The 56,028-nt window shown below is 49.9% G+C and carries 63 protein-coding genes (2 of these 63 only partly in view); 25 read left to right on the top strand and 38 right to left on the bottom strand.

Annotated elements, in window-relative coordinates:
• Positions 1–601, top strand: partial view of a histidine kinase dimerization/phosphoacceptor domain -containing protein gene (locus tca_RS04265; protein WP_286709200.1) — the 3' portion only. Its footprint begins 455 nt before the window's first position; 601 of the gene's 1,056 nt are visible here — the last part of the coding sequence; the start codon falls outside the window, past its left edge; its stop codon occupies positions 599–601.
• Positions 602–722: 121 nt separating this feature from the next.
• Here the strand turns inward: tca_RS04265 and arsB are convergent, their stop codons facing one another.
• From arsB to tca_RS04210, 11 genes are all read right to left on the bottom strand, one after another.
• Positions 723–1,763: an ACR3 family arsenite efflux transporter gene (gene arsB / locus tca_RS04260; RefSeq protein ID WP_353681347.1), complete on the bottom strand. Its 1,041-nt coding sequence runs from the start codon at positions 1,761–1,763 to the stop codon at positions 723–725.
• A gap of 42 nt (positions 1,764–1,805) precedes the next feature.
• A complete protein-coding gene (locus tca_RS04255; protein WP_048060922.1) occupies positions 1,806–2,159 on the bottom strand; it encodes a helix-turn-helix transcriptional regulator in 354 nt (117 codons plus the stop codon).
• An 8-nt stretch (positions 2,160–2,167) separates the two neighbouring features.
• Positions 2,168–2,617 (bottom strand): universal stress protein, encoded by a 450-nt coding sequence (locus tca_RS04250; RefSeq protein WP_010876531.1) that lies wholly within the window; start codon positions 2,615–2,617, stop codon positions 2,168–2,170.
• 22 nt (positions 2,618–2,639) lie between these two features.
• Entirely contained in the window at positions 2,640–3,398 is a 759-nt protein-coding gene (locus tca_RS04245) for a pyrroline-5-carboxylate reductase (protein ID WP_286709198.1), read from the bottom strand.
• Complete coding sequence (locus tag tca_RS04240; RefSeq protein WP_269899790.1) at positions 3,398–3,595, bottom strand: hypothetical protein; 198 nt, start codon at positions 3,593–3,595, stop codon at positions 3,398–3,400. Before tca_RS04240 ends, tca_RS04245 begins: the two co-directional genes overlap by 1 nt.
• A gap of 26 nt (positions 3,596–3,621) precedes the next feature.
• A complete protein-coding gene (locus tca_RS04235) occupies positions 3,622–3,852 on the bottom strand; it encodes an MTH895/ArsE family thioredoxin-like protein (RefSeq protein WP_115892107.1) in 231 nt (76 codons plus the stop codon).
• A gap of 50 nt (positions 3,853–3,902) precedes the next feature.
• On the bottom strand, positions 3,903–4,871 hold the full coding sequence (locus tca_RS04230; protein ID WP_286709197.1) for a permease: 969 nt from the start codon (positions 4,869–4,871) through the stop codon (positions 3,903–3,905).
• A 192-nt stretch (positions 4,872–5,063) separates the two neighbouring features.
• Entirely contained in the window at positions 5,064–5,999 is a 936-nt protein-coding gene (xerA, locus tag tca_RS04225; protein ID WP_010876526.1) for a site-specific tyrosine recombinase/integron integrase, read from the bottom strand.
• Positions 6,000–6,059: 60 nt separating this feature from the next.
• Positions 6,060–7,565: a Lon protease family protein gene (locus tca_RS04220; RefSeq protein WP_353681344.1), complete on the bottom strand. Its 1,506-nt coding sequence runs from the start codon at positions 7,563–7,565 to the stop codon at positions 6,060–6,062.
• Between the two features lie 20 nt (positions 7,566–7,585).
• The gene (dnaG, locus tag tca_RS04215) at positions 7,586–8,731 is read right to left on the bottom strand and encodes a DNA primase DnaG (protein WP_269889812.1); all 1,146 of its coding nucleotides are present in this window, start codon (positions 8,729–8,731) and stop codon (positions 7,586–7,588) included.
• 59 nt (positions 8,732–8,790) lie between these two features.
• Positions 8,791–9,207, bottom strand: a complete 417-nt coding sequence (locus tca_RS04210) for a toprim domain-containing protein (protein WP_286709195.1) — start codon at positions 9,205–9,207, stop codon at positions 8,791–8,793.
• Positions 9,208–9,352: 145 nt separating this feature from the next.
• On the opposite strand from tca_RS04210, the gene tca_RS04205 reads away from it, so the two are divergent.
• The 5 genes from tca_RS04205 to tca_RS04185 all read left to right on the top strand — a co-directional run bounded on the left by tca_RS04205 (position 9,353) and on the right by tca_RS04185 (position 12,663).
• Positions 9,353–9,646 (top strand): DUF211 domain-containing protein, encoded by a 294-nt coding sequence (locus tca_RS04205; RefSeq protein WP_010876522.1) that lies wholly within the window; start codon positions 9,353–9,355, stop codon positions 9,644–9,646.
• 19 nt (positions 9,647–9,665) lie between these two features.
• The gene (locus tag tca_RS04200) at positions 9,666–10,313 is read left to right on the top strand and encodes an RraA family protein (RefSeq protein ID WP_286709194.1); all 648 of its coding nucleotides are present in this window, start codon (positions 9,666–9,668) and stop codon (positions 10,311–10,313) included.
• Positions 10,314–10,322: 9 nt separating this feature from the next.
• Entirely contained in the window at positions 10,323–11,369 is a 1,047-nt protein-coding gene (locus tca_RS04195; protein ID WP_286709193.1) for a UPF0104 family protein, read from the top strand.
• Between the two features lie 86 nt (positions 11,370–11,455).
• Positions 11,456–11,734: a Gar1/Naf1 family protein gene (locus tca_RS04190; RefSeq protein WP_286709192.1), complete on the top strand. Its 279-nt coding sequence runs from the start codon at positions 11,456–11,458 to the stop codon at positions 11,732–11,734.
• Positions 11,731–12,663 carry a transcription initiation factor IIB gene (locus tag tca_RS04185; RefSeq protein ID WP_048176603.1) on the top strand — a complete coding sequence of 311 codons (933 nt, stop codon included), beginning with the start codon at positions 11,731–11,733 and terminating at the stop codon, positions 12,661–12,663. The genes tca_RS04190 and tca_RS04185 overlap by 4 nt, the downstream gene beginning before the upstream one ends.
• 160 nt (positions 12,664–12,823) lie before the next feature.
• Here tca_RS04185 and tca_RS04180 read toward each other — a convergent pair whose 3' ends face one another.
• On the bottom strand, positions 12,824–14,581 hold the full coding sequence (locus tca_RS04180) for an MJ1255/VC2487 family glycosyltransferase (RefSeq protein ID WP_286709191.1): 1,758 nt from the start codon (positions 14,579–14,581) through the stop codon (positions 12,824–12,826).
• Positions 14,582–14,593: 12 nt separating this feature from the next.
• Entirely contained in the window at positions 14,594–15,580 is a 987-nt protein-coding gene (locus tca_RS04175) for a hypothetical protein (protein WP_286709190.1), read from the bottom strand.
• Between the two features lie 95 nt (positions 15,581–15,675).
• On the opposite strand from tca_RS04175, the gene tca_RS04170 reads away from it, so the two are divergent.
• Positions 15,676–16,455 (top strand): sulfite exporter TauE/SafE family protein, encoded by a 780-nt coding sequence (locus tag tca_RS04170; RefSeq protein ID WP_286709189.1) that lies wholly within the window; start codon positions 15,676–15,678, stop codon positions 16,453–16,455.
• A gap of 126 nt (positions 16,456–16,581) precedes the next feature.
• Positions 16,582–17,061, top strand: coding sequence for a DUF308 domain-containing protein (locus tca_RS04165; protein WP_143485815.1), 480 nt, complete (start codon positions 16,582–16,584; stop codon positions 17,059–17,061).
• A 5-nt stretch (positions 17,062–17,066) separates the two neighbouring features.
• Here tca_RS04165 and tca_RS04160 read toward each other — a convergent pair whose 3' ends face one another.
• Both tca_RS04160 and pyrH read right to left on the bottom strand, forming a co-directional pair.
• Positions 17,067–17,270, bottom strand: coding sequence for a DUF2116 family Zn-ribbon domain-containing protein (locus tag tca_RS04160; protein ID WP_010876513.1), 204 nt, complete (start codon positions 17,268–17,270; stop codon positions 17,067–17,069).
• 35 nt (positions 17,271–17,305) lie between these two features.
• Positions 17,306–17,980: a UMP kinase gene (gene pyrH / locus tca_RS04155; protein WP_286709188.1), complete on the bottom strand. Its 675-nt coding sequence runs from the start codon at positions 17,978–17,980 to the stop codon at positions 17,306–17,308.
• A 153-nt stretch (positions 17,981–18,133) separates the two neighbouring features.
• On the opposite strand from pyrH, the gene prf1 reads away from it, so the two are divergent.
• Positions 18,134–19,357 carry a peptide chain release factor aRF-1 gene (gene prf1 / locus tca_RS04150; protein WP_269899777.1) on the top strand — a complete coding sequence of 408 codons (1,224 nt, stop codon included), beginning with the start codon at positions 18,134–18,136 and terminating at the stop codon, positions 19,355–19,357.
• A 93-nt stretch (positions 19,358–19,450) separates the two neighbouring features.
• Here the strand turns inward: prf1 and tca_RS04145 are convergent, their stop codons facing one another.
• The 8 genes from tca_RS04145 to tca_RS04110 form a co-directional block, all read right to left on the bottom strand.
• Complete coding sequence (locus tca_RS04145; protein WP_238374246.1) at positions 19,451–20,263, bottom strand: UbiA family prenyltransferase; 813 nt, start codon at positions 20,261–20,263, stop codon at positions 19,451–19,453.
• 332 nt (positions 20,264–20,595) lie between these two features.
• Positions 20,596–21,204 (bottom strand): orotate phosphoribosyltransferase-like protein, encoded by a 609-nt coding sequence (locus tca_RS04140; RefSeq protein WP_010876509.1) that lies wholly within the window; start codon positions 21,202–21,204, stop codon positions 20,596–20,598.
• 9 nt (positions 21,205–21,213) lie between these two features.
• A complete protein-coding gene (locus tca_RS04135; RefSeq protein WP_010876508.1) occupies positions 21,214–22,170 on the bottom strand; it encodes a Gfo/Idh/MocA family protein in 957 nt (318 codons plus the stop codon).
• Positions 22,167–23,036 carry a hydroxymethylbilane synthase gene (hemC, locus tag tca_RS04130; protein ID WP_010876507.1) on the bottom strand — a complete coding sequence of 290 codons (870 nt, stop codon included), beginning with the start codon at positions 23,034–23,036 and terminating at the stop codon, positions 22,167–22,169. Before hemC ends, tca_RS04135 begins: the two co-directional genes overlap by 4 nt.
• A gap of 113 nt (positions 23,037–23,149) precedes the next feature.
• Positions 23,150–24,463, bottom strand: coding sequence for a coenzyme F430 synthase (cfbE, locus tag tca_RS04125; RefSeq protein ID WP_286709187.1), 1,314 nt, complete (start codon positions 24,461–24,463; stop codon positions 23,150–23,152).
• A gap of 11 nt (positions 24,464–24,474) precedes the next feature.
• Positions 24,475–25,326 (bottom strand): NAD(+) kinase, encoded by an 852-nt coding sequence (locus tca_RS04120; protein ID WP_084126191.1) that lies wholly within the window; start codon positions 25,324–25,326, stop codon positions 24,475–24,477.
• A complete protein-coding gene (locus tca_RS04115) occupies positions 25,323–26,165 on the bottom strand; it encodes a bifunctional fructose-bisphosphatase/inositol-phosphate phosphatase (RefSeq protein ID WP_048175544.1) in 843 nt (280 codons plus the stop codon). Before tca_RS04115 ends, tca_RS04120 begins: the two co-directional genes overlap by 4 nt.
• 18 nt (positions 26,166–26,183) lie before the next feature.
• The gene (locus tag tca_RS04110; protein ID WP_269899770.1) at positions 26,184–26,627 is read right to left on the bottom strand and encodes a pyruvoyl-dependent arginine decarboxylase; all 444 of its coding nucleotides are present in this window, start codon (positions 26,625–26,627) and stop codon (positions 26,184–26,186) included.
• Between the two features lie 115 nt (positions 26,628–26,742).
• On the opposite strand from tca_RS04110, the gene eif5A reads away from it, so the two are divergent.
• From eif5A to ade, 4 genes are all read left to right on the top strand, one after another.
• A complete protein-coding gene (eif5A, locus tag tca_RS04105) occupies positions 26,743–27,135 on the top strand; it encodes a translation initiation factor IF-5A (RefSeq protein WP_010876502.1) in 393 nt (130 codons plus the stop codon).
• 44 nt (positions 27,136–27,179) lie between these two features.
• Positions 27,180–28,040, top strand: a complete 861-nt coding sequence (speB, locus tag tca_RS04100; RefSeq protein WP_286709186.1) for an agmatinase — start codon at positions 27,180–27,182, stop codon at positions 28,038–28,040.
• A gap of 144 nt (positions 28,041–28,184) precedes the next feature.
• Positions 28,185–29,420, top strand: a complete 1,236-nt coding sequence (locus tag tca_RS04095) for a TIGR00300 family protein (protein ID WP_286709185.1) — start codon at positions 28,185–28,187, stop codon at positions 29,418–29,420.
• Positions 29,421–31,037, top strand: a complete 1,617-nt coding sequence (gene ade / locus tca_RS04090) for an adenine deaminase (protein WP_286709184.1) — start codon at positions 29,421–29,423, stop codon at positions 31,035–31,037.
• Positions 31,038–31,152: 115 nt separating this feature from the next.
• Here ade and tca_RS04085 read toward each other — a convergent pair whose 3' ends face one another.
• Together tca_RS04085 and tca_RS04080 are read right to left on the bottom strand one after the other, a co-directional pair.
• Positions 31,153–31,824: a DUF447 domain-containing protein gene (locus tag tca_RS04085; protein ID WP_286709183.1), complete on the bottom strand. Its 672-nt coding sequence runs from the start codon at positions 31,822–31,824 to the stop codon at positions 31,153–31,155.
• Positions 31,825–31,833: 9 nt separating this feature from the next.
• Complete coding sequence (locus tag tca_RS04080) at positions 31,834–32,295, bottom strand: DUF2124 family protein (RefSeq protein ID WP_115892127.1); 462 nt, start codon at positions 32,293–32,295, stop codon at positions 31,834–31,836.
• Positions 32,296–32,376: 81 nt separating this feature from the next.
• Here tca_RS04080 and tca_RS04075 point away from each other — a divergent pair, with 81 nt between their 5' ends.
• Together tca_RS04075 and tca_RS04070 are read left to right on the top strand one after the other, a co-directional pair.
• A complete protein-coding gene (locus tca_RS04075) occupies positions 32,377–32,934 on the top strand; it encodes a thiamine-phosphate synthase family protein (protein WP_286709182.1) in 558 nt (185 codons plus the stop codon).
• A gap of 1 nt (position 32,935) precedes the next feature.
• The gene (locus tca_RS04070) at positions 32,936–33,940 is read left to right on the top strand and encodes an SIS domain-containing protein (protein ID WP_269899764.1); all 1,005 of its coding nucleotides are present in this window, start codon (positions 32,936–32,938) and stop codon (positions 33,938–33,940) included.
• Positions 33,941–34,107: 167 nt separating this feature from the next.
• On the opposite strand, the gene tca_RS04065 is transcribed toward tca_RS04070, so the two are convergent.
• From tca_RS04065 to tca_RS04050, 4 genes are all read right to left on the bottom strand, one after another.
• Positions 34,108–34,575, bottom strand: a complete 468-nt coding sequence (locus tca_RS04065) for an Hsp20/alpha crystallin family protein (RefSeq protein WP_245942796.1) — start codon at positions 34,573–34,575, stop codon at positions 34,108–34,110.
• On the bottom strand, positions 34,538–35,548 hold the full coding sequence (locus tca_RS04060) for an NOG1 family protein (protein ID WP_286709181.1): 1,011 nt from the start codon (positions 35,546–35,548) through the stop codon (positions 34,538–34,540). Before tca_RS04060 ends, tca_RS04065 begins: the two co-directional genes overlap by 38 nt.
• Before the next feature lie 101 nt (positions 35,549–35,649).
• The gene (locus tag tca_RS04055; RefSeq protein WP_286709180.1) at positions 35,650–36,228 is read right to left on the bottom strand and encodes a TIGR00296 family protein; all 579 of its coding nucleotides are present in this window, start codon (positions 36,226–36,228) and stop codon (positions 35,650–35,652) included.
• Positions 36,225–37,589, bottom strand: a complete 1,365-nt coding sequence (locus tag tca_RS04050) for a TldD/PmbA family protein (RefSeq protein WP_286709179.1) — start codon at positions 37,587–37,589, stop codon at positions 36,225–36,227. Before tca_RS04050 ends, tca_RS04055 begins: the two co-directional genes overlap by 4 nt.
• Before the next feature lie 174 nt (positions 37,590–37,763).
• Here tca_RS04050 and tca_RS04045 point away from each other — a divergent pair, with 174 nt between their 5' ends.
• From tca_RS04045 to tca_RS04030, 4 genes are all read left to right on the top strand, one after another.
• Positions 37,764–39,308 carry a homocysteine biosynthesis protein gene (locus tca_RS04045; protein ID WP_286709178.1) on the top strand — a complete coding sequence of 515 codons (1,545 nt, stop codon included), beginning with the start codon at positions 37,764–37,766 and terminating at the stop codon, positions 39,306–39,308.
• Positions 39,305–39,691 (top strand): 4Fe-4S binding protein, encoded by a 387-nt coding sequence (locus tag tca_RS04040; RefSeq protein WP_269899758.1) that lies wholly within the window; start codon positions 39,305–39,307, stop codon positions 39,689–39,691. The genes tca_RS04045 and tca_RS04040 overlap by 4 nt, the downstream gene beginning before the upstream one ends.
• Positions 39,692–39,713: 22 nt before the next feature.
• Positions 39,714–40,889 carry an FAD-dependent oxidoreductase gene (locus tca_RS04035; protein WP_286709177.1) on the top strand — a complete coding sequence of 392 codons (1,176 nt, stop codon included), beginning with the start codon at positions 39,714–39,716 and terminating at the stop codon, positions 40,887–40,889.
• A gap of 98 nt (positions 40,890–40,987) precedes the next feature.
• A complete protein-coding gene (locus tca_RS04030) occupies positions 40,988–41,782 on the top strand; it encodes a succinylglutamate desuccinylase/aspartoacylase family protein (RefSeq protein ID WP_286709176.1) in 795 nt (264 codons plus the stop codon).
• A gap of 109 nt (positions 41,783–41,891) precedes the next feature.
• Here tca_RS04030 and tca_RS04025 read toward each other — a convergent pair whose 3' ends face one another.
• From tca_RS04025 to argC, 6 genes are all read right to left on the bottom strand, one after another.
• Positions 41,892–43,562, bottom strand: coding sequence for a pseudomurein-binding repeat-containing protein (locus tca_RS04025; RefSeq protein ID WP_286709175.1), 1,671 nt, complete (start codon positions 43,560–43,562; stop codon positions 41,892–41,894).
• A gap of 75 nt (positions 43,563–43,637) precedes the next feature.
• Positions 43,638–44,108, bottom strand: coding sequence for an aspartate carbamoyltransferase regulatory subunit (gene pyrI, locus tca_RS04020; RefSeq protein ID WP_394295914.1), 471 nt, complete (start codon positions 44,106–44,108; stop codon positions 43,638–43,640).
• 68 nt (positions 44,109–44,176) lie between these two features.
• Positions 44,177–45,388 carry a preprotein translocase subunit SecD gene (locus tca_RS04015; protein WP_286709174.1) on the bottom strand — a complete coding sequence of 404 codons (1,212 nt, stop codon included), beginning with the start codon at positions 45,386–45,388 and terminating at the stop codon, positions 44,177–44,179.
• A complete protein-coding gene (locus tca_RS04010; protein WP_115892509.1) occupies positions 45,385–46,227 on the bottom strand; it encodes a protein translocase subunit SecF in 843 nt (280 codons plus the stop codon). The genes tca_RS04015 and tca_RS04010 overlap by 4 nt, the downstream gene beginning before the upstream one ends.
• 33 nt (positions 46,228–46,260) lie before the next feature.
• Complete coding sequence (locus tag tca_RS04005) at positions 46,261–46,758, bottom strand: flavodoxin (RefSeq protein WP_048175524.1); 498 nt, start codon at positions 46,756–46,758, stop codon at positions 46,261–46,263.
• Positions 46,759–46,838: 80 nt separating this feature from the next.
• Positions 46,839–47,843, bottom strand: coding sequence for an N-acetyl-gamma-glutamyl-phosphate reductase (gene argC, locus tca_RS04000; RefSeq protein ID WP_048175523.1), 1,005 nt, complete (start codon positions 47,841–47,843; stop codon positions 46,839–46,841).
• A gap of 238 nt (positions 47,844–48,081) precedes the next feature.
• Here argC and tca_RS03995 point away from each other — a divergent pair, with 238 nt between their 5' ends.
• Entirely contained in the window at positions 48,082–48,933 is an 852-nt protein-coding gene (locus tag tca_RS03995) for a transglutaminase family protein (protein WP_286709173.1), read from the top strand.
• A gap of 66 nt (positions 48,934–48,999) precedes the next feature.
• Here tca_RS03995 and tca_RS03990 read toward each other — a convergent pair whose 3' ends face one another.
• Positions 49,000–49,455: an adenylyltransferase/cytidyltransferase family protein gene (locus tca_RS03990; RefSeq protein WP_173402630.1), complete on the bottom strand. Its 456-nt coding sequence runs from the start codon at positions 49,453–49,455 to the stop codon at positions 49,000–49,002.
• A gap of 22 nt (positions 49,456–49,477) precedes the next feature.
• Positions 49,478–50,218 carry a 1-(5-phosphoribosyl)-5-[(5-phosphoribosylamino)methylideneamino]imidazole-4-carboxamide isomerase gene (hisA, locus tag tca_RS03985; RefSeq protein WP_048175521.1) on the bottom strand — a complete coding sequence of 247 codons (741 nt, stop codon included), beginning with the start codon at positions 50,216–50,218 and terminating at the stop codon, positions 49,478–49,480.
• Between the two features lie 126 nt (positions 50,219–50,344).
• Between hisA and tca_RS03980 the strand changes: the two genes are divergently transcribed.
• Positions 50,345–50,926 carry a V4R domain-containing protein gene (locus tag tca_RS03980; RefSeq protein WP_048175520.1) on the top strand — a complete coding sequence of 194 codons (582 nt, stop codon included), beginning with the start codon at positions 50,345–50,347 and terminating at the stop codon, positions 50,924–50,926.
• Positions 50,927–51,001: 75 nt separating this feature from the next.
• Here tca_RS03980 and tca_RS03975 read toward each other — a convergent pair whose 3' ends face one another.
• Positions 51,002–51,913 (bottom strand): DMT family transporter, encoded by a 912-nt coding sequence (locus tca_RS03975; RefSeq protein WP_048175519.1) that lies wholly within the window; start codon positions 51,911–51,913, stop codon positions 51,002–51,004.
• A 187-nt stretch (positions 51,914–52,100) separates the two neighbouring features.
• Between tca_RS03975 and truA the strand changes: the two genes are divergently transcribed.
• The 4 genes from truA to tca_RS03955 form a co-directional block, all read left to right on the top strand.
• Positions 52,101–52,931 (top strand): tRNA pseudouridine(38-40) synthase TruA, encoded by an 831-nt coding sequence (truA, locus tag tca_RS03970; RefSeq protein WP_048175518.1) that lies wholly within the window; start codon positions 52,101–52,103, stop codon positions 52,929–52,931.
• A 238-nt stretch (positions 52,932–53,169) separates the two neighbouring features.
• Positions 53,170–54,516, top strand: a complete 1,347-nt coding sequence (locus tag tca_RS03965) for a DUF460 domain-containing protein (protein ID WP_084126187.1) — start codon at positions 53,170–53,172, stop codon at positions 54,514–54,516.
• Positions 54,517–54,536: 20 nt separating this feature from the next.
• Positions 54,537–55,853: a non-hydrolyzing UDP-N-acetylglucosamine 2-epimerase gene (gene wecB, locus tca_RS03960; protein ID WP_286709172.1), complete on the top strand. Its 1,317-nt coding sequence runs from the start codon at positions 54,537–54,539 to the stop codon at positions 55,851–55,853.
• 1 nt (position 55,854) lies between these two features.
• Positions 55,855–56,028: the start of a nucleotide sugar dehydrogenase gene (locus tca_RS03955; protein ID WP_286709171.1), read on the top strand. 1,122 nt of this gene lie beyond the right edge of the window; 174 of the gene's 1,296 nt are visible here — the first part of the coding sequence; its start codon is at positions 55,855–55,857; its stop codon lies beyond the right edge, outside the window.

Raw genomic sequence — 56,028 nt, 5'->3', positions numbered from 1 at the left:
GAGGGAACTTCACCACAGGGTCAAGAACAACCTCCAGCTCATCATAAGTCTCCTCTCACTCCAGATAAGGTACATAGAGGATCCAGGCGTTGAGGAGTTTTTCAGGGACTACGTGAACCAGCTGCGCTCGATTGCAATGATACATGAGCACGCCTATCCCTCTTCAGGCACCTACATAATTGATTTTCAGGAGTATGTCCGGAGCCTCTCATCACATCTCATCAGTGCCCATGGGAGGGCATCTGATGTCAGGGTTACCGTTAGCGGGGATCCTGCAGAGCTTAACATGGATACGGCAGTCCCACTGGCGCTCATAACTGCAGAACTGATTTCCAATTCCCTCAAACACGCCTTAAGTGGGGGCGGTGAGATACACATCGAAATTAGGAGATTCAATGGCCGCCACCGGCTGGTATACCGGGACAGTGGACCCGGTTTACCTGAGGATGTCAGTTTTCCAGAAGGAGGGTCCTTCGGGTTCCGGATGATGGACAACCTTGCAGGGCAGCTTGGAGGACATATTAAGGTTGAAAGCAGTGATGATGGCGTTGTATTCATATTTGAGTTCTTTGAGCAGTTCTATGCCGACAGAATAACGTGATGATTGTATTGTCTGGACTACCTTCATGAAGCCCTACCGCAGATGATCTAAACAAAAATAAAGATGTGATGGGGGATTCCCTTCAGAATCCTCCGCTTGAATGAAAAAGAGAATTCCTGGTTTAACCCTCTTTGTATAGTCTCCTCTGGAAGTACAGTGCTACATTTACAAGGCTTATGAGTACAGGCACTTCGATGAGTGGTCCCACAACGGCTGCGAATGCCACACCGGAATCTATACCAAAGACGGCCACTGCGACAGCTATTGCAAGTTCAAAGTTGTTGCTTGCAGCTGTAAATGAAATGGCGCATGACTTCGAGTAATCAGCCCCCACACTGTATGCCAGGATGAAGGATATTAGGAACATGAACACGAAGTAGATGATGAGGGGTATGGCGATTAGAAGCACATCAAAGGGTATCTGCACTATATAGTCTCCCTTCAAGCTGAACATCACCACGATGGTGAAGAGGAGCGCCATTAGTGTCAGGGGGCTTATTCTTGGGATAAACCTGGTATCGTACCACTCAGAACCCTTCCTTCTCCGGAGGAGGTACCTGGTCAAAAATCCTGCAATGAATGGTATTCCCAGGTAGATGAAGACGCTCTTTGCTATCTCAAATATACTGACATCGATGGCAGTTCCCTGAACCCCGAAGAGTGGCGGTAAGAGGGTTATGAAGACCCATGCATATATGCTGTAGAAGAAAACCTGGAAGAGGCTGTTGAATGCCACAAGCCCCGCGGCATACTCCCTGTCTCCCATGGCCAGTTCATTCCAGACTATCACCATCGCAATGCACCTTGCGAGTCCTATTAGTATGAGACCGATCATGTATTCTGGATGGTCCATCAGGAAGACGATGGCAAGGATGAACATCAGTACAGGGCCAATGATCCAGTTCTGCAACAGTGAAAGTCCAAGTATCCTGAAGTTTCTGAAGACATCAGGGAGGTCCTCATAATGAACCTTTGCAAGGGGAGGATACAGCATCAGTATGAGTCCAATGGCAATGGGGAGGCTTGTTGTATCCACCTGGAACATGTTTATGAACTGACGGGATTCAGGAAAGAAGTATCCGATTGAAACACCTGCCGCCATTGCAAGGAAAATCCAGAGTGTCAGATATTTATCGAGAAATCCGAGCCTTGATGGACAGATATCACCGTCTAAGCTGCAGGAATCACCGGTCAAGATACCACCTTAGTAATCACTTGCTTCAATCACTTGCTTTATCATTGATGGGAGGTCATCACTGGCCAGACTGTAGTGGACCCATACACCGCGTTTCTCCGCCTTCAGGAAACCAGCCCGCCTGAGTATGTTCAGGTGGTGTGAAATGGTTGGCTGGGGCTTTTTAAGGGCAGCCATTATTTCACATACGCAGAGATCACCCTCAGAGAGGAGGTAGATTATGAGAAGGCGGGTTGGATCTGCCAGGGCCTTAAGGGCTGCTGCTTCCTTCTTTATTTTATCCTCATCCGGGAGTCCAGCAAGCCTTTCTTTCAATCTCTCAATCTGCTCGGGGCTTGGTCTATCAGCGTTACATGAATTCATGGTACTACCTAACATTCAAGTTTCTTGCTGTGGACCACAAGCACAGGTACCCTGGCGTGTCTCACAATCTTCTCTGACACACTTCCAAGGAGGAACCTTTCAAGGGCATGTTTTCCTGATGCCCCTACAACTATGAGATCCACATTTTCTTCATCGGCGACTTTCAGAATTGTTTCTGCAGGTGAACCATCCACCATCATTTTACGGACCTTAACAGGAGTATCGAGACTCACTGCAAGGTCCTCGACCTTCTGGAGGGCCTCCTCTGATTCCTTCCTGAAGAGTTCCGTCACCTTCCTTGTGAGTTCCTCCACAGGAAGGTTATCAAGGGGGTAGGTCTCTGTGACCGTGAGTGCCAGAAGTTCGGCCCGGTTCTGCGCTGCAGTTTCAATGGCGTATCCTGCAGCCTGCATTGAACATTCGGATCCATCCGTTGCAAGCAATATTTTTCTGTACATATCATACCTCCTTAGGGTGCTGTCACTCCGTCAGGCTTTGGTATATTCTCATAAGACTTTTCCTGTAGATGGCCCTTATATCATCCTCTGCATCCTCCAGGGGCTTCACAGCTATGAGGTCCATAACCATATCCCTGTTTGGGTGTGAATACAGGGCCTCCACTGCGCCTGATGCCATGGAATGCACAGCGGTTGCAGCCTCATCAGGGGACATGCCGAACTCAACAGCCAGTTTTTCCAGTTCAGCCAGCTGGAACCATAGATAAGTCGGACCCATTGCAGTTATAACGGCGTATGCTTCAAGTTTGTCCTCGGATACCTCTGGAAACTTTCCGAGAGGTTCAAATAGTGATTGAAGTATTTCCAGGTCAGTGCCGGTGAGTTCATCTGCCGCGCTGAAGGGATTGTAGCCCCTGTTAACAAGAGAGGGGGCGTTGGGTATGACCCTCGCGACCTTTGGGTGGTCCAGTGCCTGCTGTATCTCCTCTATTCTGATCCTGGGTGCCAGGGACACTATCAGTGATTCAGGGGAAGGGGACTCAATTTTGTTCAGAACATCCTTCAGGACAGGTGGATGCACTGCAAGGAATATCACATCTCCTTCCATGCTTCTGCAGTCAGCTGATGTTTTAACCCCGAATTCATCCTCAAGGATTCTGAGGGAATCCTCATCGGGGTCGCACACCATCACCTCCCCGGGTAGTTTACCTGCCCTCTGGAGGCCCCCGAGGATTATCCTGACTACCCTGCCACCGCCCAGGAATGTTATTCTCATCTCCATCACTTCATCTTTTTCTCACAGTCCATGCAGTACTCGGTGTCCCTGTCGGTTTTGAATAGTTTACCGCAGCCCTTGCAGTTGACGTACCTCAGACCTGACTTCTTCTTCTCAAGGATGCCTGTCTGGCAGGCGCATGCCTTTGATGAGATCATTGCCTTTATTTTTCCCTCAAAGCCCTTTTCTTCGTCTTTGACCATATTCATCACCATGAAAATGAGGGGGTTCAGGAGAGGATCTTCATGATCTCCTCCTTTGAGGCCACCCTGCCCATGATTTTCAGTTCACCATCGACTGCCAGTCCTGGAAGGGCTGTGAGTCCTGCCTCCAGTATCTGGTCCATTTCCTTTATCTTTTCGAATTCGGCATCGATTCCAAGTTCTTTGACTGCTTCTCTGGCGTTCTTTTCGAGCATCTGACAGTTTGCACATCCTGTACCATATATCTGTATCTTCATCATTTCACCTCAATCAGGTTGAACTGTTAACATGACATGTTGTAGATTCTCTAGATTATTAGGTTGAATATGTATCCTGTCAGTGTTATTGAGACTGCCAGGATTGCTATGAATGTGGCTAGAAGCTTTGGCTTCATCACTTTCCTGAGGATTATCATCTCAGGGAGTGACAGGGCGGTTATTGACATCATAAGTGCCAGCGCGGTTCCAGCGGCCATTCCCTTCTCTATGAGGGCTGATATGAGGGGGATGGTACCGGCAGCGTTTGAGTACAGCGGAACTCCTATTATAACTGCCATCGGAACAGCGAATATATTGTCTGCACCGGCATATTGGAGGAGGAAATCCTCGGGGAGATAACCGTGTATCCATCCCCCGATGGCTATTGCTATAACTATGTAGGGTGAAACACGGCGGAGTATATCCTTCATCTCATTCTTGGCTATCACGTACCTCTCCCTGAGTGTTGGTTTTGGTAGTTCAACATCGGCTACCCCCAGGGCCCTCATCTTCTCCAGTGTCTCGTAGACGTAGTCCTCAAGTTCAGTTTCCATTTTAAGCTTTCCTATGAGGATTCCGCCAAGAACTGCGATTATGAAACCTGATACTATATAGAAGGCGGTTATCTGCCATCCGAACAGTCCAAGGAGCAGTATTATTGCTATCTCATTTATCATGGGGGATGATATGAGGAATGAGAAGGTTGCACCCAGGGGCACGCCAGCTTCAACGAAGCCTATGAACAGTGGTACGGCTGAACATGAACAGAAGGGGGTTATTATACCAACCAGAGCTGCTATGAAGTTTCCTGTGTACCTGTGTCTCTTTTCAAGTGTTTCCTTAACCTTGTTGGGCGGTATATATGTTCTTATGAATGATATGACAAATATGAGTGTGGCTAGAAGTATGAATATCTTTATGGTGTCGTATATGAAGAAGTTAACGGCGCTTCCGAGGTGGGAGGCCGGTTCAAGGCCCATGAGATTGTATGTTACATAATCTGCGAATTCCTGTAACAATCCTTTAACCTCCAATCAATATATTCAAATTTATGGATATAAAGGTAAATTGGGATTGCCAGTATATATAACTTTCCATGGTTCGATGAAGTCACTGACCTTCTGAAAAATTAAGCCCGCCCTTAGGGAGGAATTCAGACCATCTGCTGACTCCTGACCTGAATTTTATTGAAAGAACTGAAAATAAGTTAATTAGAGGAGTCTGGCCCGGTCATAAACATTTTTAAGGGTCTGCATATCCACACTTGTATATATCTGTGTCGTTGAAAGGTTTGAATGGCCCAGAAGCTGCTGTATGGCCCTTATATCCACACCGTTCTTGAGGAGGTGGGTTGCAAAGGAGTGCCTCAGTATGTGTGGGGTGACCTTCTTCTTTATCCCGGCCTTCCGTGCATAGTTCTTTATCATCATCTGAACGTACCTGGGGGTGAGGGGATCCCCGAAACGGTTGAGGAACAGGTACTCGCTTTCATGAATCCTTCTTTTGAGGTAATCCATGAGAAGATCACGGGTGTTCTCATCAAATAGGACTATACGATCCTTATCACCCTTACCCCTGATCCTTATGGTCCTCTCATCAGGGTCTATGTCATTGATCCTGAGTGAGACCAGCTCAGAGACCCTGAGACCCGATGAGTAGAGAAGTGAGAGTATAAGGCGGTCACGGGTCTTTATGAACCTCCTTATGACGGAGCCATCATCAGCCACCTCAACGGCGTTGATGAGACTTTTGACCTCATCCTCATTGAGGGACTTGGGGAGGGACTTGGTCCTCTTGGGGGCCTTGACCTCCTCCAGGCAGTCTATGCCACTGAACTCAAAGAACTTCTTAACAACAACGGTTACAAGGTAGATATAGTTCTGTGTAACCTTTTTATCCCTTTTAAGGTACTGTATATACCTCTTGAAGGACCTGAGGACCCTCCTGTCATCGTAGAGGTCATCCTCATTCATCAGAAACTCATAAAAGTTTTTAACGATTGATTTGTACGTCTTTATCGTGTTTGGAGAGTAATTCCTGATCTCAAGTTCAATGAGGTAATCCTCAATGAGCTCTGGAAAATTGTAACGTTCAAGAAGACCCTGCCTTTCCTCTGACTCCCTCTTCATATTCATGGTATCTACCATAAATATCCACTTAAATCTTGCGGATCATGCACTCATCGAACTCATCTGATGCAGTTCTCACTACATGTAGCTGCGGTCTATGTTCTCACTGCTGTATCCATGCTGTGACATCCTCTGGGAGCTTGATAGATCCTTCTCGAGGGCCTTCTCATAGCTCTTGTATCTTCTTATTATCTGGTCCTCAACTGAAACGGCCTTCCTTATGGCGACCTCCATGTGCCGGGTCTCAATGTAGGGGCTTCCATCCATAACTGCAAGGTCCCCGGCCATCCTCACAACCCCTCCGAGGTCCCTGAGCCTGAGGGTGAGGGCGTTATCAACATCATCCACGGCCCTTGCCCTCCGTCTAGCCTCTTCAATGAGGAGTTCAACGGCAGCGGCACGGGCATGGGGTATCTTTCCATCGAGCTCTATCTCCTGCGCAACGAACTGGACTATCTTTGCCCGGTTCTCATCGGTATCAGGCATTGTGGTGTTCAGAAGAAGCTCATAACCCTCTCCCTGGATCCTTGATCGCAGAGGGGGGAGTATGTACTGGAGGTCTGCAATGTTGCAGGCACCGACAAATATGAAGTCACATGGAACCTCATCGACCTTGACGGAACTTCCAGCACTCTGAGGGTTCCTACCGACTATGGGGAATGTCTTATCCTGCATTGCGCTGAATATGAACCTCTGAAGGCCTGCAATGTGAACTATCTCGTCTATGAAGAGGACACCCTCATGGGCCTCATGGATGGCCCCCGGCACAACGCGTTCATAGGGCTGGGATCCAAGGTCAGGGTGACCCCCGTAGGGGTCATGGCGGACATCTCCCAGGAGTTCGGTTTCACTGGCCCCCGTGGCCTGGACAAAGGTTTTTCTATCGAGGGGTACTATGACGTTCCTGGGCTTCTCCTCAACGATCTGCCTTCGCTTTTCAAGGGCCCTCTGATCAAGTACCTTGATCTCCTCACCACCAACCCGCTCATAGATCACAACCTCCTCAACACCATCAATGATCCGGGTCGTTGTCACCCTCTTCTGGGGGACGCTGAGGCTCCCTGAACTCATCTCAAACATTCCAAGGAGGTCTCCAATGTGTTTTCTCCGGGCCTTAATGTGTGAAAACTTGTCCCCACCACACCGCGGGCAGATACTGTTATAGGCGCTGCTGTATTCCCCGCAGTGGATGCACTTGAAGCCCAGACGCTCTGCAACAGCATCAGGGGCGCTCTGGGGGTCTATGAGTTCCCCCTCAGCCCTTTCGATTTCAAGGATTTCATCCTCGATCTCTTTTCTGTTTTTGATCTCAACGAATGGTCTCTCTGGCCTTTCAGGGTTGTGGACAACCGTTATCTCCTCAGATGGTTCAGGCAGGTGAAAGGATATTGCCTGGGCAAGGAGTGATTTTCCTATGCCCGGTGGTCCAACAAGTAGCAGGTGTCTGCGCTGCTTAGCAGCTATCTTTATCATTGGCATGACATCTTCATGCCCTATAACCCTTTCAAGGGGGTCCTCAGGTATCTTAACGTCTTCCGTGGTGTTTATGTCCTTCAGATACTCACGGTTCATATCAACATACATTTTTGATGCCTTCTGTTAATTCAGGTGTGACCGGTTATAAGCTTGAGGTTGTGGGGTTTCTTAACTATATCCCCGCTTCTAACGGCCACAAGGTATCTGAGACCCTTCTCGAAGGAGAGGTCAACCAGGCGCTGTGTTATCACACCATCAAATACCACGGCGTAGGGGTGGTTGTTGACCCTGCTCAGTTCGTCATAGAGGTTCTCCACCTTAACCTCCCTGAGTATGTTCAGGGCGTCGTCGAGTATCTCGGCGTTTCCGGTGCCCTCAAGCTCCTTCAGGATGTTACGGAGGAGCACCATCTTGTCCTCTGTCTTCTTCTTCTCCTTCTTCATTCCAAGGTCATGGTAGAACTGTTCAACAGGCACCTTGTTACGCAGGGCCATCATTATCTCGTCCTTCTCAAGGTCCTCCACCTCCTTGCCCTTGGGGGCCCTGGTGACGTAGTCTATCTCACCAACCTGGAGGAGTTCCTTGAGTATGAGTTCACCGCCCCTGTCACCGTCAACGAAGGCGGTAACGGTCTTTTTCCTGGTTAAATCAGCCACGGTTTTCGGTACACTGACACCCTCCACTGCTATGGCGTTCTTTATACCGTACTTGAGGAGGTTGAGCACGTCTGATCTTCCCTCAACAACCAGTATGGCGTCTGAAGTTTCAACGTTGGGGCCGGCCGGAAGTTTCTCCTCACCGTACTCGGTGATCTCATGGACGCGCATGGCCTCCTTTACCTCCTCGATCATCTTGAGGCTTTCGGGAGTAACCTCCTCCATCATGCTTGCGTAGATCTCCTTGGCCCTCTCAACGACCCTCTTACGTTTAACTGCCCTGACGTCCTCGACCTTGGTGACCTGGATGTAGGCCTCGCATGGCCCGACACGGTTTATCGTTTCCAGGGAAGCCGCAAGTATGGCGGTTTCAACACGGTCAAGGCTTGATGGTATTATTATCTCCCCCTTTGATTTACCACCACGTGATGTTATGTTAACCTTGATTCTACCGATTCTCCCTGTTTTCTGGAGTTCCCTGAGGTCGAGGTCGTTGCTGAGGAGGCCTTCGGTCTGTCCGAATATCGCCCCCACGACATCTGGTTTCTCTACGATTCCATTAGCGTTAATTTGAGCGTGAATGAGGTATTTAGTTGTGCTTATCTCTTCTTTTCCCATGTAAACCCTCCTTTTGAGGAATGACTGGTTATCAAATTGAAGTGTGATGATAACAGCATTCAGATATTATCAAGGGGGTACGGGCATACCTCCAGCTTCAGCCTTTCAATGTAAGAAGGGAGGCTCTGTATATCCTTGATGTATCTGCGTGTCATCCCCATGAGTCTACGACGTATCCTGAGGTCTGGATCTGCTCCAAGACTCTGCATGTCCCTGTAGAGTCTTTTTGCAAGTTCACTGCCCTTCCGGTCAAAGTCTGTGAGTATTATGACCCTCGATGCCCGGGATGCCTTGAGAGCAATCTCCGAAAGGCTCAGTCTGGTGCCTGAAACCTTTATGAAGGGGCCGTTGACGCCCAGCTCCCGCAGGGCTTCTTCATCCTTACGGCCCTCAATTAGTATGGGTATTCCCTGCTCTCCCTGATATTTAAGTTCCTCTAACTCATCGGTTATCTGCTGAAGCTTGATAAGAGACATATCTGGCCCTTTAATAACTTGATAATATCTATATCTTATATGACGATACTGATATATAAAATAATCAGAGGTGTGTTTCTGGGCTATATTTAAATATCTATGTTATCATAATACTATATCATTTTAACAGATTCATGGAGGAAAGATGGTGGCTAAGGGCCTTATTAGAATCGTTCTGGATATACTGAAACCCCACGAACCCATAATACCTGAATATGCAAAGTATCTGAGTGAACTGAGGGGTGTTGAGGGAGTTAACATCACCCTCATGGAGATCGACAAGGAAACCGAGAACATCAAGGTGACCATCCAAGGGAACGACCTGGATTTCGATGAGATAACAAGAGCAATAGAGAGTTATGGTGGTTCCATCCACAGTGTTGATGAAGTTGTAGCTGGAAGGACCATGGTCGAAGAGGTCACAACTCCCCAGGATTGATTGGATGGCCAGGAGAGGTATGAAACCGATTGATCGTCTCAGGAGGCTCAGTGTACCCGAGGACCATTTCAGGCTTTTATCGGGGATATCAGCGCCCCAGATTTCCGATGCACTCAAGAGTGTGACCGGAGAGGTTGGCGTGATACCCTCAATAAAACCGGTGAACAACCTGCGTGTCTGCGGTAGAGTGGTCACAGCCAGGACATCCCAGCACGACTGGGGGACGTCCGTCATGGCCATTGATGCTGCAGCACCCGGGGAAATTATTTTTATAGGTGCTGATGGTGATGAGAGGGCTGTGTGGGGTGAACTCACCTCGAAGACCGCCATGAAAAGGGGTATCGCAGGGGTCGTTATCTATGGATCCTGCAGGGATATTGATGCCCTCCTTGAACTTGATTTTCCTGTATTCTCAAGGGATTATGTGCCCTGCGCGGGGGAACCCCGTGCCGAGGGGCAGCTCAATGTGGACCTTGAGTGTGATGGTGTCATGGTTAAAAAGGGTGACCTGCTCCTCGGCGATGAGTCAGGTGTGGTTGTTGTGCCCTCCGAGGTTGCAGGGGAGGTCGTGAAGGCTGCCCTGAAGGTGAGGGAGAAGGAGTCCTCAATAGTGGAGGGTGTTGAAGGCGGAATTTCCCTTTCAGAGATCCTTGGCCTTCGAAAGTAGTTGGTTTCCATGGAAGAGAGCAGCATATTTGATTACATCCGAGAGAACAGAAGGACCATCGTTCTCTCATTCATTGCGGTTGCGGTTGTAATATTTCTCATAGGTTTCTTCGCAGGTTTCGGTGATATTCTGAGGGCACTTGAAGGGACCAGCCCCTATTTTCTTGCCCTCAATTTCTTACTGGAGGCCATTATACTTATCCTGTGGACCCTGAGGTGGAGGCTCATCCTGAATGTGGTTGATGATGCTCCATCCTTTCCGAGGCTCATGATGCTTCTTTTTACCAGTATCTTCGGGAACAACATAACCCCAGGGGCTGCCGGTGGTGAGCCACTGAGGGCCTACCTTCTGCGTGAGGTTGAGGGCACACCCTTTGAGATTGGTTTTGCATCATCCACAGCGGACCGGGTCTTTGAGTTCATACCCTTTGCCCTGATCTCCATTCTCTCTGCGGTGCTCATAATGACCTGGGATATATCCATCTGGACCAGGATGGTTGTCAGTGTGCTGATCCTTGTGACCATCGCAGGGTTCTCCCTGGCGGTCTATGCGGGTATGAACAAAAAAATAGCCCAGAGGATAGCCCTTTCGGTCACAAGGAGGCTGGTCTCATGGTTCTCAAGGTTCAGGGAAGGGGGTATCAGTTTTGCAGGGATACATGATAAGGTCATATTCTATATAAATAGATTCAATGATGGCTTTTCAACTGCAATAACAGACAGGAGGGTCTTTGTCATAGGATTCTTCATATCACTGGGGATGTGGGCCCTTGATGTTTGCCGGCTCTATGTTTGCTTCCTGGCTGTGGGTGTCTCACCGCCTGCGGTTCCACTCATAATAATCTACACCGTCGGGATCCTCATATCCCTCCTTCCGATTCTGCCAGGGTCCCTTGGGTTGAGAGAGGGGATACTTGTGGGCCTATTTGCAGTTGCAGGGATAGGCGCCGATTATGTCATGGCAGCCAGTGTTGTTGATAGGCTTGCAAGCTATATTGCACCGACATTGATAGGCTTCATTGCGGCAATCTACTATGGAAGACAGATGACCTCATGACCTCCAGCCCTAATTTTATATAAAATTATCGAAACATTTATATACTAGTAGTTAGAGAATACAGTATATAAAATTTTCGGTGAATTATGAAGGCTTTAGGGAATATTTCACATGTCTCCAACAAGGGAAGGATCATAGCACGTTCAGATAGAACACCGCAGCTTGGAGCACCTGTTTTTACTTCCGATGGGAAAAGGATAGGAAAAGTGCACGATATCTTTGGACCTACACGGAATCCATACATATCCATAAAACCATCTCGTGCAATAAATCCTGAAAACTTTGAGAACCGAGTTGGAGAGACTTTATACGTGGGTATAAAGAATGTGAAAAAATGGGGGCAAAGGAAACGAAGGAGAAAATGAGGTCTGATGTTTCTGAAATAGAGAAGGAAACAAAATGCCCTGAGTGCGGCTCCGATGACCTAAGGGGCGACTACGAAAGGGCTGAAATAGTCTGTGGAAAATGTGGTCTTGTCATAGACGATAACCTGGTTGATATGGGTCCAGAGTGGAGGGCCTTTGACCACGAACAGAGGGATAAGAGGACAAGGGTAGGAGCACCCATAACCTACACCATACACGACAAGGGTCTATCAACAATGATAGACTGGAGAAACAAGGACATATATGGAAGGGACATACCTGCAAGGAACAGGGCCCAGTGGTACCGTCTGAGGAAGTGGCAGAGGAAGATAAGGATATCAGGCGCCACCGAGAGGAACCTTGCATTTGCCCTCAGCGAGCTTGATCGTGACTCATCAAGGCTGGGGCTCCCCAGGAGTGTGAGGGAAGCGGCCTCCATGGTATACAGGAGAGCCGTTGAGAACAAACTCATCAGGGGAAGGAGCATTGAGGGAGTGGTGGCAGCATCACTCTACGCTGCATGCAGGAAATGCAACGTTCCAAGGACCCTTGACGAGATTGCAGAGGTTTCAAGGGTGAGCAAGAAGGAGGTTGGAAGGACCTACAGGTTCCTGACAAGGGAACTCAACATAAAGTTACCTCCAACATCCCCGGTGGATTACGTGCCAAGGTTTGCAAGTGAACTGGGCCTATCAGGTGAGGTACAGTCCAAGGCCATTGAGATAATTGAGATGGCAATGGAGAACGGCCTCACATCAGGAAGAGGTCCAACTGGGGTTGCAGCAGCGGCCCTCTACATAGCATCGGTCCTCCTCGGGGAACGCAAGACCCAGAGAGACGTTGCAGAGGTTGCAGGTGTAACAGAGGTAACCATAAGGAACAGGTACAAGGAGCTCACAGAGCAGCTTGATCTTGGCGTGACTCTCTAGTTACACATAATTTTTTCAGGTTAGAGAACTTTGATGTTTTTGTGACCCTCGGGTCACACTAATCTATTAATTCTACAAAGTTTTGATTTCTTACTCTATTCAAATTGTATCTATTAATTTTCTTCTGTCTTCACAGGATTTTCCTTAAAAACTTGCATTTTCAGCATCCTCGAGAGCACTCATCTATGGTCCTCTTAAGGGCCTCTATGATCTCATTGTTACCACCATCATAGTCCTCAAGGTTCCTTCTGTAAATATCCAGCCTGCCAAGGAATCTCTCAAGGCTTTCCCTTTCGGTTTTCTCATGGAACTCCCCGTAGCCGAGCTTCTCAAGGTAAACTGCATTCAGTATCTGCTCGAACTGTCCCCTCACGGGAACACTGTAGACGGGTTTCCTGAGGTAGAGGGCCTCACTTATAAGGGTGAAGCCTCCATTTGTTATAACAGCGGCTGCAGACTCAAAGTCCCTGAAGAACTGATCCTCATTGAATCTCCTGAAGGTGAGGTTCCCATCAACCCCCTCCCTGTCAAAGCCATAGACAACAAATTCCCTGTCAATGGACCTCAGGACCTCAAGGAGCTTCCTGTTTGACTGACTCGTCTGGTACACCATCACGTGATCTCCATAGTATGGCCTGAGATTCATTATCTCCTCCCTGAGTACAGGGGGATACATGGATACCTTATCAGGGTTTTTAACCTCAGGGAAGAAGTAACTGGTTATCAGATAACGTCTGGGTCTCACAATGAAGGATCTCACAACGGCCTCTGCCTTCAGCTTATCCCTGCGGAACCTCTCAGGGTACTCTATACGGCACTGGGTTATAACGTGCATGTTATCAATGCTTATGAGGGGGATCCTGAGCATGTTACTCACAACACTGGCATAGAACTCAAAGTCAGAGACCACCACATCCGGCTTGAAGTCCCTTGCGATCCTGTAGAGGAGCCTCAGGTTCTCCTTGAGGTCCCTTGGGAAGGTTTTCATGGCCCTCAGGAATGTTTTAACGTCGTTTACACTGTTATCCTCGTAGACGGTGTTGAACCCGTATATCTCATGGACGTTATCGAATTTACTGCTCAGATACTTATAGGCACGGTCACTTGCAAATATGAGGACTTCATGGTCCTCTGTGAGTTTATCGAGGATTACGCCACTGCGTATCGCATGACCCATACCCTCACCGCAGACAGAGTAGAGGACCCTCCTCTTCCTCCTGGAGTGGCCGAATTCATAGCCAAGGTCACCTGCACTGACCCTCTTACCCATGAAATCATAGATGGTGCTCCTGGTGTACTTGAATGCAAGGTTCTTGAGTCCCTCCTTTTCCAGTCTCCTTATGGATACCAGGACCCTGGGTTTCCTGAGGACCTTGAACCTGCTTATCTTCCCTATCCTTTCAATGTAGTCTGTATCCTCTCCAAAATCCAGGGATTCATCGAAGCCACCCACCTTCTCATGGAGCTCCCTGCGTGTCAGTATGCCATAGCATCCGGCTCCATGGGGTTTTATGGATTCAACCAGTATCATGAATCTGTTGGCAAATTCATGCAGTATCTTATCGCGCCTCCTGGTTGAGATGGGTATCATCTGGGTTATTGCAATTCCAAGGTCCTCTGATTCAAACTCCTCAACAGCATCCATGAGGTACCCCTCGGTGAGGACAAGGTCGGCGTCCAGAAAGAGCAGCAGTTCGCCCCTGGCAGCGGCAGCTCCCCGGTTTCTTCCCACCGCGGGCATACCCCCATCAACAACCCTGCAACCGTATTCTCTCGCTATCTTTCGGGTATTATCATTTGAGGCTGCATCTGCGACTATAACCTCATAATCATCGAAGTCCTGATTCCTTATGCTTTCAAGCAGTCCTGGAAGATATTCCTCCTCGTTGTATGCTGGTATGATTATGCTGAGCTTCATTTCTGATCCTCCCTAGAAGAATGAAAAGAAGTTCCATGTCATGAAGAAACCATGGCATCTTCCATCAAGGCGAGCTGTGAGTTTATTCAGAAGTTCCATCTCGTTCTGGTCTGATGAGAGCTTTAGGATGATTCTATCACCCTTCTTCTCCTCTGAGAGTACATGAAGTCCGTCGAGAGCGAGGTTACCTGATGGCTCGAGTACAGTGACCTCATAGTATTCCGGGACTGATCCGAGGATCCCCAGGAGTATTCGCACGGCTATGAGGCCCCCTATTATCAGGGTGGGGACTTTAAGGTTGCCCGGACTGAAGGGGACCCTCAGGGCGCTCATGCCGAGTATTCCGGATAGACCCACAAGGGCAGGGGTTGAGAACAGGCCCCCGTCGATTATCCCTATTATGGTTGTGGCGGTTGCGAATATCACTATTGCAACATGGAAGTCCCTCCGGTCCCCTGTTGAAAGGAGGCCCATCAGATAGATTACGGGGATCACCGTGAGGGTCATAGGCAGCAAAAAGGGGATGTAACCTGCCAGCGAAGAACCGGTATGGATTCCTGATGATGCAGGGACAATGAGGCCCGTCAGGGGACTCAGACTGGCCTTGAAGACGTGTGAGTGGGTTATGCTTGTTGATGCCGGGGGGTCCATCGATATGAAGGTGGTGAGGGGGGATACACCCATACTGAGGCGTATCAGGACCTCTATTGCAGTCCCTGTGAGGTATGTGATAAAGGCAAGGAGGGCTGCGATGTGGAGGTAGCTGTTTTTATCAAGACGTGAAGACCTCCCCACCAGCCCATCCTCCCTGAAGAGTGGTGCTAGGATGAACATGGTCCCCATTACGGTGAAGAATATCACGTCCTTGCCCTCTGAGGAGCCCATGAGGAACACGTGTGTGAAGGGTGTTATGATGTGATCCAGAAGGTCTGTCACAAGGAGTGTGACCGCCACTCCAATGAAGATTATGCCGGCTACCATGAACCTCTCTGATCTCAAAGTTATTCACCCAGAAGAAATTTAATAACTAACAGCATGAGATATGAAACTTTCCACTTATAAATTATCGTGGTCAGCAGTTAAAGGGGTTGAATATGGATCCATTAATTTATGTGGTGGCACTTTTACTCACGGGACTTCTGGCTGGACTTGCAACGGGCCTTCTCGGAGTCGGCGGCGGCTTCATAATAGCCCCGGTGCTATTCTTTCTCATGGAGGCAGGGGGCACACCATCGGATATTGCCATAAGGACGGCCTTCGGGACGAGCCTTGCCATAATCCTTCCAACGGCCCTCAGCGGAGCCCACTCTCATTACAGGAGGAAGTGTGTCGATGCCAGGATTGGAATCACCATGGGCGTTCTTGGTGCGTGCGGTAGCGTGGCAGGTGTTTTCACAGCTTCAGCATCACCCGCATATGTCCTCAGGGCGTTTTTCGGTGTTTTACTCATACTGGTTTCAGCACAGCTCATTCTATCATCCAGAATTTCGCCTTCAGGGTTTGGGCGGAATGCAGCATTTCCCCTCGGATTCCTGGCAGGTTTTCTATCCGGTCTCCTTGGCATCGGTGGGGGTGTGGTCCTGGTACCGCTCCTTGTGATGGTGGCGGGCTTTGATGTCCTCGAGGCCGTTGGTACATCCTCCCTTGTAATTGCATTTACGGCTGCATCAGGGACCATCTCCTACATCTTCACAGGGCCAGGGGGCCCCTTCACTGTCGGTTATGTTAACCTCCTTCAGTTCCTGCTTGTTATTGTTATGAGTGTCCCTTCCTCACGGCTGGGGGCTCTAATCGCCCACAGGGTTGATGTGAGGTACATAAGGTACATCTTCATAATCCTATTACTGTTTACAGGTTTGAAGATGCTTCTATGATGGGTTCATGTCCGTAGAAGGCAGGGATTAACAGGATATATAATCAATGATGGTTTTCAGGTCAGAGAATGCAGAGATTAACAAAATATATAAAATCAGATGAACATATTACAGAATGGTGAGATGATGCTGAAAAAAGGGATGGGTCTCCTTTCGGTTATTCTGGGTATCGTGTTTCTGGTATCACCTGTTTCCGGTGTGACGGCCATAAGCATACTGACGGGCCTTGTGCTTTCTGCCCTCGGGGTCTGGATGCTCGCAAATGCCATCAGAGGGCGGAGGTACATGGAGGTGGGCGTGCTCTGGATGGTCTTTGCGGTTATAACCCTTGCAGTTGGCCTCATGCTGGCCTTCAGGGTCTTCCTTATAAATGAACTTGCAGGAGCCTGGCTTTACGTTACAGGGATCCTTCTTCTGGTGGCTGCAATGCTGATCCTTTCAGCAGGCTCCCAGAGTTACCTGAAAAGAAATGCGGGTATAATGAGTGCCATTTTTGGGGTCATATACATTCTCATGGCTGCACTCTCATTCAACCCGGTGTTTGTGGGTCTGGCTGTGGGTGTAATCCTCATAGTTTACGGGGTGGCTGTACTCAGATCCCCATAAAAGGTTCAACCTCTAATTGAAAGTACAACCCACACCACAATGAAGAGGGCGAATACCAGGTAGAATATCATACGTGTCCTTCTGACCCTCTGCTGGTTTTTTGAGAGGATCTCCTGACACCTCTCTGAACAGGTTACCTCATCCATGGGTATCGGGGTACTGCATACAGGGCAGTGCTTGTGTGGTTCAACCATAACTATTACCTCCATTAAATTTTGATTACAGATATCAGTAATTTAGCGGTTTATTCAGGGATAACTGTGGTGCCTATCTCACCATCAATGGCTCTCAGGAGATTTTCAGGGTCGTTACCATTCACTATCATGGTCCTTATACCTGACCTCCTTATCATATGCAGGGCTGTGTGGTCAAAGAATTCATAGGTACCCGCCCTCACATCAGAGCCCCTGAGGTGTTCGAGCATATCACTGGCGGTGATCTCAGGGTAGAACCTGGCGTCAGGGTACTTGGCCGGGTCTCTGTCATAGAATCCATCCACCGAGGTGAGGTTTATCATGAGGTCCGCCTCAACGGTCTCAGCGAGTATTGCCCCGACAGCATCTGTGCTGTGGGCTGGTTCGGTACCACCCATCACGACTATCCTCCCGGTCGTGGCAACCTCGAGGGCCTCCCTGAAGTTCTCTGGAACCCCCGGGTAGGCGCTATCACCCAGGGCGGTTATAAGGAGCCGGGCATTCAGGCGGGTCACATCAATACCTATATCATCGCACCGGGCCTCGCTGGCTCCCAGTTCCCTGGCAACTCCTATGTAGTCACGGGCAGGTCTTCCTCCCCCCACAACCACAAAGAGATCATGTTCATCTCTCAGTGAATTCAGAATGTCAGCATAGGCCCTGAACATCTCATGGGAGAATTCACTTATGATGATTGATCCTCCAATGGTAATCACGATTCTCATAACGGTCCACCATAAAATCAGTTGACTCTTCCTTTCGAGTTATGGTGGAATCCATTTATACATTTTTCTCCCACCCTCCAGTAAACTTTATAATCACCCCGCCCCATATACATTTACAGTTTATTTTATCATTTTCATGAGGAGTGATTCATAGTGAGCGAACCATCATCAAAGGAGCTTTTCGAATTCAAGAGGACCCTCCAGGAACTCTCAGACAAGAGGGGCAGGGGGACGGAACTCGTATCGGTATACATACCCCCTGACCGGCAGATAAGTGACGTTGCAAAGCATATGAGGGAGGAACTGAGCCAGAGTGCCAACATAAAGAGCAAACAGACGAAGAAGAACGTCCAGTCAGCCATTGAGGTTATAATGCAGAGGCTCAAACTATTCCCGAAACCACCCGAGAAGGGGCTCGTCATGTTCGTCGGCATGGTTCCCAGGGGAGGCCCGGGTACAGAGAAGATGGAGACCTACGTATTCGAGCCACCTGAACCCATCAAGACATACATATACCACTGTAACTCAGAGTTCTACCTTGAACCACTGAGGGAGATGCTTGAGGAGAAGGAAACCTATGGCCTCGCAGTCCTTGACAGGAAGGAGGCCACCATCGCAACCCTGAAGGGTAAGAGGATAGACATACTCAAGACACTCACCAGTGGGGTTCCAGGTAAACACAAAGCCGGTGGACAGTCCCAGAGGAGGTTCGACAGGCTCATAGACCTTGCAGCCCATGAGTTCCTCAAGAGGATAGGGGAAAACATGAATGAGGCCTTCCTCCAGATAGATGACCTCAAGGGCATAATCCTCGGGGGCCCGGGTCACACAAAGGAGGAGTTCCTCAACGGCGACTACCTCCACCATGAACTGAAGAAGAAGGTCATAACGACTGTGGACACATCCTACACAGGGGAGTTCGGTATAAGGGAGGTCATAGACAAGTCAATGGATGTTTTAAGTGAAATAGATGTTATGAGGGAGAAGAAACTTGTCCAGAGATTCCTCAGGGAACTCATAAATGAGGATGGACTCGCATCCTACGGTGAAAGGGAGGTTCGACAGCACCTCCAGATGGGTGCGGTTGAGGTTCTTCTTCTCTCAGAGGACCTTAAGTACCAGAGGGGGACCTACGAGTGTGCATCCTGCGGACACAGGATGGAGAAGACGGGCAGGGACCTTCCGGATACTGAAACCTGTCCCAGCTGCAACGATCAGATGAGACTCTCAGATAGGAGGGACATGATCGACGACCTCGTTGAGATGGCCGAGGAGGTCGGAACCGAGGTTGAAATCATATCAACTGAGACCGAGGAGGGAATGCAGCTTCTGAGGGCCTTTGGGGGCATAGGGGCGATACTGAGGTACCGCCCCTGATTCCTGACAATTCTGTGATTCAGCGTACGGTGAAGGATCAGATCCCTTTTTGTCATGGCTGTGGAGGCGCTGTATTCTATGGGATCTAAAATTTCACATCATGACCCCCAGACCAAGGAGGAGGTGAAGGGGCCCCTCAAGATCCGCTATGAGTGTAGCTGTTTTTACATCCATGACCGGCTTCAGATGCAGGTAAAGGGCCGTGTATGATGAGAGGATCACAGCAACAGCACCTATGCCTGGGATGAGTCCCGTGAGCACTCCAAGGCTGAGGGTGGCTGCACCCAGCGCATTGAGGAGCTGTAGTATCATTAAGCTGTTATTCTCACCGAAGACCGCAGGGAGAGTCTTGAGGCCCCTCATGGCGTCCGATTCAATGTCCTTGTAGTCGCTGAAGGCAGTGTTCACATATACCTTGAGGAATATGAATGTGAACACCAGGATATGTGCAGGGAGGGATCTGCCACCCATTGCAGGTATGGTTGTCCATGAACTCCATACAAGGCCCAGATAGATGTTTTTGAATCCCGTCAGGTATGCTGTGAGCCCCTTGAAGAATCTTGAGTAGAGGATCCCGGTAATGAACATTGAAGCTGTGAGGACCGTGATCAGTGGATCCATGCAGAGAAGCAGCAGCGCCAGAAGAGCTCCTGCATAGGCTGCCAGCAGCCATTCACCCCATTTATGGTTGAATTCTGATCTATCAGAATTCGTTAGGGAGTCCAGCTCAAGGTCAGCAAGGTAATCGTAGGCGTAGACTGTAAGGGGCAGCATGAAGCATATCCCCCAGGTTAAGGGGCCGCAGCGACTTTCAAGGAGAACCGTTGATACCAGAAGAAGCGAGGGCCCCCAGAGCGCCGGAAGAAAACCACCGTGGATGAAAAGATTTTTCAGGGCAAAAATCAACTGCCTTAAAAACACCGCCTTTTTCAGAAACCCCGTTTCATATAGATGACCCGTCATAGTATTAACTATGGGGTAATGAAAGGTTATTAATACTCCCCAGCTCAGAAAAAAATGTTCATCTTACCGGTCAGATCCATGATTAATTTTCAGATAATGCCCTGCAGTTCTGAATGGATGTTTTGATGGATAAATGGATCTCTATCAGGGACATCTGAAACCAGAGAATAAGGAAAAATTAGTTCTTTGACTTATTTATTCTGTTTTATTAAAGGAAATTACAAAAAAGGAGTTTTCGGTGAGACAAGAGGGTTAGGAGACTAGATGAAGGTAAATCATCCCAGCCTGCTAACCCTTATGAGTGACTCCACCGGCACACCGTCAACCTCAGAGATGCCCTTCTTGTCTATGAGGACAGTGACGGCTATGGGCTTTGCTCCCTGGTTCTTGAGGACCTCAACCACCTCAGCTATGGTCCGGCCGCTTGTTATAACATCATCAACAACAACAACCCTCTTGCCCTTCACCTTTGCAAAGTTACTGCTTATGGCTCCCTCTGCACCCTCATCCTTCCTGTGCTTTACGGGGTGGAAAACTGCAAGTGATGTTTCCAGTCCAGTTTCAGCGCCCATAACATCGGCCATCAGCGTTGCGAAGGGAACACCGCTTATGGCGATGCCAAGAACAACATCTGCAACACCGTACTTGAGGGCCATGTCTGCCATGGCGGCTGAAACATACCTCATGCGGGATGAACTGCCCCCCAGGCTCTCCCAGTTGATCGCGAAATCCACAGGAGCCTCCTTCCTGGAAACAGAGGTTGTAGTCTGAAGTGTAAGCCACCTCGCAGTGTCCTTAGACACGTTCAGTTCATCTGCAATTTCCCCTGTTGTAAATCCCCTGCTCCTGAGTTCCCGGGCCTTCCTTATAAGTTCATTTTCCATACAAGCACCTCAAATATCACCATTAACCTTCACGGGCCTGTGCTCCCTCGCAGACTTCATCGCTGCAAGCACAGTCCTGAGGGCGTATATACCATCCTCACCTGTTATTTCAGGCTCCTCATCATTTATAACAGACATGAGGAATGATTTGATCTCATTCTTCAGGGGTTCCTCATGTTTGATATCCACGTCCTGGGCGAATTTACCATAGACATCCAGCCTCTGGTCTATGTAGTCAACGTTGATTATTCCATCTGTACCTGTGATGGCCAGCTTCCTCCTCTTGTAGGGTGTGAGCCAGTTAACCTCGAGTATCCCTGTGATTCCACTTTTGAACTTGGTCATTATCTCGGCATGGTCCTCGTACTCACACTTCTCGAGTATGCTTCCCATAACCGCGTAGACCTCTGCAACCGGTTCGCTGAAGAGGTAATGCATCACATCGAGGTCGTGTATGGCGAGGTCGATGGTGACTCCAACGTCCTTTATTCGGGGAGGGAATGGTCCGACCCTCTTCGCTGATGCAGATACCACGTCACCTATAACATCGTTCTCAATGAGTTCCTTGGCCTTCTGAACTGCGGGGTTGAACCTTTCAACATGGCCCGTGCCCAGCTTCAGCCCCTTTTTGCGTGCCGTTTTCACCATATCCTCTGCCTCTTCAAGGGTGAATGCGATGGGCTTCTCAACGAGGACGTGTTTGTCGTGTTCAAGGGCATCCATGACCACATTGTAATGGTGGGTGGTTGGCACGCAGACACTGACAACCTCTATCTCAGGTATCTCCAGGAGGTTCTCATAGTCCACGTATCCAACGGTGTCATACTTGTTGGCGACCTTCTGAAGTGTTCCCTTCATGATGTCTGATACAGCCATAAGATTTGCATTTTTAAGTCTGTAGTAAACTCTGGCATGGTTGTAACCCATGGCTCCAACGCCGATTACACCCACATTTATCTGTCTCAAATATAATCCTCCATTTCTTTGGCAGCTTTTTTACCTATATCCTCTGCTTCAGCAAGAGGCCCCCTAACGGTTACCTTCCTGAGCATTTCACCTTCTCTGGTTAGAAGAACAGCGTAGAGGGTTAGCTGGTTTCCAGTGGCCCTTCCTATGACACCCAGGGGGCACTGGCAACCTGCACCGAGCTCTCTGAGGAGAGTCTTCTCAGCGGTGACCTCCTGCAGGGAGGGATGGTGGGTTATCCTCCCAATGGAGCTTATCAATTCACTGTCAGCCCTGGTTATAACTGCGAGGGCTCCCTGACCGGCGGCAGGTGTGAAGTATTCCACAGGGAACCTTCTTTTTATGTGCTCCTCCAGTCCGAGACGTTTTAATCCTGCCTCGGCCATTATGGTTGCATGGACCTCGCCATCCATAACCTTCCTTATCCTTGTATCTATGTTTCCTCTTAGGGGCTCCATCTTAAAATTTTTTTGGTGATGGTTGCAGAATGCTTCCCTGCGTAGACTGCTGGTTCCAAGTTTGGAACCCTGGGGGAGATCTTCCCAGTCAAGGCGGGATACCAGGACCTCTGCAGGTGATTCCCTTGGGGGCACGGCTGCGATGGCAAGGTCAGGGTCAAGGTCGCTGGGGACGTCCTTCAGGCTGTGGACTGCGAGGTCCACCTCCTCATTCAGGACCGCCATGTCGAGTTCCCTTGTGAATAGACCCCTTGAGTCCATGCTGTAGAGCTGGGAATCCCTTATCCTGTCGCCCTTTGTCTTTATGATCTTCTTCTCGATTTTCTCTTTGCAGACTTCACTGAGCATCTCGATGACATGGTTCGTCTGGACCAGCGCCAGGCGACTCCCCCTTGTTCCGGCTATCAATGAATCATCTCCAGTAAACGTTAATCATTTGAGAAATTTATTGTATCCTATTATATAACTTTTCAAAAACTCCAGTTTATTAAAAATCACATAATTATGGCTACCACCGGTTTTTACCTTTTTGTAAGGTCACCATACTCTGAGCGGTAAATGAGAACGACTGTACGATGATTTAGCCCGACCCTGAGGGCATCCTCCGGGTTTTTAAAGTAGATGCCATCCATGCCGGATCTCCTCATGATACTGTACCCCAGTTCATCGGTGAATATGAACTTAAGGTCATAATTGCTGAGTGTCTCGGAGAGGCGGGCCTCATCTATCTCCTCACAGGTAACCCCGTACCTTCCCCCGAGTATGATGATGGGATCTGGAAGTTCCATGGCCATTTTCAGGGTGTACTCTATGGCCCGCACGTTGAGCCCCGGGTTTATCTCCTCTATTATGGTGGTGCCCTTGAGCTGTCTCATGGAGGTCCTTCCTGGAATTCCATGGTAGTCCTTAACACCCCTCTGAACATCCTCAACATCAAACCCGAGGGTCAGGGCGGCGCTTGCAGCTGCAAGGACATTGGAGAGCTGGTGTTCTGCAGGTGCAAAGGTTTCAATCCGGAATTCTGCATCCAGATGGTCCCCGGCAAGGGTTTTAAGCCCGGTGGCATCTAGTGTGGCCTCTGTTGACTCAAGGCCGTAGTTCACATCATCCACGTGGAGTGTGGCCTCAGTGTCCCTCACTGAGAAGGTGTTTGTCCTCTCCTGGAATCTGCTGTAGTGCCTCCAGAAGGCCCTGTATTCGCAGCAGACCAGCCGGCTTCTGAATATCTGCTCCTTTGCCCTGCTGGCCCTTGAGGTACCCCTCCTTATCCCGTAGTCCTCGGCTATGTTTGTTAGAACCCCCACATCTGCCAGGCCGGTCCCACCCAGGGAGACCTCGAAGATGGCTGCACCGTAATCATGGTGCTCTGCAAGGTTCACGGTCTCAATTATGCTGGCAGGTGCTATGCTTATATCCCGCCGCAGGAGTTCATCACCGGCCCAGGATCCAAGACTGCTGAGGACCAGGGGTTCAAGGTCTCCCATGATGCTCCTGAGTATCCATACGGTGCTGGTTTTTCCCTTAACACCGGTCACCTCCACCACCGGCACACCCTTCTCCCTCCTCCAGGAACCTAGGAGCCAGCCGGTTATCTCATGGTGGGTTAAATCTGATCGGACCGGGCAGTGGACCGGCGCTATTACTGTGGAGCCATTGACCGGTCCTTCAACAACATCAACCCCTTTTTCAATGAGCATTTCACGGTCATCATCACCAAGTGTGCCGTAAAAGTCCCAGGCCATGACATCGGGGAAGTGTTTCCTCATCTCCAGGGCAATGGTGACACCGCCATGTGTGAGGTCAGTCACGAGGGGCCTTGAAATGTTAAACTTCATGGACACAACCTTTAACCCTTTATAGAGTCTATTCCGCCCTCTATGAGTTTTTCACGGACCTTCCTGTAGAAGTCCTTGCTGAGCCTCACGAAGTGGGCCTTTCGTTCTGACTTCCTGAATATGACCTCATCCATGTGGTTGATCTCCTCCTCATACTGGCCGTCGATAACGGCGATGGCCTTTTTACCCTTCCTGAGGAGTTTAACCCGGATTACGCTCTTGTTTGAAACCACCAGGGGTCTTGCGCTGAGCTTGAAGGGACATATCGGCACTATGAGGAATGCTTCAACCCTGGGGTCGACAATGGGGCCCCCTGCTGACATCGAGTACGCTGTTGAGCCGCTTGGCGTTGCTATGATTATTCCGTCGGCGCGTAGCTCCTCAACCACCTCATCATCAACAGATATCTCTATATGCAGCATCTTAGCTGGCCTGCGTGTCATGAGCACGACCTCGTTGAGGGCTGAGGGCAGCTCACCGTTGTGGTAGACACTCAGGAGGGTCCTCTTCTCAACGGCGTATTCGCCCCTGAGGACAGCTTCAAGGGCTGAGAATACATTTTCAGGGTCAACCTCAGTTAAAAAACCAACTGTCCCCATGTTTATACCGAGTATCGGTATCTCCTTATCCTCTATGAGGCTCCGGGTCCTGAGTATTGTCCCATCCCCGCCGATGGTGAGTATCATGTCTGCTTCCATGTTCCTTATGTCCTCACCGTATTCCCTCAGCTGTGGGAGTTCCTCTGTGAGCTTGAGGTCAACCGTAATTTCAACCCCCCTGTTCAGGAGGAATGAGGCCACCCTTTCAGCGATTTCAACGGCCTCTGCAACATCAAAACGGGCTATTATCCCTATGCGCATCATATGACCTCCAGGGTCTGCATTATCTTCTCGTGGAGCTCCAGGTTTCCGGCGGCAACAAGGGATGTTCTTGCCTTAACGTTCAGAAGGCCGTCTATTTCTCCACCCCTCTCATTGGTCACCACACCGCCTGCCTCCTCCACTATGAGCTTGGATGCTGCTATGTCTACTATCCTGAGATTCTCCCTCAGGTCCATGAAGGCGTCGTAGGAACCGCTTGCAACGTAGGCCAGTTCAAGGGCCACGGATCCCAGGATACGCATCCTCCGGATCACCCTGCAGATGCTGTCCACCCTCCTGAAGCGCGTACCATATATGAAGGCCCCCAGGGATGTCCTGTCGAGGGAGCTCTGTGAGGATGAGCTTATCGGTTTCTCATTGAGGAAGGCACCCTGGCCCTTTATTGCCCAGTAGAGGTCCCCCGTGGCGAAGTTCTTAACAAAGCCCATCAGGACGTTTTTAAGGGTTGGGGCTTCACCGTCTGGGTGGCGTTCTGCCACAGCCACCGATATACCATAGAAGGGTATGTTCCTTATGGCGTTGCTTGTACCGTCCAGGGGGTCCACAACGAAGATTATCCCGGGTTCATCTCCCTCCCTGTTTATGTGGAGGACACCTATCTCCTCACTTATTATTGTGACGGGCCTCCCTGTACTCTCAAGGACACCAACGGCTTCATCCTCTGCAACTAGGTCTATGAGCTTGGTGGGTGTGCCATCGGCCCCCATCTTGATTATCTCCCCTGCTTCTTCCGTCCCCACGAGGGGAGATACGGCCCTTTCAACCTGCTCGGCCATTCTCACAGCAACACCCTTCCAGTAGTAAATATCCGATTCCTCCATGAAACCCCCTTCCTGAGTTCAATCAAGATATACGACGGCAGATACAGCAGCACCGCATTTCTCAACAACATGATTTGTCTCTTCTACTATTAATTCATTTATTTCAAGGCCCCGCACTGACATCATGTATCTGACCATTGAGATGGCTTCACTCCTCACATCCTCAGGGTCCCTGTTGACGCCGGAGTTCTCAACGACACACCCGAAGTCACTGGAGGTGGCCACAGCGACCGCAGCAGATATGAGGTCACCCCTTCTCTCTGAAACCATGTGTGAGAGGACACAGTTCACCATTGATCCGGGTTCAAGCTCTGGAAGCTCCACTATCCTCGTGTTCCTTGGGAGTATGCTTGAAACCTTTATCAGGTTCACGTCTCCGATTCCAGCCTCCAGGAGTGCGTTGTCAAAGGCATTGAGCTTTGTGGGTCCTTCTGCGGCACCTGATGTTATAGCAACCTTCATTACAATCACCATAATCAGCTTACTGAATTCCTATAAAGCTTTTATATAATGTCCACTGAATTAATAGATATACATTGAAGTCCCACATCACTCATTCTAACAGGAGGTAAGATTAATGTCAAAGAAAGTGGTTGAAGTTAAAACGCTTAAGGTTGGAAAGTACGTGATCATTGATGGAGAGGCATCAAAGATCACAAACATCTCAACATCATCCCCCGGGAAACACGGATCAGCGAAGGCCCGTGTGGAAGCTGTGGGGATCTTCGACAACCAGAAGAGGAGCTTCGTTAAGCCAGTCGATTCAAAGGTGGACATACCTATAATAGACAAGAGGACAGCTCAGGTCATTGCCATAATGGGTGGAGACGTCCAGTTAATGGACCTTGAAACCTATGAGACCTTTGAAACACCAATACCTGATGAACTGAGTGAACAGCTGGTTGAGGGTGTTGAGGTTGAGTACATCGAGGCCCTCGGCCAGAGGAAACTCATGAGGACCAAGGGGTAAACCCCCATCAATTTCCTTTTTACAGTTCTGGAAGGACACCTGAAATGCTTCTCCACACCCATGAGCCCCTTAAATTTGCTTTTTCCACCACAGACCCTGAAAGGATCCCGGAACTCTCCTTTGGAATAATGGGGGTCCCCTTCGATTCCACAACAACATATGTGCCGGGGGCACGTTTCGGGCCAATGGCTGTCAGGGAGGCGTCATACAGCTTCGAAGCATACAACCTTCGTTTTTCAGAGAATGTAGAGGTTAAAAGTTTTGATTTTGGAGACGTTGAGGTTTCCCCTGGCAACTTCATCAAAACCGCGGGTTTCATAGGGGATTCTGTGTCTGAAGTCCTGGATATGGGCCTTAAACCACTCATAATTGGCGGTGAGCACACGGTCACCCTCCCGGTGATCGAGAATCTGCCTGAACATGATTCCCTGACGGTGGTTCACCTGGATGCCCACATGGACCTGGCAGATACCTACGCAGGAGAAAGGTACTCACACGCCACCGTCATGAGGAGGGTCCATGAGCTTGGAGCCGAGATAGTACAGATAGGGATCAGATCAGCATCAGCAGAGGAGGCGGAATTTGCAGGGGAGGAGGGTGTCAGGTTCTGCATGGCCCATGAGGTCATGGGGAACCCTGCCGGCGCCATTGAACTCATAGATGGTATCAGGGGCCCGGTCTACCTTTCAGTGGACATGGATGTCCTTGACCCCGCCTATGCTCCATCTGTGGGTAACCCGGCACCCGCCGGACTCACACCCCACATAATGGAGGAACTTGTCCTCGCACTCTCAGGTAAGGATGTGGTGGGCCTTGATGTGGTTGAGGTCGCATCGGGCGGCCTGGCTGACCCAACATCTGTAAACGCCGCCAAGATAATCTACGACCTTCTAACACTCCTCTGAATCCATCAAGTCCCCACTGTTCCTTTTACATTCCATGTGTCACATCTGAGTTCAGTTAATCCCTCCTATTTCAGCAATGGCCCCAGCAGATTTTATATATCTTGGAGGCCAACCACTTAATGATCAGTCTCAAGTGGTGTTATCATGAATACAAGAGAGGTGGAGCTCAGGGGTCATATAATTGACAGTCTAATACTCCCCAGGGCCCTTGATATAATAATGGATATGGGCGGGGACTTCCAGATACTTGAAATCGATATAGGTAAGAGAAAATCGGATCCAAGCCATGCAAGGATACTCGTTGAGGCGGAGACACCCTCACTACTTAACCAGATACTGGATGAACTGGGTGAGATAGGGGCATCTATAGCAGAAATAAAGGAGGCTGAACTCCAGAGTGCACCCATGGACAGGGTTCTGCCTGACGACTTCTACTCCACCACCAACCATCAGACCTTCATCTACCATGGCGGTGAATGGGTGGAGGTTGAGGGAATAGAGATGGACTGCATGATAGTGGTTGACCCGGAGAGCAGAACAGCCCGGTGCAAACCCATAAGGGAGATAAAGAAGGGGGACCTTGTGGTTGTTGGAAGGGAGGGCATAAAGGTTGTCCCCCCAGAGAGGCCCAGGGGAAAGCAGGGCGTCTTTGAATTCATGGGCAGTGAAGTGTCAAGTGAGAAGCCCCTCGTGACCACAATAAAGAAGATCGCCTCTGAAATAACTGATATAAAAAAGAGAGGCGGCAGGATAGGTCTCGTCGGTGGACCAGCCATCGTACACGCAGGCTCAGCCCCTATCATTGCAGAGATGATACGTCTGGGATTCATAGACGTCCTGTTCGCAGGAAACGCCCTGGCAACCCATGACATTGAATGCGCACTCTACGGGACCTCCCTCGGAGTTGATATAGATAGGGGTGAGGCGGTGAGCAGGGGCCACAGGCACCATATAAACGCGATTAATGAGATAAACCGTGCCGGTTCAATAAGGGATGCTGTGGAGCAGGGCGTTCTAACATCTGGGATAATTTATGAGTGCGTAAAGAATGATGTGCCCTTTGTGCTTGCCGGTTCAATAAGGGATGACGGACCACTCCCTGATGTCATAACCGATGTGATGGAGGCCCAGAATGAGATGAGGAAATACGTCCAGGACCTGGATATGGTCATAATGATAGCCACCATGCTCCACTCCATCGCAACCGGCAACATACTCCCCTCACGCGTTAAAACAATATGCGTGGATATAAACCCTGCAACCGTTACAAAGCTCTCTGACAGGGGCAGCTCCCAGGCTGTGAGCGTGGTTACAGATGTGGGTGCATTCATACCCATTCTCCTCCACGAAATCAAAAAGATGAACGGCCTGGGGGATTGAATGATAAGGGGGAACATCCTCAACGTCTTCACCGGCGACATCTACCCCGCTGAGATAGAGGTGGCCGGTGGAAGGGTGAGGTGTGTTCGAAGCATCAGCGGAAACTTTTCTGATATAATCCTCCCCGGCTTCATAGACGCCCACCTGCACATTGAAAGTTCAATGCTCACACCATCCTCATTTGCAGCGGCAGCCATACCCCATGGCACTGTCTCAACCATATCGGACCCCCATGAGATAGCAAACGTCATGGGCGTGGATGGTGTGAGGTTCATGATAGATGATGCTGCAGCAACACCAATGAAATTCTATTTCACAGCACCATCATGTGTACCCGCAACCCCCTTTGAAACTGCCGGGGCAGAGATCACAGCGAGGGAGATAGAGGAACTACTCAGAATGGATTCAGTGGTGGCCCTCGGCGAGATGATGAACTTCCCGGGAGTCATAGCCGGTGATGATGGGGTCATGGCTAAGATAGAGGCTGCAAGGGACCTTAACATGCCGGTTGATGGACATGCCCCCCTCCTCTCAGGGGATGAACTGTGCACCTACATAGGGGCGGGGATATCCACTGATCATGAATGTGTGAGCCCCGAGGAGGTCCTTGAGAAGAGGAGACTTGGAATGAAGATAATGGCACGTGAGGGATCAAGCGCGAGGAACCTCCGGGACCTTGCCGCTGCAGGGTGTGACTTCCTGGTATCCGATGACATCCACCCCGCCGATCTGCTGGAGGGGTACATGGACAGAATACTGAGGAGGGCGGTTGATTATGGTATTGACCCTGTAAGCGCTGTGCAGATGGTCACCATAAACCCTGCGGAGCACTACGGCCTCAGCACAGGGGCAATAGCGCCTGGATGGGATGCTGACTTCGTGGTGGTTGACAGCCTCAGGGACTTCAACGTTAAGAGGGTCTACATAGATGGCAGACCGGTTGCAGAGGAGGGAAGATACCTCATCAGGAGACGTGGGGGAACCAGGGCACCCCCCCGGAAACTTGAAGTGCCTGATTTTCCAGTTGAGAGGCTGGATGTCAGGGCTGAGGGTGATGAGGCCACTGTGAGGGTCATAGACGTACTGGACGGCCAGCTCATAACTGAAGAGTCAATTGCAACCCTTGAAGTTGAGGACGGCGCTGTGCAGGCCGACACGTCCTCAGATATCCTCAGGGTATCTGTCCTTGACAGGTACGGGAGGGGTAATATCTCCAGCGGCTTCGTTCATGGATTCGGTCTCCAGGAGGGGGCAATAGCATCAACGGTTGCCCATGACTCACACAACCTGATCGTGGTGGGAGTGGATCCTGAGCTGATGAAGAGGGCGGTTGATATACTTAAAAAAGCAGGAGGGGGTCTTGTGGCGGTCGCAGAGGATGATCACAGGGTCCTTCAGCTTCCTGTGGCAGGTCTGATGTCAGATGGGGATGTATTTGAGGTTGCAGATGGATTTGAGAACCTCAACACTTTCACTGAACAGCTCGGGTCACGCCTCAGCGCACCCTTCATGACCATGTCCTTCCTCTCGCTCCTCGTCATCCCCAGGCTGAAGATAGGGGATAGGGGTCTCTTTGATGTTGAGAAATTTGAATTTGTGGATGTTCTCGTGTCCTGATAGTGGTCAGTTACTTTTCTGTGGATGTTCTCGTGTCCTGATAGTGGTCAGTTACTTTTCTGTGGATGTTCTCGTGTCCTGATAGTGGTCAGTTACTTTTCATTGGGCAGCAATCTCATGATATCCTTGATTCAAGGGCCTGGATTATCCTCCTCATGGCCTCCTTCTCCCTGGGGCCCCCGACCTTCCTTGCAACCCTGTTCATCTCAGCGATCCTCTCCCTGAGGACCAGAGGGTCTGAAAATTCAGCTCGCGTATAGGCTATCAGTGACTCAATAACAGCGTATATGCCACGGTTGAGGACCATCCTGAAGCTTTCAGCCCTCATAACATCACCTGCACGTGCCTTCACAACATGAAGTTCTGACTCACCGAACCGGTCCCTCTTCACCAGCTTCTTCACAGAAACAACCTCTGCAGTGAAGAATGCATCGGCACCCCTGAGGTGAAGGAAATCCCTGTAATGGCTGAACATGTCCTCATCAAGGTCACCCAGTGTTGAATCGGTGAATATGAGGGGGTCAAGGGTCACGTTAACGGTGAAACGCCCATTATCCAGCACATTCTCCACTGTACGGGTCCCCTGGTAGAGGTAGAGTGTCACTGTATCTTCACCGGTGCATAGCACACCTATGGGGGCCGCGTTCCCCACCATTGAACCGTCCCAGGTCACGACGATGGTCTCGTAGAGCCGTCCCCTCTCCATTTCCAGGGCCTGCAGGTCCTTGAAGTGGGTGTATTCAACTTCAGAGGGCTTACCGGGATTTTCTTTCAGAGCACCGGACAAGTAAACCCCTCAGCCCCTGAGGACGTAACCATCTATGTCTGCATTGATGACACAGTCAAAGTCAAGGAGCTCGTACCAGCCAGCCCTGGCGAACATGTCCATGTAGCAGAGCCCCATAAGCTCCCCTCCTTCTTCCAGGGCATCTTCAACCAGTTTTTTAACATCCTCGATGTCTGAGCCTATACCCGGCATTGAGAGACCCCCGAGGAGTACAAGGACATCCACCTTCCCGGGGCTTATTTCGCCGAGTTCAACACCATATTCAGTTAATTCGAGCTTCCTGGCCTTACTGAAATCTGTATTGGGTATGAATATGTTATCCTTGTCCCGCACAGCGTATGCGAATAACTGGGCGAAGGGTGTGCATACCCCGGGAACTCCTGCAAAGCCTATTCTCTCAGCATCCTTAACTGCCTCCCGGAATACACCGAGATGCTCCTTTATACCCCTGAATTCCTTTACCTTCTCCATGTGAACACCTCAAGATTATAATTATAAATTACTGATCCACATATAATTCTTTTACTGTAAATATTCTCTTGAGTGATGATCATGGAGATAGAAAATGTTAGAAGGGCTCTTGAGATGATCTCCTCTGCAGAGGACTTCGGAATCCTCATACCTGAGGTGAGGTCAAATATTGTAATGGCGAGGAGTAATCCCTGCGGTCCAGAGGATGTTGCTGCGGTCCCGGGGAGGATCACTGAGTTTCAGGGAAGGGCCTTCGCGTGCCGCGACCCTGAATACGGGGCTTCCTCGCACATGGCCCGCTTCATAATAGCCCTTAATGAACACCTCCCGGCGAGGAGAAGTGCACTTAATATTAAATTTGATGAGAGTATAATCAGTATATGTGAGGATATGGGTCTTGTGGTCTCATCCTATGACCGTAGCAGGGAACCCGACATTGTGAGGGATACTGAGGGGGGCAGCATACCATGGGGTGTTGAGGAGGCCCTCAGGAACTCAGAGTCCCCTCCAGACGTCATATACCACAGGGGGGCATGGGGTAAGGAGCCCATGATAGTACTCACCGGCAGGGATGCTGTTGAAGTTGCAGAGCTTGCCATCAGGATACTCAGGGAATATAAAAGTTTAAAGGGGATATAAGATGAAGTATAAGATGTTCAATGAACTCATGGAGCAGCCAGAGTCTCTTAGGAGGACCCTGAAGTCTGAAGGGGACAGAATGGCATATATATCCGATGAAATCCTTGAATGCAGACGTATATACCTTGTTGGGTGTGGCAGTTCACTTTCGACCTGTTACAGTGCAAGGGATGCAATCGCCATGAACTATGAGGTAAACATGGATGTTATGACTGGCTATGAGTTCTACTATCACAGACAGATTGATTACAGTGACTCTGCGGTCATATTCACCTCACAGTCGGGTGAGACCGCGGATACCCTCGCAGCACTCAGGAGGGCGAATGAACTCGGACTTAGAACCGTTACCATAACCAATGAACCCGGCAGCACCATGGCATCTGAATCCATGGAGACCATAGTGACCCGATGCGGGCGTGAGGAGGCAATACTCGGCACCAAGACCTACATGACACAGCTCCTGGCCCTCTACAGGATACTCTTCGGGATGTACAGTGATGAAAAATCAGATGAGATAATGGGAGAACTTGAGAAACTACCCGGTGAGGTTGAGGATCTGCTGAGGAGAACAGAGGTTGAGTGCAGGGATCTTGCAGAGGAATATGCCGGTGAGGATATATTCTACTGTATGGGGAGCGGTCCTAACTATGGACTGGCCTACAAACTCGCAATGACGATGCTCATGGAGGGGGCCCTGAAGCATGCTTGTCCACTGTATTCTGGAGAATTCAGACATGGACTCATTGAAAGGGTTGAGGAGGGGGTCCCTGTTATATTCCTTGAATCGGGGCTGCCGGGTGATGAGCTGACAGAGAGGGCCCTGCGTTTCTGTGAGAACCTGGGCGCTGAGAACCTTGTATTCCGGATGTCAGATTACTCTGACCTTAACGGACTCCTCTCACCCTTTGTACTTGCAGTACCCCTCGAATGGTTCGTGTACTACCTCGCCCATTTCAACGGTGAGGACCCGGGCAGTACCAGGCACATAGGTAAGGTGAGATACTAGCCCCCTCCAGCACATTTTTTGGCAGGAACTGTTTCCTTATATCTCAGGTGAGGTGTAAAATTAGGAGGGTCAGTGAGCAGTTAATATGATCTCCAGATGAGCTGCTGGTGGTTTCCATTCAACCTTCGCTTTTCACGGATTTTCCTAAAAAAATGAGTTTGGTGGTTTTATTCCACCTTTAGGGTCTGTTTCTTTTTGACCTCAACCTTTGGAAGTTCAACTGTGAGGACACCGTTTTCAAATTTGGCCTTAGCATCTTCGACCCTGATCTTTTCAGGTAGTCTCATCTCCCTTTTTGCTTCACCGTACTTCCTTTCCTTCTTGATGAAATCGGCCTCTTCGATTTCGACTTCCTCCTCAAAGACTGCTGATATGGATATGGTGTTTTCGGTTAGTTCTATGTTGATGTCCTCCTTCTTAACACCTGGAAGGTCGGTTTTGATGATTATGGCATCATCTGTTTCCATGACGTCCATACTGAGTTTTTCAGGTATGTTCTCTGCGTACTCTGAGATCTTCTTCTCAAACTCTTTCTGCATCTCCCTCATGTTCTTTATCATGTCTTCCATCATCTTCTCAGCCATCAGCCTTCTTTTCTCAAACATTGTCATGGGTTTCTCGAGTTTCTTTTTCATATAACCCCTCCAGTTTTTTTATTATCTTGGAGACCCCTCTGCCCTCGAATGCAGAAACTTTCAGTGGATCTTCAACACTATTAATATATTCTTCCAGATACTTAACATTTTCTGCAAGGTCCATCTTGTTGAAGACCGTGACAATGGGGATGTCAAAGACGCTCCTTATGCCGAGGTAAAGGCTGTACTGGCTTTCAAGGGTGTATCCACATGTTTCAGAGGCGTCAAAGATGAACATTATCACATCTGCTATGTTCTCAAGGGCGACCATGGCCTGGAGTTCTATGTTGTTCATATCCTCAACCGGCCTGTCCAGGAGCCCCGGCGTGTCTATAACCTGTATCCTCTTCCATTTCCGCTCAAGGTGACCTATCTGGATCCCCTTGGTGGTGAAGGGGTAATCTGCCACCTCAGGCTCTGCACCGGTGAGGGTCCTTAGGAGCGTGGATTTTCCAACGTTGGGGAAGCCTGCTATAACGACCGTGAAGGCGTCAAGGTCCACTGTGGGCATGTTTCTCAACTTATTCTTTGCAAAGTCGAGAAAGTCAAGGTCGCCCTCGATCCTCTTTATCACTGATGATATCCTGCCGAAGGCCTCCCGCCTAAGACGGGATGCATCAGACGGTTTTGAACGTTTTATACGGGTCATGTAATCTGATTCCAGCTGGTTAAGTATTCCAACAGCCCAGTTAAGTGCCCCGAGGGATTTTTTGAGTTCATCCACCCCCACGGTCACGTCTATGTAGTCCTGGTAGAACTCTGGGAGGGACTCTATATCAGGTATTCTCTGGATTATCATCTTCAACCGGTCCCTTATGACCTGACATGCTGTCTGGACACGTGTTGACTCAATAACCTTGGCCTTCTTCTGGCCAGGAATCTTTGAACTCCGTTTAAGGGACGCGGCCTTTCTGGCCCTCCGGAATCCCTTATCAAGAAGTTCATCTGTTGTTGGAACTGTGGGTATGATCATAAAATCACTCTCATTAAACCTGTAACTTCTGCGGATCTATTTATCTTAATGTGTGGGGATATTTTTAATCCCCTCATGAGTAATTAGCTTCAGCATGGACTTTAATCATCTTCATGGAATATCTGGGCCTGGAACCTGTAGACTCTGGTTTCAGGGTCATAGAAGCAGTCTGGCGGAAGACCCGCCTTCATACATGTGTTGCAGAGGAACTCCTCAGCGTCCCAGCCCCACTCCGTGGCGACCTGTGGAAGGAGAAGTCCCCTAGCCCATCCCCTCTCAACGATCAGACCGTCGACACCGACCCTTATGAGGCGGGGGTAATCTGCCGGACTTTCAACCTCAAGGGGCTCTGGCGGTGTCAGCACACTAACCTCAACATCTATATCCCCGAGTTCCTCAGGTTTAACAGGGGGAAACCTGGGGTCACCTGTCGCAGCAGATATGGCGACCTCAACAAGGGCATCAATAAGGGGTTTCACAGGTTCTGGATAACCTATACATCCCCTCAGATTCCCGTTCTTCTCAAGTGTAACGAAAACTCCTCTCTTTTCCCTGAAAACATCAGGGAGATCATCAGGGAGTCTGAGGTTTTCTGATCCACGCAGGTGCTCCTCTATGGCCATCCTCGCGATTTTAACAAGAATTCTACCTTCATCCCTGGATAATGGCGCGTACTTCATGTTCCACCCACCATGGCATTCCTTATCCTCACGTGGGGGCCCCCATCGCCCACAGGGACGCTCTGCCCGGATTTCCCGCAGAAGCCGATCCCCAGCCTGAAGTCTGAACCGACCCCGTCAACATTTTTGAGGGTCTCCAGGACGTTTCCTGAGAGGGAGACGTCCTTCACGGGTTCTGCAATTTCACCATCCTGTATACGGAATGACTCAGCAGCATTGAACTGGAAGATACCCTTACCGGTATCCACCTGGCCCCCCCTTGAACCCCTCAGGTAGACACCATTCCGGATATCCTCTATGAGTTCATCGAAGGATAAATCGCCTGGTTTGAGGTATGTGTTGCTCATCCTGACAATGGGCTGGTCCCCTATGGCTGAACGGGCATTCCCTGATGGTTCAAGACCAAGTTTGAAGGCTGTTTCCCTGGAGTTAAGGAGTGAAGTGAGGACGCCGTTCTCCACTAGAACGGTTTCACTGGCCCTCACACCCTCTGCATCGTAGCTGTAACTCCCAAAACCATCAATCGTAGGGTCGTCGATGATGGTAACACCCTCAGAGGCAATCTTCTCCCCCAGTTTACCCTCGAGTATTGAGTCACCCTGCAGTATGAGGTCCGCCTCTGCTGCATGCCCCAGTGCCTCATGTATGAATACACCCGTAAGTTCGGGGTCAGTTACTATATCAAAGCGTCCTGATGGCGGCGAACTCGCCTTGAGGAGCCTGACAGCCTTTTCTCCGGTCCTGCGACCGAGCTCCTCTATGTCCTCCCTCTCCAGTATTTCGAAGCCGCCGGTTCCACCGCAGCTCTTATGGCCGAACTGTATCCCTGAGCCATCCGATGCAACAGCGTTTAGAAAGAGGGCGACCCGGGTCTCATCCATCTCAATGAGTGACCCCTCTGAGTTCAGGAAGGCAGATGAGCTCTCCATGTCAACGTAGCTCACAGTGGTGCTCACGACACCATCAACTGATGCGGCATGGTGTGCATCTGATACCAGCTCCCGCTTCTCAGCTGCCGGGACATCTGAGGGCGGCCGGGATGACCTTACCCTGGTTTTATCAACGCAGGGGGCACCTGAACCCACCTGGACATCGCCCCTGAGGGACCCGGCCATCTTTATGGCCTTAAGGGCCATTTCACCGAGCCTGGAGGGTTCATCTGTAAAGGCAAATCCCCATGAACCATTCCTCAGCACCCTTATCCTGAAACCAGAGGCTCTCCCGGATTTAACCTCCTGCAGGTTACCGTCCTTCATCAGAATAGAACTGGTCCGGGAGGTGCCAGCCCTTATATCTGCATATTCCACCCTATCCTCTATGTCCATGAGTATGCTGCCAAGATAATCAGTGTCAATCTCCATTTCCCATCAGCCTTCAAAAGTTTCTCTTATTAGTTCTGTAGGTGGGTGCTTATGATTCTTTTGATGTCACGCTGAGGCCCACATGCAGGGGTTCCATGAACTCAATAAATATTTAAATGAACATCCATATACCAGTAACCAGTTCATTTTATAGATAGAACCGGATGTGGTATATTGAAGACAATTGAGGAGATAAACCAGAAGATCAGGGATGGGGATGCTGTGGTTGTCACCGCAGCCGAGATGACAAGGATAGTTGCTGAAAACGGCCCCATGGACGCTGCAAAGGAAGTTGATGTTGTTACAACAGGTACATTTGGTGCTATGTGTTCGTCAGGCGCTTTCCTCAACTTCGGACACTCAGATCCTCCCATAAAGATGTCAAGGACCTACCTCAATGGTGTTGAGGCTTACTCTGGACTCGCGGCAGTTGACGCCTACATAGGCGCAGCACAGCCAAACCGTGACCCGGACATAGGGCTTGACTATGGGGGCTCACATGTAATAGAGGACCTCATAAGGGGGAAGGAGGTTGAACTGGTGGCAGAGGCCTATGGAACAGACTGCTACCCCCTCAAGAATGTTGAGACACTCATAAGCCTTGAGACCATAAACCAGGCGGTCATGGTTAACCCGAGGAACTGCTACCAGAACTATGCAGTGGCGGTCAACTCCACACAGGAGACACTCTACACCTACATGGGAACACTGCTCCCCAACTATGGAAATGTCACCTACTCCAGTGCGGGGGAACTCAGCCCCCTCCTCAATGACCCCTACTTCCAGACCATAGGTGTCGGCACAAGGATATTCCTCTGCGGCGCAGAGGGCTACATAGTGGGGGAGGGTACCCAGCACTCAACAGAGGCTGAGAGGAGAAATGGTGTACCTGTTTCCCCATCAGGCACCCTCATGCTGAAGGGTAACATGAAGGAGATGGATCCAGAATATGTGAGGGGAGCCACAATGCCCAGGTACGGCCCAACACTCTACGTGGGTGCCGGCATACCAATACCAGTACTCAACGAGGACATAGCGGCTTCAACAGGAATATCAGATGAGGATATAGTCTGCAGGGTCATTGATTATGGTGTACCAGGGAGATCAAGGCCTGTGGTGAAGGAGACCAATTATAAGGAGCTCAAATCAGGGAAGATTGAGATAAATGGCATGGAGGTCCCGGCATCACCACTCTCCTCAATCAGGAGGGCCCTGAAGATTGCAGAGGAACTCAAATCATGGATTGAAAGGGGCGACTTCCTGCTCACAGAGCCAGTTAAGCGCCTACCCTCAAGATCAGCCACCCGCCCCCTTGAGATAAGAAGACCCTCCATCATGGTGCGGGAACTTGAGAGCAAACCGGTCATCATAACCCACCAGGAGGACGACCTTAAGGATGTGGCCAGGAAGATGGTTGACAATAACATAAACCACATACCCGTCGTTGACAGTGAGGGCGTCCTGAGGGGTATCGTAACATCATGGGACATTGCAGACGCCGTGGCAAGGGGTAAGAGGAAACTCAGGGATATCATGACCCGCAAGGTGGTTGTTGCAAGGGAAAATGAGCCTGTAGACGTTGTTGCAAGACGTATAGATAAGTATAACATTTCAGGTTTACCCATAGTTGATGATGAAAACCGCGTTAAGGGTATAGTGACCGCGGAGGACATTTCAAGGTTAATAGGGAAAGTTGATAACAGGGGAGAATCAATATGAAGGCCTGGCTTAAATTCTCACCGAACATTGTTAACAAGTCAATAATATCAGAAGCCATAAAGAAGTATGACATCGAGTTCAACATCCTGAGGGCAAACATCACACCCCGCGGGGGTAAGATGCTTGTTGAGATCAGCGGCCCCGAGGAGAGGGAGGGGATAGACTTCATAGAGGAGGCCGGTATAGAGGTGCACCCGGCAGTGAGGGTCGTTAAGAAGGACCGTGAGAAGTGCATGGACTGCGGTGCCTGCGTATCCCTCTGCCCGGTTGGCGCCATATGTATCGAGGATGACTGGGAGATAGTCCTCGATGACAAGAAATGTATCGGCTGCAGCTTCTGTGTAAACTCCTGCCCCACAAAGGCCATAGTGCTCCTTGATTGATAGCTGAAAAGAGGGAACTATCATGGTCCTTGTGGTTGGCTCCGGTGCTGGGGGTGCAACCCTTGCAAGGGAACTTGCCATCCGGGGCATTGACGTTACCGTAATTGAGAGGGGCCCCTGTGTTAAGGATTCTGATGCATTCCTCTGCTATGATGAATCCCCCGATGTGGACATCCTGAGGGCAAGCTGCGCTGGAGGGTCAACCCTCGTTGCCGCAGGAAACGCTGTCAGGGTCCTTGAGAACACCCTTAAGGACTATGGGGTTGACATAACAGAGGACCTCCATGCCATTGAGGCTGAACTTAGGGTGGGGGAGCTTCCAGACACCCACACCGGCAGGGGCACAGCCCTGATAATGGATGCTGCAGAATCCCTGGGTCTTGGTGTGAGGAAGATGCCTAAATTCATAGACCCTGATAAATGCAGGCCTTGCGGTAAATGCTCATTCGGATGCCCGAGGGCTGCTAAGTGGTCTGCAAGGAGATTTCTTGATGAGGCAGTTGAACACGGGGCTGTTCTCATTGAAGAAACCGAGGCAAAGAACATAATTGTCAGGAATGGATCAGTTTCGGGTCTGAAAACATCCCGGGGAGATTTCCATGATGAAACGGTTGTGCTGGCAGCCGGAGCCATCGAAACCCCCAGGATACTCATGAGGGCGGGTATAGATGCAGGTAACGGACTCTTCATGGACACCTTTGTGACCGTGGGGGGCATACTTGAGGGGGTGGGGTTCTGTGATGAGGTCCAGATGAATGCCCTCATAGAACTTGATGGTGTTATACTCTCACCCCACTTCTCAACCCTCCTGTTCCCTGAGGATGATAGGAGGAACGTCCTGGGTATCATGGTTAAGATAGCCGATGAGAGATCTGGGCGTGTGGAGGCCGACAGGATTGTCAAGCACCACACCGGCAGGGACATCAGTCTCCTCTCAGGGGGTGCAGCCATTGCAGGGAGCATACTCTCACGGGCCGGTGTTGGGGCAGGCACGTTGAGGTCCACGGGACCCAGGGGTGCCCACCCTGGTGGTACCGCTTCCCTGGGGGAGGTTGTTGATGAGAACCTGGAGACCTCCATTGGGGGCCTCTTTGTGGCCGATGCGAGTGTGCTGCCAGAGGCGCCTGGCGCTCCACCCATACTGACCATAATGGCACTTGCAAGGCGTCTGGCACGCCATATAGTTTCAGTTTTATGATGGTGCCTTTCCTGATCTTAAGAACACATGCTGCTGTTATTCAATTTCTGGATTATTTTTTATATCGGAGATAACATACCTATATCAAAGGTGAAATTATGAAAAACTCACGGCTTAAAATCATGACCCTCCTATTTTCGGCTGTGCTTCTATTCTCCACTCTTCAGGTAGCATCAGCCCTCAAAACTGAGATAATCTACACGGGTACAGGGGGAGATGTGTCAAAGAACTACTACATAAAGAAGTACTCCCCCAGGACCAAGGTAACGTCCGAGGTGTTCCAGGCAGCCAGAAAGGGAACACCCATGTTCACATTTGGAAATGGAGGGGGGAAGAAGGTTATAATAGTGGCGGGTGTCCATGGAAATGAACTCCCAGCGTCCATAGCTGCTGTGAAACTCATAAACTACCTATCTGGCAAAAATATCAGAGGCACTGTCTACGTTGTACCCTTCCTCATACCATCATCCACCGCGAAAACCTACAGATACTGGAAGGGTAAGAACCCCAACAGCATAGCGAATATCAGGGGGACACCCACAAACAGGATACTCCAGATTGCACTTTCAAGGGACGTGGATGCAGTCGGTGACTTCCATTCAACAAGGCCTGGGGGAGTGCCGGGGAAAACGTCAATCCTCTGTACGAGGATTCCCACCTATGAAAGCTACCGCATGGCATACCAGATGAGCCGTTACAGCGGTTCAGCCTTCATACCGGCCAAGGTTGCAGGTAAGGATTATCCGGGAGCCCTTGAGGATGTATGCAACCTTGCAGGTATCCCTGCAGTGACCGCTGAGGTCAGATCTCCCCATGGCTCAGTGGCATCTGGAAGTGTCACAAAATCCTATACCCAGATGATAGGCTTCCTCAAGTACAACGGGGTCATCTGATCTTAAGAGTAGTCTCTATTTAAGCTTCCTATCCTTTTCAGGCTTTTTTCTGAAAAATGAAGGGTTCATTTTTATCCTTTTTAACGGTTTTTTTGAAAAAATGGAAGGTTCAGGTGATCAGATCCTTTATGAACTCCACCACATTATCAATCAGGCTTTCACCGACCTTCACAGAGGATGGGAACACCATCCTGCTCCTTTCGGTGTGGTTCTGGATTATCTGTGCAAACATGGCTGTGTATTCATCCCTGCCGATCTTATCAGCACCCACCTGCACATATGCTGGGAGCCTGCCATTACTCCTGGTGAACTCATAGACCCTCCTTGCAACGTCACGGTACTCTGTCCTTGATAGTGTCCCGGTGTAGGTGTTGGTGGATGATGAGGCATCGGATATCCCTGTGGTGTTCTTCCTTATGGGGAGCCCTGCAATGTACTGTGATGCAAGGTATACCCATTCCTGCCGGGGCATTAACGTGGCCTCTCCCATGACTATTCTCCTGGCGTCTGTGGATAGCGTTGTGGGGTCAATCTCATGCCTTGCAACGTATCTGGAGGTATCCATATCCCCCAGGTGATCTCCATCTGCAGAGTAGGCATAGTCAATCAGCTTCATGGCTGTGAGGTGTATCTGTTCATCACGGCTGAAGTTCTTGGGTTCTATGAGAAGTATACCTGCATCCCTCAGGAATCTTGCAGGTTCATTTATCCCTGCGAAGTATGCGCTGGAGAAGTTGTCGTCCCAGGCCCTCGGCAGGTATCCCGTCGAGGCAAGGTTGAGACTTCCATAGTTCACATAGACGATACCATCAAGTCCACTGGCATAGGATCTCAGGTACCCTTTCTTCACCCCCGACACAACACCGTACATTGTGCCGGGACATGCTGCAGCTATGTAAACAGCCAGCGAACCCTTCGGGGCGTTCTTAATCGCCCGGTCAGCCTCTCCAGGGGCGGGTGACTTCTCATCAATTATGACCCTGGCTGAACCACTTATCTCGGTCCTTATGGACTCCATCAGGCTCCTGCCATTCACACCACTGAGCCTGTCAGAGCTTATGTATATGGTTTCTGGGGTGCCTGATGCGTAACGGTTCATTATAATCGAGGTTGTGGGGTACCCTGAAGACCAGAGGGATGTGCCGTTGACCCTCACTCCTGTTGAAGTACTGTAGGATGCCCTGGTCTTCCAGATTGTCATGGCAACCGGCAGAAGTGTCCTTGGTGCTGATACCTTCTGTGAAGATGCTGGCTGGACTGCGCTGAGGGTTGCAGCATCACTTCCATACCAGACCCTCCTGCAGGGTATTCCAAGACCCCTCAGGGATGAGGACGGTATGGCTGACGGAGATGCGCATATGATTATACTCCTGGGCTTTAAACGTTTTATTTCTGTCCTGGTGGCTGCTGGTAATGTTTTACCAGCTATGAGCAGGGGGGCATCGTTTTTTATTGCAAGGTATGCTGCTGAAATGTCTGACCCTGTCCCCAGAACAACCACGTCGCTCCGGGTCCAGTAACGTGCAAGTGAAGATGTCCTCGCAGGGATCCTGATCCCGTTCAACCTTATGTCACCGACAACCACCGGGCTCTGCCCCCTGAGATACTTCACCACAGACTTCTCAGGCGTGTAACTGCTGATTATCAGCCTGCCATCTGTATGGGCCGCTGCAGGTGCAGTTATGACAGCATGGGACGGGTCCGTTACAAAAACTGCTGCAGAGGCAGGTGAAACTAAAAGGAGGAATGCCACCAGAATGACAGTTAACTTCCATCTCATGGTATCACTCCCGGAACTGTGACTGGCTCTGGGTGATCTGGCTTTCCAGGGTATTCACATATCATGGTATAACTCCTAGAACTGTGACTCTATCTCATCTGCCTCAATGAGGCGCTCACAGTAGTAGCAGCGTAGGAGAACGGGTTCCTCTGAGATGACGTAGAAACGGTTCTCGACACCCTCGTCACTGTTTGTGATGCAGTTGGGGTTGGGACATCTGAGGATGCCCCTCACCTCATCCATGAGCCTCACCTTGGCCTTCTCAACAATCTTATAATCCCTCACAATGTTTATTGTAGCTCTGGGGGCTATGAGGGCTATCTGGTCAACCTCCGAGGGTTTGAGTTCCCTGTTCTCTATTTTAACTATGTCCTTGGATCCAAGCTGGGAGGAATCCATATTCATGGCAACGGTCACCTTGCTGCGCCCATCAGGGAGCCCAAGGATGTTGAGGACATTCAGAGATCTGTTTGCGGTTATATGATCGATAACTGTTCCGTTCTTTATTGGTTTGACCCTCAGTTCAAAGGGTTTCTTCATATCCATCCCTCTTATTATCTGACGTTGAATGGGGAAGGGACATCCCCTATTCCCCTTCACTGGTGAGGACCCTCCTATTTTCTTCCAGCAACGTTGAAGGTTTCAATGAACCTTGCATACACTGGTCTTGTGATGAAGACTCCTATGATGACTCCGAGGACCGTTGTGAATGCAAAGCCAGCAAGGAGACCTATACCTGTGGCACCCCTTGAAAAGCCTATGTATGCCAGTGGAAGCATTGCAGCTATGAGGGTACCTGCTGATGCGAATATTATGAAGAAGGCGTCCTTTATCCTGAACTTCCTCCTTGTTCTGCGGCCCTCACCCGAGAGGACCTCGTCTGTTATGATTATCTGGTCGTCCACCCCGGTACCTATCGCTGCCAGTATACCTGCTATGGCTGCAAGGTCGATGTTCCACCGGATAACAGCAGCCGCCCCCAGTATAAGCAGGAGCTCTGCGAGGGTTGTGAAAAATATTGGCAGGACGAGGATTGGGCTGCGGTACCTCACTATGAGTATCACCGCTATTGCCAGAACCGCGAGAAGCCCGGCGATCACTGCACCCTCTGCGAACTGTTTTCCGAGTTCAGGGGATACGCTGCTCACACCGACTATCTTAACCTTAACCGGCAGCGAACCTGATTTGAGGAGGGTCTCTATCTCCTTCGCCTGGACCTCGGCCTCTGCCTTGCTGTTCTCTGCCCCTGTTATCCTGACATCTGTGACCGGTTTTCCAGTGGCAACCTCGGCTGATATTTCAGGGGCTGTTATGAGGCGGTCGTCCAGGTACATCTTAACGGGTTCTCCTGCCTTGCCCCTGGCTGCCTCTGCGAACTTCCTGGCGCCATCTGTTGAGAGTCTGAATGGGACCTCCCATTCATTCCCGGTTATTATGGGGGGCTGGACGCTCACAATATCTGCGCCTGTGAGAACGGTCTCGTTACCTATCTTTGCCTCAAACTTACCGGGTTTACCAACTATATCTGCGACCTGGTCCGGCTGGACGCCAGCAATTTCAACTATAACGTTCTGGTCTCCACTTGCACGCACCTTCACATCCTTCACACCGAATATGTTGAGCCTCTTATCAAGTACACTGGTTACGGTGTTCATGGTGGCGGCATCAACCGGCCTTTCGAGCTGTATCTGTATGAGTGACCCTCCCTGAAGGTCAAGTCCCTGCTGAATACCCATGGTTGATATTGCAGTGACACTCGCCGCCACAAGGACTATGAGGAGTATCACCCTGTAATCCTTAAGAAACTTTGATACCTTCCTGTTCATGATCTAACCTCCAGGTACCACCTCAGAATTCCAAGGTTCATGAGCCATGTGGTCAGGATATCCGCCAGGAGCCCAATTATCAGGACTGCTGCTATATCACTCAGCACCCTGGCCTCGGGCATCACAAATACCGTCACAAGGTACAGCGCTGCCATTGATGCGATTGCAGCTATGGACATTGTAACACCCGTCTTCATGGCCCCCAGGGCCCTCTCGTTTATGGTCCCCTTCCTGCGTTTAAGGACCCTTGTGGTAAGGAGTATGTCTGTGTCCACGCTGTAACCTATGAGCATCAGTATCGCACCGACAGATGCCAGTGAGAGGGGTATGCCGAAGAGTGACATCCCACCCACGGCTATTATGATATCAGATGCTGCTGCGAGTATAACTGCCAGTGAGGGGACCGGGTCCCTGAATATTATGAAAACCGTCACCGACATGAAGAGGAATGCGAAGCCAATGGCCCAGTAGATCTGGTTCATGGCCTGTTTGCTCAGAACAGGACCGACTGCCTTGTAACTGTTGATGGTTGCGGTACCCCTGAGGGCTTCACTCACCTTCACAACATCCATGTCTGTACCGAACTGTACCGTCGCCCTTTCCCCCCTTATGGAGAGGACCTTAATGTCTCCTGTGCCCAGTTTCTCCCTGAGGAGGGATTCCAGTTCGGCCTGGGTAACGCTCTTCTCGAGGGTCAGCTCTGCAAGGGCTCCACCCTTGAGGTCCACGCTCTCGTTGAGTCCATTGAAGACAACGAGAAGTAGCGCAATTACAGTTATGGCTGCTGGTATGGCTATGAGTGGCCTGTATGACTTTAAAATGCGGTCAATCAAGACGATCACCTTTAAAGTTTGTCCTATCTGTCAAATAGATCACCTGGCTTCGTATATCTTCAGGTCCTTCTCATTGATTATTCTGAGGGTATCCTCCCTCACCTGGATGAGTTCTTTGCCCGCGGTTTTCTGGATGAAGAAATTTATTATCCTTCCTCCCCGTGCCCCTATCTTCTCTGCCATTCGCTCTATCGCACCCTCACCGCCCTGCCGGCTCATGGTGGTGAAAAGTATCACGTCCTTCCCAAGGAAATCCACCCTGTCTATGAGTGTTATTATTGCGGGGGAGGGTTTACCTGCCCAGGTGGGTGTTCCAAGGTATACAAGGTCGTAACCTGAGAGGTCGACCTTTTCGGGCTTGATGGGTGTCTTTGACTCTCGAAGTGCATCTATGGATGATCTGAAACTGCTCATGAATCCTTTTCTATCATCAAGGTCCCTGATCTCGATAAGATCAGCATCCAGTTCCTCTGCAAGGGTCCTTGCAACCATTGCAGTGTTCCCGCTGCGAGAATAATAAATTACACACGTTTTCATCATATCACTCGGCTTCGTCACCTAGGGATGGGATTTGATGGCATCATATATATTTCTGTCCATTTAATAACGGTGCTCTGCTATGGGTACATCCCGGGGAAATCAAGACCCTCGACCTCCCTGAACCCGAACATTATGTTCATGTTCTGGATGGCCTGACCGGATGCGCCCTTCACAAGGTTGTCTATGGCTGATACTATAACAGCCCTCTGATTATCATCAACCTCGAAGCATCCGATGTGGCAGAAGTTGGAGCCCCTGACTGCACTGAGCCCAGGGATACCCTCAACAACCCTTACAAAGGGTTCTCCATCATAGAATCCCCTGAATATGTCTGCGATTTCGCCCTGTTTCAGGTCCTCAAGGAGGAAGGTGTGGGCTGTTGTAAGGATGCCCCTTGTCACCGGGACGAGGTGGGGGGTGAAGCTGAGCCTCACAGGATTCAGCCTTGAGAGTTCCTGCCTTATCTCCGGTGTGTGCCTGTGGCCTGTTACATTGTAGGGGATTACATTATCACTGCAGTGAGGGTAATGGGTCAGGGCTGTTGGCTTAACACCCGCACCACTCACCCCGGTCTTCGAATCAATTATGAATGTGTCTGCAATCTTCTCATATACCAGGGGGAGACATGCGAGTATTGCACCCGTCGGGAAACAGCCAGGATTTGCCACAAGATCTGCGGAGGCTATCTCCTCCCTGTGTATCTCAGGAAGACCATAAACCGCGTCGAGGGGGCTTTCGTGTTCGATTCCATACCATTCCTCATAGGTTTCAGTGTCATCAAAGCGGTAGTCACCGCTGAGGTCCACCACCCTTATACCCCTCTCTATAAGCTGGGGGACGATCTTCATTGAGGCCCCGTGGGGGGTGGCTGTGAAGACAAGGTCCGCGTCTATTTCCCCGGCACCGACGTCCTCAAACTTCAGGTCAGTGTCCTGGAGGTGTGGATGCACCCTCGACACGGGGACACCACTGTACTGCCTCGATGTGGCTGAGACCACCTCCACCTCCCTGTGGTTCTCGAGGAGTCGCAGCAGTTCACCTCCAGTGTATCCACTGGCTCCGATAATACCCACACTTATCATCTTGATCACCTTAATTGACTTGACTGTGATAATTACTTTGGTGAACTGATTTAATAAGGTGTTATGGTTTAGATGCCTTAACTGATATGATAATCCAGTGCTGTCGGCCAACTCTAATAACTCTGTGACGGCGGTACGCCTCCCACAATATATGTCTATCACTGACCCAGGTCATGGCCACCAAAATTTATAAGTATTTCATGGACAACCTTTAACTGTCCATGGGGATATCTTTCCCATGAATGGAGGCGGTAAAATTAAGCGTCACTCGATACTTGCATTACTGCTGCTTCTCGGAGTAGTGGTACTGCCCGCTGGAGATGTGAATGCAGCTGAATCAAATCTAACATCCAGTACAACCGGAAACACAAGTGCTGCATATACAAAGGCATCAGCATCGACCACAGTGAACTACACCTACCATGAATACGTCCCCTATAAGGTGCGGGTGAAGGTATCCTACCTTAAGCCCTACAGGGTGAAGGTTAAAAAGGCCACCAGGACCTACTACTACCGGAAGGGGAAATACAGGGTCCGTTACACCTATGCCTACACCTATGTGACCCGGTACAAAAAGACCTACCGCTGGGTTACCGAGACACGATACAGAAAGGTTACAAGGGTCGGATACGCAGAGCTCTCTGATTATCTGAAGGAAACCGATAACTGCCAGGTTTCGGATGAGGAGATCTCTTCTCTGAGCAGTAACCTCACATCAGGCTGTAACTCAACCTATGATAAGGCGGTAAGGATCTTTAACTGGGTCCGTGACAGCATAGACTACAGTTTCTACTACAATACACGTAAAGGCGCCGTTGGTACACTCCACAGTGGATCAGCAAATTGCTGCGACCATACACACCTTCTTGTTGCCCTTGCAAGGGCGGCAGGTATACCCGCGAGGTACATGCATGGTAACTGTGTATTCAGGAGTGGTAACACCTATGGACACGTCTGGGGACAGCTGTACGTCAATGGAAGATGGTATGACGCCGATGCAACAAGTTTCTCAAATTCCCTGGGAACAGTGAATAACTGGGACAGGTCCAGTGCATTTATAAAGGGCGTTTACGCAGAGCTACCATTCTGATCTTCAAAAATAATTTATTTTTTTATTTTCCAGCTGAAAAATCAATGCACTATCTCTGCTTTACCATCAACAGTTTTTAAGTGAGTCCTCGTCGAATTCCATGCTGCGGATCCTTTTAATTATCTTGCAGGTGCTGTCAAGTTCGGAGTCTCTGTATTTCTTTATCCTCCTGACCTCACATCCAAGGCCCCTTCTCCTGAGCTCATCACGCAGCTCATCAACATCAAACTTCTGATCGGGGCCAATGGCGATGATGTCAGGTTTTATACGGTGCACTATCTCAAACATGTCGGTCTCACTGCCAAGGTAGGCCTCATCAACAGGCTTCAGCATCCTGACAACCTCAAGCCTCTGTTTCTCACCGACTATGGGGGTCCTCTTGCGGGCCCTGACTGTGGAGTCCCTTGCAAGGACAACCACCAGCCTGGCGTCCTTCCCACCAAGTTTCCTGGCCTCCTCAAGGAAGAACCCGTGTCCGGGGTGTATTATGTCAAAGGTGCCTGTTGCCATAACTGTCTTCATTTTATCATCCTGCTGAAGGTGTTCATTTAAGGTCCTGATATTTGAGGGCCTCGGTGAGGTCTATGAGGCCCCTGTAGATGGCTGATCCTATAACGACCCCCATTACACCGGTCCCCTGCAGCATCCTCAGGTCATTCAGGCTGCTAACACCCCCGGAGTAGATTACAGGTATCTCAACTGCCTCCACAAGTTCACTCACGGGTTTCAGGTCAAATCCTGAGAGAAGACCCTCGAAGTCCACGTTGGTAAAGAGTATGCTACCAGCTCCCCTCTCCTGGAATTTCCTGCCCATCTCCTCTGCTGTGAAGGGGACCTTCTCTGTCCATCCCCTTATAACAACCTGTGAGTCCCTGCTATCAAGTGAGACCATTATGCGTTCCGATCCGTATTCACCTGCAAGTTCCTCAACGATGGCAGGGTTTTCTATGGCCATGGTGCCCAGTATAACCCTCTCAAAGCCCATATCAAGGAGTTTCCCTGCATATTCTCTACTCCTTATACCTCCACCTATCTGGAGGGGCACTGAAACCCTCTCTGTGATCTCCTTCAGTATACCTGTATTCTTCTCAAGACCAAGGGCCCCATCAAGGTCCACGACATGGATTGTTTCAGCCCCCAGGGATTCCCACCTTCCGGCAACTCCGGCAGGATCATCAAGCACGACCTGCTCTGTCCCGGGTTTTCCCTGAACAAGCTGAACACATTTTCCATCCTTTATATCCACGGCCGGTATTATAAGCATTCTGTCCTTCTGAAAGCTCATTTTATCACTGCTGCCAATACGCTCCTGTTTTGGGTTTTTCTGATGAAGATATTTAAAGGTTCCTTTCCATCTCCTTGAAGATATTTAAGTATCCCCGGATATAAATGAAGGTGAAGGTGGTGTGCCATGGAGAATATCGGGGCCATCATTGACGAATACCGGAGAACCACAGACGATGAGATAATGAGTGAAAGAAATGGAATCGGTCCCAGAGAGCCCATTAAGGATAATATAGAACTTAAAGACATTTTTAGGCCGGAGAGAATGTTCTTCTCCCGATTTGAAGACGATGGGAGTTACGTCGCAAGCTTCCGCATGGGACACTTCAACATTCCTGATATAATTTCAGGTTCAGCAGCCGGTGTTTCCTACATCGGAGGTCTTAATCTTGGAAGGGCCCTCATATCTGAGGGTCTGGCTGAGGACATCCACTCACTCGCAGAGCTCATGCTTGACCAGAAACTGGGCATTCTTGATATCGTCTCTGAATGGGAGGATGATGGATACCTGAGGATGGATGTGAGGGTCTATGAGTGCATTGAATGTGCAGGCCTTCCAAACATAGGGCGCCCAATATGCTTCTTTGAGGCTGGTATAATTGCCGGAGCCCTCTCTGAGATACTTGGCTGTGATGTGGATGCATATGAGAGGCGCTGCTGGACCAATGGTTACTCCTTCTGCCAGTTTGATGTGAGGGCCAGGGTATAGAGATCAGATTCATTTCTCTTCACTTTTTTCAGGGGGCACTGATTTTATTACATTTCAGTTTTCCAGGACATAATCTTACTTACCGTTCCCGTAGAGTATGAAGACCCCTGTGAGCATCACAATCCCTGAAATTCCCTGCATGATCGAGAATGGCTCTCTGAGGATTATAAATGCGAATATTGCCCCGAAAAGGGATGATAATGGAAAGAGGGCTCCGACCATGGAAGCACCTATCTCCCTTATTGCGATGTAGATGAGTATGAAGGAGCAGCCAATGCTGAAGACTGAAACCCCGAGTGCATAGGGGAGCATTTCAAGGGGAAGTTCAGTGTTTATACCGAGAATAAGCATGATGATAAGGAGTACAAAGCCCCCAACAGAGCTTTTAACCCCGGATATAAATATAAGGTCCCTTTTTCTGCTTAAAAACTTGCTCAGGACGGTGTCAAGGCTCCAGAAGAACGCTGCCGCCATCACAAGAAAATTTCCGGTAACAGCAACGTTCTGTAGAATGGTACTGAAATCACCCTCAGTTAAGAGGTACACAGCACCCAGTATGATGAGGACTATCCCCATGAAATCCTTCAGCTGAAGGGTCTCCCCGAATATGAGGTAGCCCAGTAAAATAATGAAGAGAACCTCAACGTTCAGTATGAGTGATGCGTTAACCGCTGTGGTATCCCCCAGTCCCGTGAGGAAGAGGAGAGGTGCTATCACAGTACTCAGGAGTGCTGTAAGAAGAAGAATCAGGTAATCATTTCTTTTTATTCTGGCCTCGCTTTCACCTTTTCTGTTTATGGCATTAAGGACATGCTCCCGGAGGGGGGTCTCCCTTATCAAGAAGAGGAAGATCCCGGCAATTATGTAGGTGTAGGCCCCGATGGTCACGGGATGCATGCTGGAGAGCATTATCTTATCAAGTGTTGCAGAGATACCAAAGAAAATCGTTGCAGTTATAATACTGATATAACCCCACAGTCTGCGCATATATGCACCTTCCTCAGGATACCCACACATAGATATGGTGGTGGGTATAAGATATAAGTGATGACCCACTAAATAAAGGATTACCCGGCAGACCTTGAAGCTCACCGGGATAACTCAACATCTGAGAAATTTATATTACTTCTTCTAACTACAGGTTTCTCTTATCTCCACCACACCAGGTGATCCTATGAGGAAGATAGCTCTGAAGGTTGCATACATAGGTACAAATTATCACGGATTCCAGAGACAGCCAGACGTCCCAACAGTTGAGGGAAAACTCCTGGAGGCCCTGGAGGGGGCAGGTATCATTGAGGATCCAAAAAAGGCACGATTCCAGATAGCCGGCAGAACCGACAGGGGCGTCCATGCACTTGGAAATTTTGTGAGCTTTTTCACAGAGGAGGATATTCATGTGAACCAGATCAACGACCTCCTTCCCCGGGATATACGGGTTCTCGCGTGGGCATCGGTCATGTACCCCTTCAAGGTAAGATACCCTCTGGAGAGGCACTACAGGTACATACTGCACCGGGAGGAGTCCATGGATACAGATTCAATGGCCGAGGCAGCAGCCCACTTCAGGGGGACCCATGACTTCAGCAACTTCTCAAGGAGGAGAGACAGGGACCCCGTGAGAAGGATAAATGATGTCAGGATATCCGAGGTCGGTGATTCCATCATCATCGATGTCTACGGTGAGAGTTTCCTCTGGCAGATGGTTCGTAAGATGGTCAGGGCTCTCTTAATGGTATCTGAAGGGGAGCTTGCTCCTGATGACATGGCCGGGCTCCTGGATACTGACCGGAGGGTGTTTCTGGAGCCCATGCCCCCCGAGAACCTCATCCTCATGGATCTCAAATATGGGGTTAAGATAAAACTCAGGCATGATGAATATGCGTTTAAACGGTTCATATCCCTGCTTGAAGAGGAATTCCGGTTGTACCGGGAGATGAGCCTGGTAAGGAGAGCTATGAGTGATCACCTGAGGGATCTGCAGGAACATGAGCTGACTGACTGATTAAGAAGCAGCCATCACCGGTCTGCCACTTTGGCCACATATTCTCTGGATCCAGGGTGTTCTTGCTCTATCATCCGGTGTGTTTCGTCCCTGTGGCTCCGTTACATCCGTGTCATCAGCCGGAGTGGTCAGCATCCCCATGAGGTGCCAGTGGAGTAGCTCGTTGAACCGGTGTCATCCAGGGCATACCCTGAATTCATCAAAAACTGTAAGTAATTATAAATATACAGTTACACTGATGGATACAGTTCTGGAGGATCATAATCTGCATAAGAGGAAAAAGTCAGGGGTGGAGATAAAGCCCCTCACGATAGCCGGTATTGACCCGGGTCACACAGTCGGCCTTGCCCTGGTTGACCTTGAGGGAAGACTCCTCCACCTTGGAAGCATGAAGGAGGCGGCAAGGTCCGATATAATTGAAAGGATAATCGAACACGGAAAACCTGTTATAGTGGCATCGGACGTCCACCCAGCCCCCAGCGCAGTGAAAAGGATAGCTTCAATGCTCAATGCAAGGCTCTACACACCTGAAAGGGTCATGACCATATCCTTCAAGAATGAACTGGTATCGGATTTTCTGAGGGAAACAGATTTCACACCTGAAAACTCACATGAAAGGGACGCCCTGGCAGCTGCCGTGAAGGCCTACAGGCATTATGAGATGAAGCTGAAACAGATAGAAAGAAAGACCAGCGAAACCGGTATGAGCCCCTCTGATACCCTGAGGGTCAAGGGCCTTGTGATAATGGGAAAACCCATCGCAGAGGCAATAAGGGCAGTGAAGGGTGAAGAAGAATCTGAAGCCATGGAAATTTCAGAAAAGGAGTCTCATGGCGACGAATATGATGTTGAGAAGCTCAGGAGGACCATCAGGGCCCAGCGGTCAAGGCTAAGAAACCAGGGATCAACCATTGAAAGGTTGAAGAGAGAGAAGAAGTCCCTCCTGGAGAAGATAAGGGAGCTGGAGGATGAGAAGTCAAGGCTCGAGAAAAAACTTGAAAGGATCCAGTATGAGTATTCAAAGGATCTGCTTTTAAACAGAGAACTTTCACACAAATTAAAGGTTATAGAGAAGCTTCAGAGGAAATACGCAGATGAAAAATCCCGCAGGGAGGCACTTGAAAGGGACCTTGACTCCCTCCTCCAGATAAGGGACATGGAGTCCTCCGGCGACACCACACCCATCAAGATCATAGAAACCTTCACAAGGGATGGAATACGGAGGGCCTGCTCCAGATGGAAAATAAAGACTGGAGACGTGCTGCTTCTCAGGAGCTCGGAAGGAGGTGGTTCACAGACCGCAAGAATACTCCTGGATCTGGGGCCAAGGGCAATAATAACTGAGGATAAGATGTCCCACCAGGCCCTTGAGGTATTTGAGGGGGCGGAGGTGCCCGTTATACCGGTCAGATCACTCCATATAAGGGTACATGATGATTTCGGGTCAGTTAAAACTCAAGATTTAAATAGAGAAATAAAAAAATGGAAACACAGATTAAATGAAAAAAGGAAGAAGAAAGAAGAAGAGGAGCTCCTCAAGGTAATAACCGAATACAGGGCTCAGCGAAGAAGGAATCATAAATGAGACTCTTTTAAGTGGTTAACATGAAGATTGCGATTATTTTAGGGACAAGGCCAGAGATAATCAAGATGGCTCCTGTTATAGATGAGATAAGGAAGCGTGGCATGGAATTTGCACTGATACACACCGGTCAGCACTATGACCATGAGATGTCTGATCAGTTCTTCATTGACCTTGAACTCCCGGCACCCCACCACAACATAGGTGTGGGCTCAGGGAGTCACGGGGCCATGACCGCCGAGATGCTCAGGGGTCTGGAGGAAGTGCTCTTAAGGGAGGAACCGGATATTGTAATGGTCCAGGGGGATACCAATGCCGTCCTTGCAGGGGCACTGGCAGCGGTCAAACTCCACATACCGGTTGGACATGTCGAGGCCGGTTTGAGGTCCTTTGACAGGACCATGCCCGAGGAGATAAACAGGATGGTTGCAGATGTCTGCTCAAAACTCTACTACGTCCCAACAGAGGAATCAGCCATCAACCTCCTCATGGAGGGCGTGGATCCAGAGATGATCCTTGTCACAGGAAACACTGTGGTGGACGCCTGCCTCAGGAACATTGAGATAGCATCAAGGAAATCGGACATCCTCTCAGAGTTCTCAGAGGATGACAGAATTGTCGCCCTGACGCTTCACCGGGCAGAGAACGTGGACAACCCCGAGAGGCTCAGATCAATAATAGACGCCATACTTGAACTTGAGGAATTCAGGATAGTCTTCCCGGTCCATCCAAGAACCCGGAAGAACCTTGAAAGATTTGGACTCTACAGAATGCTCCAGGATGCGGCCCACGTCACACTCATGAAACCAATGGGCTACCTTGACTTCCTTCTTCTTCTTTCAAATTCATTCATGGTACTCACAGATTCAGGGGGACTCCAGGAGGAGGCAATAACCTTCAACGTACCCTGCCTGACCCTCAGGTACAACACAGAACGCCCCGAGACAGTTGAGGCGGGGGGCAATATCCTTGTGGGCGCCGACAGGGAGATGATAACCGGGACGGCGAGGAGGCTCCTCGAGGACCCCGATTTCAGGAGGAGGATGATGGAGGCAGAGAACCCCTACGGGGATGGTCATGCCTCAGAGAGGATAATTGAAGAAACCCTCCGTCTCCACAGGGAGGGTAAACTTGGAATGGAAGCCCCTGAGGAGGTTATGTCCATACCATCAAGGAGACTGATACACGTTGAGGAGGATATAACCGTCTCGGACCTGGCTGAGAGGGAGGACGTATCTGTGAGGATGGTCTACTCTGCAGGCGAAATTCTCTTCCCGGCTCCTGACCTCAACCTCAGGGGACTGGATGTTCTCATAGAATCAGGGTCCAGGAGGAACTGATATGGATGATCAGAGGATAGCAGTATTTGGTCTTGGACACATAGGTCTTCCAACAGCGGCACTATTCGCAAGGGCCGGCTTTAAGGTAACAGGGGTTGACATAAACCCTGAAACAGTGGAGAAGGTTAACATAGGAAGGTCACCCGTCCTTGAACCGGGCCTTGATGAACTGGTG

Origin of the sequence: Methanothermobacter sp. EMTCatA1 (assembly GCF_002356395.1) — an archaeon.
Lineage (GTDB): Archaea > Methanobacteriota > Methanobacteria > Methanobacteriales > Methanothermobacteraceae > Methanothermobacter > Methanothermobacter thermautotrophicus.
This window is presented reverse-complemented; position numbering and strand designations above follow the sequence as displayed.

What these genes read in the sequence shown, in the direction of transcription:
- tca_RS04255 (WP_048060922.1), bottom strand. Translation starts at nt 2,159, where the DNA reads ATGAATTCATGTAACGCTGATAGACCAAGCCCCGAGCAGATTGAGAGA.
- tca_RS04250 (WP_010876531.1), bottom strand. Translation starts at nt 2,617, where the DNA reads ATGTACAGAAAAATATTGCTTGCAACGGATGGATCCGAATGTTCAATG.
- tca_RS04245 (WP_286709198.1), bottom strand. Translation starts at nt 3,398, where the DNA reads ATGGAGATGAGAATAACATTCCTGGGCGGTGGCAGGGTAGTCAGGATA.
- tca_RS04240 (WP_269899790.1), bottom strand. Translation starts at nt 3,595, where the DNA reads ATGGTCAAAGACGAAGAAAAGGGCTTTGAGGGAAAAATAAAGGCAATG.
- tca_RS04235 (WP_115892107.1), bottom strand. Translation starts at nt 3,852, where the DNA reads ATGAAGATACAGATATATGGTACAGGATGTGCAAACTGTCAGATGCTC.
- xerA (WP_010876526.1), bottom strand. Translation starts at nt 5,999, where the DNA reads ATGGTAGATACCATGAATATGAAGAGGGAGTCAGAGGAAAGGCAGGGT.
- tca_RS04220 (WP_353681344.1), bottom strand. Translation starts at nt 7,565, where the DNA reads ATGTATGTTGATATGAACCGTGAGTATCTGAAGGACATAAACACCACG.
- dnaG (WP_269889812.1), bottom strand. Translation starts at nt 8,731, where the DNA reads ATGGGAAAAGAAGAGATAAGCACAACTAAATACCTCATTCACGCTCAA.
- tca_RS04210 (WP_286709195.1), bottom strand. Translation starts at nt 9,207, where the DNA reads ATGTCTCTTATCAAGCTTCAGCAGATAACCGATGAGTTAGAGGAACTT.
- tca_RS04205 (WP_010876522.1), top strand. Translation starts at nt 9,353, where the DNA reads ATGGTGGCTAAGGGCCTTATTAGAATCGTTCTGGATATACTGAAACCC.
- tca_RS04200 (WP_286709194.1), top strand. Translation starts at nt 9,666, where the DNA reads ATGAAACCGATTGATCGTCTCAGGAGGCTCAGTGTACCCGAGGACCAT.
- tca_RS04195 (WP_286709193.1), top strand. Translation starts at nt 10,323, where the DNA reads ATGGAAGAGAGCAGCATATTTGATTACATCCGAGAGAACAGAAGGACC.
- tca_RS04190 (WP_286709192.1), top strand. Translation starts at nt 11,456, where the DNA reads ATGAAGGCTTTAGGGAATATTTCACATGTCTCCAACAAGGGAAGGATC.
- tca_RS04185 (WP_048176603.1), top strand. Translation starts at nt 11,731, where the DNA reads ATGAGGTCTGATGTTTCTGAAATAGAGAAGGAAACAAAATGCCCTGAG.
- tca_RS04180 (WP_286709191.1), bottom strand. Translation starts at nt 14,581, where the DNA reads ATGAAGCTCAGCATAATCATACCAGCATACAACGAGGAGGAATATCTT.
- tca_RS04170 (WP_286709189.1), top strand. Translation starts at nt 15,676, where the DNA reads ATGGATCCATTAATTTATGTGGTGGCACTTTTACTCACGGGACTTCTG.
- tca_RS04165 (WP_143485815.1), top strand. Translation starts at nt 16,582, where the DNA reads ATGCTGAAAAAAGGGATGGGTCTCCTTTCGGTTATTCTGGGTATCGTG.
- tca_RS04160 (WP_010876513.1), bottom strand. Translation starts at nt 17,270, where the DNA reads ATGGAGGTAATAGTTATGGTTGAACCACACAAGCACTGCCCTGTATGC.
- pyrH (WP_286709188.1), bottom strand. Translation starts at nt 17,980, where the DNA reads ATGAGAATCGTGATTACCATTGGAGGATCAATCATCATAAGTGAATTC.
- tca_RS04140 (WP_010876509.1), bottom strand. Translation starts at nt 21,204, where the DNA reads ATGGAAAATGAACTTATAAGGAAGGCCCGGGAACTCAGGAGCAGGGGA.
- cfbE (WP_286709187.1), bottom strand. Translation starts at nt 24,463, where the DNA reads ATGAAGTTTAACATTTCAAGGCCCCTCGTGACTGACCTCACACATGGC.
- tca_RS04120 (WP_084126191.1), bottom strand. Translation starts at nt 25,326, where the DNA reads ATGATGCGCATAGGGATAATAGCCCGTTTTGATGTTGCAGAGGCCGTT.
- tca_RS04115 (WP_048175544.1), bottom strand. Translation starts at nt 26,165, where the DNA reads ATGGAGGAATCGGATATTTACTACTGGAAGGGTGTTGCTGTGAGAATG.
- tca_RS04110 (WP_269899770.1), bottom strand. Translation starts at nt 26,627, where the DNA reads ATGAAGGTTGCTATAACATCAGGTGCCGCAGAAGGACCCACAAAGCTC.
- eif5A (WP_010876502.1), top strand. Translation starts at nt 26,743, where the DNA reads ATGTCAAAGAAAGTGGTTGAAGTTAAAACGCTTAAGGTTGGAAAGTAC.
- speB (WP_286709186.1), top strand. Translation starts at nt 27,180, where the DNA reads ATGCTTCTCCACACCCATGAGCCCCTTAAATTTGCTTTTTCCACCACA.
- tca_RS04095 (WP_286709185.1), top strand. Translation starts at nt 28,185, where the DNA reads ATGAATACAAGAGAGGTGGAGCTCAGGGGTCATATAATTGACAGTCTA.
- ade (WP_286709184.1), top strand. Translation starts at nt 29,421, where the DNA reads ATGATAAGGGGGAACATCCTCAACGTCTTCACCGGCGACATCTACCCC.
- tca_RS04080 (WP_115892127.1), bottom strand. Translation starts at nt 32,295, where the DNA reads ATGGAGAAGGTAAAGGAATTCAGGGGTATAAAGGAGCATCTCGGTGTA.
- tca_RS04075 (WP_286709182.1), top strand. Translation starts at nt 32,377, where the DNA reads ATGGAGATAGAAAATGTTAGAAGGGCTCTTGAGATGATCTCCTCTGCA.
- tca_RS04070 (WP_269899764.1), top strand. Translation starts at nt 32,936, where the DNA reads ATGAAGTATAAGATGTTCAATGAACTCATGGAGCAGCCAGAGTCTCTT.
- tca_RS04065 (WP_245942796.1), bottom strand. Translation starts at nt 34,575, where the DNA reads ATGAAAAAGAAACTCGAGAAACCCATGACAATGTTTGAGAAAAGAAGG.
- tca_RS04060 (WP_286709181.1), bottom strand. Translation starts at nt 35,548, where the DNA reads ATGATCATACCCACAGTTCCAACAACAGATGAACTTCTTGATAAGGGA.
- tca_RS04055 (WP_286709180.1), bottom strand. Translation starts at nt 36,228, where the DNA reads ATGAAGTACGCGCCATTATCCAGGGATGAAGGTAGAATTCTTGTTAAA.
- tca_RS04050 (WP_286709179.1), bottom strand. Translation starts at nt 37,589, where the DNA reads ATGGAGATTGACACTGATTATCTTGGCAGCATACTCATGGACATAGAG.
- tca_RS04040 (WP_269899758.1), top strand. Translation starts at nt 39,305, where the DNA reads ATGAAGGCCTGGCTTAAATTCTCACCGAACATTGTTAACAAGTCAATA.
- tca_RS04035 (WP_286709177.1), top strand. Translation starts at nt 39,714, where the DNA reads ATGGTCCTTGTGGTTGGCTCCGGTGCTGGGGGTGCAACCCTTGCAAGG.
- tca_RS04030 (WP_286709176.1), top strand. Translation starts at nt 40,988, where the DNA reads ATGAAAAACTCACGGCTTAAAATCATGACCCTCCTATTTTCGGCTGTG.
- tca_RS04025 (WP_286709175.1), bottom strand. Translation starts at nt 43,562, where the DNA reads ATGAGATGGAAGTTAACTGTCATTCTGGTGGCATTCCTCCTTTTAGTT.
- pyrI (WP_394295914.1), bottom strand. Translation starts at nt 44,108, where the DNA reads ATGGATATGAAGAAACCCTTTGAACTGAGGGTCAAACCAATAAAGAAC.
- tca_RS04015 (WP_286709174.1), bottom strand. Translation starts at nt 45,388, where the DNA reads ATGAACAGGAAGGTATCAAAGTTTCTTAAGGATTACAGGGTGATACTC.
- tca_RS04005 (WP_048175524.1), bottom strand. Translation starts at nt 46,758, where the DNA reads ATGAAAACGTGTGTAATTTATTATTCTCGCAGCGGGAACACTGCAATG.
- argC (WP_048175523.1), bottom strand. Translation starts at nt 47,843, where the DNA reads ATGATAAGTGTGGGTATTATCGGAGCCAGTGGATACACTGGAGGTGAA.
- tca_RS03995 (WP_286709173.1), top strand. Translation starts at nt 48,082, where the DNA reads ATGAATGGAGGCGGTAAAATTAAGCGTCACTCGATACTTGCATTACTG.
- tca_RS03990 (WP_173402630.1), bottom strand. Translation starts at nt 49,455, where the DNA reads ATGAAGACAGTTATGGCAACAGGCACCTTTGACATAATACACCCCGGA.
- hisA (WP_048175521.1), bottom strand. Translation starts at nt 50,218, where the DNA reads ATGAGCTTTCAGAAGGACAGAATGCTTATAATACCGGCCGTGGATATA.
- tca_RS03980 (WP_048175520.1), top strand. Translation starts at nt 50,345, where the DNA reads ATGGAGAATATCGGGGCCATCATTGACGAATACCGGAGAACCACAGAC.
- tca_RS03975 (WP_048175519.1), bottom strand. Translation starts at nt 51,913, where the DNA reads ATGCGCAGACTGTGGGGTTATATCAGTATTATAACTGCAACGATTTTC.
- truA (WP_048175518.1), top strand. Translation starts at nt 52,101, where the DNA reads ATGAGGAAGATAGCTCTGAAGGTTGCATACATAGGTACAAATTATCAC.
- tca_RS03965 (WP_084126187.1), top strand. Translation starts at nt 53,170, where the DNA reads ATGGATACAGTTCTGGAGGATCATAATCTGCATAAGAGGAAAAAGTCA.
- wecB (WP_286709172.1), top strand. Translation starts at nt 54,537, where the DNA reads ATGAAGATTGCGATTATTTTAGGGACAAGGCCAGAGATAATCAAGATG.